The sequence below is a fragment of the Bradyrhizobium sp. Rc3b genome (assembly GCF_900114915.1).
Lineage (GTDB): Bacteria > Pseudomonadota > Alphaproteobacteria > Rhizobiales > Xanthobacteraceae > Bradyrhizobium.
The window spans coordinates 227,413-275,918 of record NZ_FOUS01000013.1 but is presented as its reverse complement, the minus strand read 5'-3'; the positions used below and the strand labels follow the sequence as shown (position 1 = coordinate 275,918).

The 48,506-nt window shown below is 66.3% G+C and carries 41 protein-coding genes (1 of these 41 running past the window's edge); 19 read left to right on the top strand and 22 right to left on the bottom strand.

The features are described from left to right. The coding region (locus BM190_RS40955; protein ID WP_244550760.1) for a hypothetical protein at positions 1 to 293 on the top strand (293 nt) is incomplete at its 5' end. Between the two features lie 136 nt (positions 294 to 429). Here BM190_RS40955 and BM190_RS29100 read toward each other — a convergent pair. Both BM190_RS29100 and BM190_RS29095 read right to left on the bottom strand, forming a co-directional pair. After that, the gene (locus tag BM190_RS29100; protein WP_177237356.1) at positions 430 to 732 is read right to left on the bottom strand and encodes a hypothetical protein; all 303 of its coding nucleotides are present in this window, start codon (positions 730 to 732) and stop codon (positions 430 to 432) included. A gap of 72 nt (positions 733 to 804) precedes the next feature. Continuing rightward, positions 805 to 1,041 carry a DUF1127 domain-containing protein gene (locus BM190_RS29095; RefSeq protein WP_092261197.1) on the bottom strand — a complete coding sequence of 79 codons (237 nt, stop codon included), beginning with the start codon at positions 1,039 to 1,041 and terminating at the stop codon, positions 805 to 807. Between the two features lie 187 nt (positions 1,042 to 1,228). Here BM190_RS29095 and BM190_RS29090 point away from each other — a divergent pair, with 187 nt between their 5' ends. Then, the gene (locus tag BM190_RS29090; RefSeq protein WP_092261194.1) at positions 1,229 to 2,572 is read left to right on the top strand and encodes an aminotransferase-like domain-containing protein; all 1,344 of its coding nucleotides are present in this window, start codon (positions 1,229 to 1,231) and stop codon (positions 2,570 to 2,572) included. Between the two features lie 21 nt (positions 2,573 to 2,593). Here the strand turns inward: BM190_RS29090 and BM190_RS29085 are convergent, their stop codons facing one another. Beyond that, positions 2,594 to 3,181, bottom strand: a complete 588-nt coding sequence (locus BM190_RS29085) for a hypothetical protein (RefSeq protein WP_092261190.1) — start codon at positions 3,179 to 3,181, stop codon at positions 2,594 to 2,596. Between the two features lie 79 nt (positions 3,182 to 3,260). Between BM190_RS29085 and BM190_RS29080 the strand changes: the two genes are divergently transcribed. Then, complete coding sequence (locus tag BM190_RS29080) at positions 3,261 to 3,695, top strand: hypothetical protein (protein ID WP_092261186.1); 435 nt, start codon at positions 3,261 to 3,263, stop codon at positions 3,693 to 3,695. A 63-nt stretch (positions 3,696 to 3,758) separates the two neighbouring features. Here BM190_RS29080 and BM190_RS29075 read toward each other — a convergent pair whose 3' ends face one another. The 3 genes from BM190_RS29075 to BM190_RS29065 all read right to left on the bottom strand — a co-directional run bounded on the left by BM190_RS29075 (position 3,759) and on the right by BM190_RS29065 (position 8,476). Next, positions 3,759 to 6,158 carry an EAL domain-containing protein gene (locus tag BM190_RS29075; protein ID WP_092261183.1) on the bottom strand — a complete coding sequence of 800 codons (2,400 nt, stop codon included), beginning with the start codon at positions 6,156 to 6,158 and terminating at the stop codon, positions 3,759 to 3,761. Between the two features lie 112 nt (positions 6,159 to 6,270). Beyond that, complete coding sequence (locus tag BM190_RS29070) at positions 6,271 to 7,680, bottom strand: MFS transporter (protein ID WP_092261180.1); 1,410 nt, start codon at positions 7,678 to 7,680, stop codon at positions 6,271 to 6,273. Positions 7,681 to 7,969: 289 nt separating this feature from the next. Further along, on the bottom strand, positions 7,970 to 8,476 hold the full coding sequence (locus BM190_RS29065; protein ID WP_091958911.1) for a YciE/YciF ferroxidase family protein: 507 nt from the start codon (positions 8,474 to 8,476) through the stop codon (positions 7,970 to 7,972). Positions 8,477 to 8,904: 428 nt separating this feature from the next. On the opposite strand from BM190_RS29065, the gene BM190_RS29060 reads away from it, so the two are divergent. The 8 genes from BM190_RS29060 (at position 8,905) to garD (ending at position 20,372) form a co-directional block, all read left to right on the top strand. Further along, the gene (locus BM190_RS29060) at positions 8,905 to 9,987 is read left to right on the top strand and encodes a lysylphosphatidylglycerol synthase transmembrane domain-containing protein (RefSeq protein ID WP_018317331.1); all 1,083 of its coding nucleotides are present in this window, start codon (positions 8,905 to 8,907) and stop codon (positions 9,985 to 9,987) included. Between the two features lie 86 nt (positions 9,988 to 10,073). Then, complete coding sequence (locus BM190_RS29055) at positions 10,074 to 12,026, top strand: SGNH/GDSL hydrolase family protein (protein ID WP_018317332.1); 1,953 nt, start codon at positions 10,074 to 10,076, stop codon at positions 12,024 to 12,026. 384 nt (positions 12,027 to 12,410) lie between these two features. Then, positions 12,411 to 13,763 (top strand): MFS transporter, encoded by a 1,353-nt coding sequence (locus tag BM190_RS29050; RefSeq protein ID WP_177237355.1) that lies wholly within the window; start codon positions 12,411 to 12,413, stop codon positions 13,761 to 13,763. Positions 13,764 to 13,887: 124 nt separating this feature from the next. Further along, positions 13,888 to 14,793: a LysR family transcriptional regulator gene (locus BM190_RS29045; protein WP_092261178.1), complete on the top strand. Its 906-nt coding sequence runs from the start codon at positions 13,888 to 13,890 to the stop codon at positions 14,791 to 14,793. 129 nt (positions 14,794 to 14,922) lie between these two features. Further along, positions 14,923 to 15,867 (top strand): 5-dehydro-4-deoxyglucarate dehydratase, encoded by a 945-nt coding sequence (kdgD, locus tag BM190_RS29040; protein WP_018317335.1) that lies wholly within the window; start codon positions 14,923 to 14,925, stop codon positions 15,865 to 15,867. Positions 15,868 to 15,891: 24 nt separating this feature from the next. After that, positions 15,892 to 17,235: a glucarate dehydratase gene (gene gudD, locus BM190_RS29035; protein ID WP_092261175.1), complete on the top strand. Its 1,344-nt coding sequence runs from the start codon at positions 15,892 to 15,894 to the stop codon at positions 17,233 to 17,235. Positions 17,236 to 17,256: 21 nt separating this feature from the next. After that, positions 17,257 to 18,705 carry an aldehyde dehydrogenase family protein gene (locus BM190_RS29030; RefSeq protein WP_092261172.1) on the top strand — a complete coding sequence of 483 codons (1,449 nt, stop codon included), beginning with the start codon at positions 17,257 to 17,259 and terminating at the stop codon, positions 18,703 to 18,705. A gap of 125 nt (positions 18,706 to 18,830) precedes the next feature. Beyond that, on the top strand, positions 18,831 to 20,372 hold the full coding sequence (garD, locus tag BM190_RS29025; protein ID WP_018317338.1) for a galactarate dehydratase: 1,542 nt from the start codon (positions 18,831 to 18,833) through the stop codon (positions 20,370 to 20,372). Positions 20,373 to 20,387: 15 nt separating this feature from the next. Here garD and BM190_RS29020 read toward each other — a convergent pair whose 3' ends face one another. Then, on the bottom strand, positions 20,388 to 21,128 hold the full coding sequence (locus BM190_RS29020; protein ID WP_092261169.1) for a hypothetical protein: 741 nt from the start codon (positions 21,126 to 21,128) through the stop codon (positions 20,388 to 20,390). A 6-nt stretch (positions 21,129 to 21,134) separates the two neighbouring features. Then, complete coding sequence (locus BM190_RS29015) at positions 21,135 to 22,022, bottom strand: MipA/OmpV family protein (protein WP_177237354.1); 888 nt, start codon at positions 22,020 to 22,022, stop codon at positions 21,135 to 21,137. A 350-nt stretch (positions 22,023 to 22,372) separates the two neighbouring features. On the opposite strand from BM190_RS29015, the gene BM190_RS29010 reads away from it, so the two are divergent. Both BM190_RS29010 and BM190_RS29005 read left to right on the top strand, forming a co-directional pair. Further along, entirely contained in the window at positions 22,373 to 23,053 is a 681-nt protein-coding gene (locus tag BM190_RS29010; RefSeq protein ID WP_018317340.1) for a response regulator transcription factor, read from the top strand. After that, on the top strand, positions 23,050 to 24,414 hold the full coding sequence (locus tag BM190_RS29005; RefSeq protein WP_092261165.1) for a sensor histidine kinase: 1,365 nt from the start codon (positions 23,050 to 23,052) through the stop codon (positions 24,412 to 24,414). Before BM190_RS29010 ends, BM190_RS29005 begins: the two co-directional genes overlap by 4 nt. 16 nt (positions 24,415 to 24,430) lie before the next feature. Here BM190_RS29005 and BM190_RS40730 read toward each other — a convergent pair whose 3' ends face one another. Then, positions 24,431 to 24,595, bottom strand: a complete 165-nt coding sequence (locus BM190_RS40730) for a hypothetical protein (RefSeq protein ID WP_177237353.1) — start codon at positions 24,593 to 24,595, stop codon at positions 24,431 to 24,433. Between the two features lie 13 nt (positions 24,596 to 24,608). Here BM190_RS40730 and BM190_RS29000 point away from each other — a divergent pair, with 13 nt between their 5' ends. Then, positions 24,609 to 24,878, top strand: a complete 270-nt coding sequence (locus BM190_RS29000) for a hypothetical protein (RefSeq protein ID WP_026201829.1) — start codon at positions 24,609 to 24,611, stop codon at positions 24,876 to 24,878. 53 nt (positions 24,879 to 24,931) lie between these two features. Here the strand turns inward: BM190_RS29000 and BM190_RS28995 are convergent, their stop codons facing one another. The 3 genes from BM190_RS28995 to BM190_RS28985 form a co-directional block, all read right to left on the bottom strand. Beyond that, positions 24,932 to 25,288 carry a hypothetical protein gene (locus tag BM190_RS28995; protein WP_177237352.1) on the bottom strand — a complete coding sequence of 119 codons (357 nt, stop codon included), beginning with the start codon at positions 25,286 to 25,288 and terminating at the stop codon, positions 24,932 to 24,934. Positions 25,289 to 25,559: 271 nt separating this feature from the next. Then, complete coding sequence (locus tag BM190_RS28990) at positions 25,560 to 26,153, bottom strand: DUF2147 domain-containing protein (protein WP_092261159.1); 594 nt, start codon at positions 26,151 to 26,153, stop codon at positions 25,560 to 25,562. Positions 26,154 to 26,259: 106 nt separating this feature from the next. After that, the gene (locus BM190_RS28985; protein WP_092261156.1) at positions 26,260 to 27,288 is read right to left on the bottom strand and encodes an NAD(P)/FAD-dependent oxidoreductase; all 1,029 of its coding nucleotides are present in this window, start codon (positions 27,286 to 27,288) and stop codon (positions 26,260 to 26,262) included. Between the two features lie 181 nt (positions 27,289 to 27,469). Between BM190_RS28985 and BM190_RS28980 the strand changes: the two genes are divergently transcribed. Then, the gene (locus tag BM190_RS28980; protein WP_092261155.1) at positions 27,470 to 27,937 is read left to right on the top strand and encodes an acyl-CoA thioesterase; all 468 of its coding nucleotides are present in this window, start codon (positions 27,470 to 27,472) and stop codon (positions 27,935 to 27,937) included. 45 nt (positions 27,938 to 27,982) lie between these two features. Here the strand turns inward: BM190_RS28980 and BM190_RS28975 are convergent, their stop codons facing one another. Then, positions 27,983 to 28,303, bottom strand: coding sequence for a 2Fe-2S iron-sulfur cluster-binding protein (locus BM190_RS28975; RefSeq protein ID WP_018317347.1), 321 nt, complete (start codon positions 28,301 to 28,303; stop codon positions 27,983 to 27,985). A gap of 164 nt (positions 28,304 to 28,467) precedes the next feature. Next, complete coding sequence (locus tag BM190_RS28970; protein ID WP_092261152.1) at positions 28,468 to 28,842, bottom strand: Hpt domain-containing protein; 375 nt, start codon at positions 28,840 to 28,842, stop codon at positions 28,468 to 28,470. Between the two features lie 401 nt (positions 28,843 to 29,243). Here BM190_RS28970 and BM190_RS28965 point away from each other — a divergent pair, with 401 nt between their 5' ends. Continuing rightward, complete coding sequence (locus BM190_RS28965; RefSeq protein WP_092261150.1) at positions 29,244 to 35,018, top strand: apolipoprotein A-IV repeat region-like domain-containing protein; 5,775 nt, start codon at positions 29,244 to 29,246, stop codon at positions 35,016 to 35,018. Between the two features lie 70 nt (positions 35,019 to 35,088). On the opposite strand, the gene BM190_RS28960 is transcribed toward BM190_RS28965, so the two are convergent. From BM190_RS28960 to BM190_RS28930, 7 genes are all read right to left on the bottom strand, one after another. After that, a complete protein-coding gene (locus BM190_RS28960) occupies positions 35,089 to 35,742 on the bottom strand; it encodes a response regulator transcription factor (RefSeq protein ID WP_092261148.1) in 654 nt (217 codons plus the stop codon). Then, positions 35,739 to 39,284, bottom strand: a complete 3,546-nt coding sequence (locus tag BM190_RS28955; RefSeq protein ID WP_092261146.1) for a hybrid sensor histidine kinase/response regulator — start codon at positions 39,282 to 39,284, stop codon at positions 35,739 to 35,741. Before BM190_RS28955 ends, BM190_RS28960 begins: the two co-directional genes overlap by 4 nt. Before the next feature lie 149 nt (positions 39,285 to 39,433). Beyond that, on the bottom strand, positions 39,434 to 40,924 hold the full coding sequence (gene mctP, locus BM190_RS28950; RefSeq protein ID WP_018317352.1) for a monocarboxylate uptake permease MctP: 1,491 nt from the start codon (positions 40,922 to 40,924) through the stop codon (positions 39,434 to 39,436). Continuing rightward, the gene (locus BM190_RS28945; RefSeq protein ID WP_018317353.1) at positions 40,914 to 41,090 is read right to left on the bottom strand and encodes a DUF3311 domain-containing protein; all 177 of its coding nucleotides are present in this window, start codon (positions 41,088 to 41,090) and stop codon (positions 40,914 to 40,916) included. The genes mctP and BM190_RS28945 overlap by 11 nt, the downstream gene beginning before the upstream one ends. A gap of 252 nt (positions 41,091 to 41,342) precedes the next feature. Further along, positions 41,343 to 42,215: an MlaD family protein gene (locus BM190_RS28940; RefSeq protein ID WP_018317354.1), complete on the bottom strand. Its 873-nt coding sequence runs from the start codon at positions 42,213 to 42,215 to the stop codon at positions 41,343 to 41,345. 42 nt (positions 42,216 to 42,257) lie between these two features. Further along, positions 42,258 to 43,028: an ABC transporter ATP-binding protein gene (locus BM190_RS28935; protein WP_018317355.1), complete on the bottom strand. Its 771-nt coding sequence runs from the start codon at positions 43,026 to 43,028 to the stop codon at positions 42,258 to 42,260. A gap of 2 nt (positions 43,029 to 43,030) precedes the next feature. Further along, positions 43,031 to 44,164, bottom strand: coding sequence for an MlaE family ABC transporter permease (locus tag BM190_RS28930; RefSeq protein ID WP_092261144.1), 1,134 nt, complete (start codon positions 44,162 to 44,164; stop codon positions 43,031 to 43,033). 134 nt (positions 44,165 to 44,298) lie between these two features. Between BM190_RS28930 and dgcA the strand changes: the two genes are divergently transcribed. Continuing rightward, positions 44,299 to 45,294: an N-acetyl-D-Glu racemase DgcA gene (gene dgcA / locus BM190_RS28925; protein WP_092261140.1), complete on the top strand. Its 996-nt coding sequence runs from the start codon at positions 44,299 to 44,301 to the stop codon at positions 45,292 to 45,294. Here the strand turns inward: dgcA and BM190_RS28920 are convergent. Continuing rightward, positions 45,264 to 46,460 (bottom strand): MFS transporter, encoded by a 1,197-nt coding sequence (locus tag BM190_RS28920; RefSeq protein ID WP_092261137.1) that lies wholly within the window; start codon positions 46,458 to 46,460, stop codon positions 45,264 to 45,266. The genes dgcA and BM190_RS28920 overlap by 31 nt on opposite strands. Positions 46,461 to 46,535: 75 nt before the next feature. On the opposite strand from BM190_RS28920, the gene BM190_RS28915 reads away from it, so the two are divergent. Together BM190_RS28915 and BM190_RS28910 are read left to right on the top strand one after the other, a co-directional pair. Continuing rightward, positions 46,536 to 47,951, top strand: a complete 1,416-nt coding sequence (locus BM190_RS28915) for a hypothetical protein (protein ID WP_177237360.1) — start codon at positions 46,536 to 46,538, stop codon at positions 47,949 to 47,951. 474 nt (positions 47,952 to 48,425) lie between these two features. Next, a protein-coding gene (locus tag BM190_RS28910; RefSeq protein ID WP_092261132.1) for an ADP-ribosylation/crystallin J1 crosses the window boundary here: on the top strand, positions 48,426 to 48,506 show its 5' portion. It continues 273 nt past the right edge of the window; the window shows 81 of its 354 coding nt (coding positions 1–81); it begins with the start codon at positions 48,426 to 48,428; its stop codon lies beyond the right edge, outside the window.

Genomic DNA, 48,506 nt, shown 5'->3' with positions numbered 1-48,506 from the left:
CAACCCGGCCCAAGGAAGAGGGGCGTATCGCGATCGTCACGAACGCGGGCCGGGTGGCGGTGGACGCAGGTGACATCGGCGCGAACAGCTTCGCAGGGCGGGTAACCGTGAGCGAAGACCTCGCGCACACGACCGGTGTGATCGGCGTACGGCAAAATCGTGTGGTCCTGACGCCCGGGGTCTGTGCGTCAAGTGTTGCGGTGATGGGTGTCGTCCAACCGGACGCATCCCTCAGCCATCCGCAAGGCGACGGGGGCAATAGTGCAACGCTCCCCGGGGAGAGCACGACATAAGCCGTAAAACCACTGCGCAGGGAAGGCCGGGATGTCCTGGCTACACCTGTATGCCGCTGTGCAGCTTCTTGTTACGCAGATTTCGCACAGTGGACCGCGGGTGCCAGCCGGCACCCGGTCTTCCCTGCGCCCTCTTTCAATCGAGGGTGAAGCGATGAAGCACAGCTCGGGCGAGATCAGCCGCGAGGATGCGAAGCCGTGTCTGCACTGAAGATGCGAATTGAAATAGCGACTCGGTCACCGCACACTCCGTCATTGCGAGGAGCCCTTGCGACGAAGCAATCCAGACTGCTTCCGCGGAGCCGGTCTGGATTGCTTCGCTGCGCTCGCAATGACGACGTTGAGACAATTGTTCGCCAAACACCGCTCTCGTGCCCCGGACGCAGCGCAGCGCCTCTTCGGCGGTGCGCTGCAGAGCCGGGGCCCATGTATCAGCCACTGCGCGGCTTCCTGGGTCCCGGCTCTGCGCAGCAACGCTTGCGCGTTGCGGCGCGGCCGGGACACGAGAGGCTTACAGATACCGCGTCAGCTCGGCCTTGACCTGCCCGTAGACGGCGTCCTCGATCTGGCTGCGCGTGATCCCGATGTCGCGCAGGGCGCGGTCGTCGAGCTCGTTCAATGTCTTGACGGCCGAGCGGCGCTCGAGGCGGATGAACAGCGCATAGGCGCCTTGGGCGAGCGTTGCAAAAAATCCGCCCGTCGAGGATGGGCGTAAACTCCGCCCTGCAGTTTGCGAGATCGTGGTCATGTTTCTTCTCCGGCCTGGTGTCCCGCGCGGCGAAGCAGGTGCCGTTGGCGCCGACGCTTGTGGGCGCCTGCACCTCATTTGCCGTCGGATTGCTCTCGCTCTCCTCGGCTCAATCGTGGAACTTGATGGAACTTAAATGCTCCAGTACACTGCTCGGAGCAAGTAAAACATTGCTCTCGGTGCAATAATGTCCAAGTTCGAGTACGTGAAGCTTGCCGATGCCATTGCCTCGGATATCTCTAACGGCACGTTAAGGCCCGGCGATCGGCTGCCGCCCCAGCGCAATTTTGCCTATGACCGCGGCATTGCGGTCTCGACCGCGAGCCGGGTTTATACGGAGTTGCTCCGCCGCGGGCTCGTCGTCGGCGAGGTCGGCCGCGGCACCTTCATCTCCGGCGACATCAGGCGCGAGGTCGAGGCATTGAGCGAGCCGCGCGATGCGCGGATCGATTTCGAGGTCAATTATCCGCTATTGCCGCAGCAATGGGCGATGATCGCCAAGAGCCTTGCGGGGCTGGAGCGCGTCGACGCGCTCGAATCCGCGCTGCGCGTCTCGACCAGCACCGGCACCAAGAGCGCGCGCAATGCTGCCGCCGCCTATCTCGCGCGCAAGGATTTCGCGCCGCAGGCCGAGCAGATCGTCTTCACCGCCAACGGCAAGCAATCGCTCGCAGCCGCGCTCGCGGCGCTGGTGCCCACCGGCGGCCGCTGCGGCGTCGAGGCGCTGACCTACCCTTACGTCAAGAGCATCGCGGCGCGGCTCGGCATCACGCTGGTACCGATTCCCATGGACGAATTCGGCGTACGTCCCGATGCGATCCAGAAAGCGCATCGCGAAGCGCACCTGTCGGCGCTGTATCTCCAGCCGATCATCCAGAACCCGCTCGGCGTCACCATGAACGCGACGCGACGCGCCGACATCATGCGCGTCGCCGAGAAGCTCGACCTCACCATCATCGAGGACGCCGTCTACGGCTTCCTCGCCGACGACACGCCGCTCGCCGCGCTCGGGCCGGACCGCTGCATCGTGCTCGACAGCCTGTCCAAGAAGGTCGCGCCGGGCCTTGCGCTCGGCATCCTGGTGGCGCCGCCGCACTTGCGCGAAAGCGTGATGAGTGCGGTCCGCACCGGCGGCTGGATCGCCTCGGGCCATGCGCTGGCGGCCGGCCAGCGGCTGATGGCTGACGGCACCGTCGCGGAATTGACGCGGCTGAAACGCATCGACGCGGCGCGCCGGCAGCAGACCGCGGCAAGGCTGCTCGCCGGCTACCAGCACGCCGCCGATCCGCGCTCCTACCATCTCTGGCTGACGCTGCCGTCGCACTGGCGCTCGCAGACCTTCGTCGCGGCCGCGGCCCGGCGCGGCATCGCGCTGACGCCCTCCTCCACCTTCGCGATCGCCCACGGCCATGCACCGAACGCGGTGCGCCTCGCGCTCGCGCCGCCCACCTTCGAGCAGCTCGATTCCGGCCTGCGCACGATCGTCTCGCTGCTCGGCACCAAGGAAGAGGATTTCGACTCGACTGAGTAGCGATTGGTCGTAGCCCTCGGTCTAGGGCAGCAGGGCCTTCGGCACCTGATCGAAGCTGTATCGCTGCGGCTGGTTGCGCCGCACGAAGCCGCCGACCTGCCAGGCGAACAGCGTGGCAAAGCCGAGGATGAACAGCGCGCCGGCGAACTCGCCGCTCACGAGGGCGCGGATCAACAGGCCCGCCATCGCCACCGTCAGCACCGCCAGGAATGCCAGCACCGCGGCATAGGCGGTGCGGCCGAGCCCTGCCGTCAGCACCGCGCGGCTGCCCGCCTTCGCCATCCGCGCGTGCAGCACGAGGATGAACGCGCGAAAGCCGTTGTCCTGCGGCGCCATCAGCGCCGCGGTCTGCCAGCTCGTCGACAGGATCGCGATGCGGCGGCCGCTGCTGTGAGTGACGTCGGCGCGAAAGCGGTGCTGCTGCATCGACACCGGGCGGAACGACAGCCGGATCGCGCTGATCTCGTCATAAGGCCACAGCGAGGAGCGGCCGCCGATGTGCCAGGACAGCCCCTGCTCCGTCAGCTCGAAGCGATGCGCCGAGCCGATCAGCGACGCCTTGTAGGCATAGCTCGTGACCGGCGTGGCCTCAGCTTCCGACCCCTGCATCCCGACAATCAACCTCGTCCGCGCCATCCAGCCCGCGATCCGCTTGCGCGATCGCCCTCGCCCATCCTACAAGCGAGGCATGGCTGAGACGACCTTTTTTCCGCGCCGCCTGATTCTCGGCGCCGCCGTGATATCAGGCGTGCTGCTCGCGCTCGCGGTGCACATGCTGGGCGCGCGCTATGGGCTCGACCTCGGCGGTCTCTGGCGCTCCGACACGCATGAGTTCATCCCGGCGGGCGCGGCGATCGCGTGGTGGCTGATCGCGACCGTCGGCTTCTCCGGCGGCTATTTCACGGCAACGTTGATGCAGAGCGCCGTCTCCGGCCAGATCCCGCAACGGATGCGGCAGTTCCTGATCGCGGTCGGCGTGCTGCTGCTCGCGGGTGCGGGCCAGGTGGCCTCGGCGCCGAGCCCGATCCCGACCATCGCGGGCGTGCTGGCCGGACTCGCCGCGCTGTGCCTCGGCGCCGTGATGGCGTTCTGCGGCGCGCATTTCGCATTGCGCCGAGGCTAGAGCATGATCCGGAAAAGTGCGAAGCGGTTTTCCGAATAGATCATGCTCAAACAATAGTCTCCCTCAAGCCGAGGCCAGCAGCCGCGGGCGATTGAGCATCACCGCCACGTCGGAGGCGGGCCGCGGCTTGCTGAACAGATAGCCCTGCGCCTGGGTGCAGCCCTCGCGCCTGAGCAGCTCGAGCTGCGTGTCGTTCTCGACGCCTTCCGCGGTGGTGACGATCCCGAGGCTGCGGCCGAGCCCGGTCACGGCGCGGATGATCGCCATGGAATCCTCGCGCGTCGCCAGCTCCGACACGAAGGAGCGGTCGATCTTGATCTTGTCGAACGGAAAGCTGCGCAGATAGCTCAGCGACGAATAGCCGGTGCCGAAATCGTCCAGCGAGATGCGCACGCCCATGGCGCGCAGCTCATGCAGCGTGGTCAGCGTCGCCTCGCTGTTCTGCAGCAGCACGGATTCGGTGATCTCGAGCTCGAGACGGCGCGCGTCGAGTCCCGAGGCAGCCAGGGCCGCGATCACGGATGCGATCAGGTTCGGATTCTTGAACTGCACCGGCGACAGGTTGACGGCGAGGTCGACATCATCAGGCCAGCTCGCCGCATCGATGCAGGCCGAGCGCAGCACGAATTCACCGAGCTGGACGATCAGACCGGTCTCCTCGGCCAGCGGGATGAAGTCGATGGGTGCGATCAGGCCACGCTGCGGATGGTTCCAGCGCAGCAGCGCCTCGAAGGCGACGACGCGACCGCTGGCGACGTCGCGGATCGGCTGATAATACACCTCGAACTCGTCGCGCTGCACCGCCGCGCGCAGGTCCATTTCCAGGAGGCGCCGCGCCTGCGCGCGTGCATCCATGCCGGTCTCGAAGAAGCGGTAGGTGCCGCGGCCGTCCGCCTTGGCGCGGTAGAGCGCGAGGTCGGCGTTCTTCAACAATTCGCTCGGATCGCTGCCGTCCTGCGGCGACAGCGAGATGCCGATCGAGACGCCGATCACGATCTGATGGTCGTCGATCTCGTAGGGTGCCGAGATGACCTCGACGAGGCGGCCGGCGAGCGATCTCGCAGCGGTTTCCTCGGAACGACCGATCTGGACCACGGCGAACTCGTCGCCGCCCAGTCGCGCCACCGTGTCGCTCTCGCCGACGGCGGCCGTCAGCCTGCGGCCGACCTCCTTCAGCAGCGCATCGCCGATGGGATGGCCGAGCGAGTCGTTGATGTCCTTGAAGTGATCGAGATCGAGACAAAGCACCGCGAGCTGATCGCCCGACCTGGTGCGCCGCAGTCCCTGCTCGAGCTGCTCGTGGAATAGCACGCGGTTCGGCAGGCTGGTAAGCGCGTCATGGCGCGCCATGTGCGAGATCTTGGCCTGCGCCTCGAGCCATTCGGTGATGTCCTCGAAGGTCGCGACCCAGCCGCCGCCCTGCATCGGCTGGTTGACCACCCGGATGGAGCGGCCGAACCGGCTGACGATGTCGGTCGTGGTGCGCCCCTCGCGCGCGTCGGCGACGAGGCGGGCGAAGAATTGATCCGCATCGCCCTGCCACTGGCCCTTGGCCTGCTCTTCCCTGAGCACGTCGACCAGCAGGCGGCCGGTCAGCGCGATGTCGGTGCGACGGAGCATGGCGGCATAGCGCTCGTTGAACAGCATGATCTTGCCGTCTGCATCGAACATGCACAGACCCTGCGACATGTTCTCGAGCGCCGTATCCAGCACCATTTGCTGGGCGCCCAGTTCGCCCTTGGCGCGGCGGTCGAGCAGCGCAGCCACCAGCGCGATCGCGATGATCGCGACCGCGGCGCTGGCCGTGAGGAAGGACAGCGAGGCCGGCGGGATCGACAGGCCGCCGATCGCGAGCGTCGGATCAGGCGTCAGCAGCACCGCGCCCATAGCGGTGAAATGATGCGCGACGATGGCGACGGTCAGCAGGACCGTCGCGGTCAGCGCATGGAAGAGGTCGTCGCGCCGCGCGGCCACGAACAGTGCAAGTGCCGCAAAGACGATTCCTGATAGCACCGAAACGGCGACCGTGCTTCCGATCCAATTGACCCGCGCCGGTAGCTCCAGCGCCGCCATGCCGGTGTAATGCATCGCCGCGACCCCGGTGCCGACGATGGCGCCGCCGAGGGCGATCCACACCGCCCGCGAGGACGATACGGCGATGCTCAGCCCCACGAAGGTCACGGAGATCGCAAAGATCAACGACAGGATCGTCACCGGGATGTTGTAGGCGCCGGCGCCGCCCGGCCCGTAGGCGAGCATTGCGATGAAATGCGTCGCCCAGATGCCGCAGCCGCTGACGGCGGCGTCGAGGCCGAGCCAGGCCAGGCGTCCGACACCGTTGGTCGCGCGCGCCCGGTGGAACAGGCTGATCGCCGCCGCGCTGGCGAGCAGACACACCGCGCCGCCTAGCGCGACGAGCCGCCAATCGTGCTCTTCGGTGAGACAGTAGAGAACTTGATACATCGCGGGCCCCTATGGACCCGCAGTTGAACCAACAGAGGTGGACAGGTGGTAACTGGCTACGCGCCTGTTGCGGCAATGGTGAACGGAAGATGTGCCCATTCACTCGGATTGTTCATCCTCGCGCCGGCGCACCCAGGCCGATCGCGATGGCAGCGAGTAGCAGGACGGATGCGGACACGACCAGCGACAGATGCAGCCCCGCCATGAACGCCCCCTCCGCGGCCACCAGCGAGCCGAACAGCGCGACGCCGAGGACGCTGCCGGTCTGCCGCGTCGCGTTCAGGACGCCCGCCGCGATGCCGGAGCGCGCCTTGTCGACACTGCCCAGCAAGGTCGAGGTCAGCGGCGGAACCAGCAGCCCAAGTCCGCCGCTGATCGCGATCATCTGCGCGAAGATCGCCCAATAGCTCGTATCAGCCGCGATCCACAGCAAACCGAGACAGCCGAGCGCCGACACGCTGGCACCGACCACGATGGTCGGGCACGGGCCGATGCGCTCGGCGAGGTGCGGCGCCAGCAGATTGACCGGCAGCACCGCCGCCATCATCGGCACGAAGGCGAGCCCGGTCCACCACGCCGACAGCCCATTGATCCGCTGGAAGTACAGGCTGAGCACGAAGATGAGGCCGTAGATCGCGATATTGACGAGCAGGCCGACGAGCGAGGTCAGCGCGAACAGCCTCTGGCCGAACAGCGACAGTGGTAGCATCGGCTGCGCCGCGCGGCTCTCGCGCCACATGAAGAGCGCGGCGAGACCTGCGGCACCGACGAAGGCTGCGATCACGGCCGGATGATCCCACCCGAGCGCACCGCCTTCGATGATGGCGCCCGCCAGCGCCCCCAATGCGCCGATCGCGGCAAGCTGGCCGGGCAGATCGATCTCGCGCGAGCGGGCCCGCGTGGTTTCGCTGGCGTAGCGCCAGCTCAGCCACAGGCCGGCGAGCCCGATCGGCAGATTGACCAGGAAAATCGCGCGCCAGCCGACCAGCGTGATCAGCGCGCCGCCGACGAAGGGGCCCGCGGTGAGCGCGAGGCTCGCGCCAGCAGCCCAGACCGCGACGGCACGGCCGCGCGCTCGCTCGTCCGGATAGGCATGATTGAGCAGCGCGAGGGAATTCGGCACCAGAATCGCCGCCGCCAGCCCCTGCACCAACCGCGCTGCGATCAGCACGGTCGCATTGGGAGACAGCGCGCAGGCGAACGAAGCCGCGGTGAAGATGGCGAACCCCGCCATGAAGACTCGCTTGGCGCCGATGCGGTCGCCGAGCGCGCCTGCCGTCAGGATGAAGGCGGCAAACGCGATGGTGTAGGCGCTGACCACCCATTGCAGTTCGGCGACACCGCCGCCGAGCGTCCGGCCCATCGCATCGAGCGCGGTGTTGACGATGGTGACGTCGAGCTGCACCACGCCGTAGCCAAGGCTCATCGCGGCCAGCGTGAGCGAGGTCGCAAGAGGCGAACCGGCGCGCGACGCGCCGGTCCTGTCCTGAAAGATTTCATGTTTGATGGTGGTGGCTCGCATGCTGCACCTCGATTGCAGCCCCATGCGATATATACGCTCTCATTGCGCAGTCATGTTTCGATAATGGACGAAGGATGGATGCTGCGGGCACTCGCCTTACAAGCGGTGTCGTGCCCGGCGCATGCGGGGATTCCAGTACGCCGCGGCTTCTCCGTATCCCATTATTGTCTCTGGAATACTGGATCGCCCGCCCCTGTGCGCAATCGCGCACTAGGCGGGCGATGACAGAGCATATGTGGCGAGAGCGCCGCACGGATAGCCGCGCGGCGCGCCCGTCGCTTTACCTTCATCAGCTCGCCGCGCGCAGATTGACCTTGCTCTCGGCGAGCGTGGTCAGCTTTTTGTCGGTCGCCTTCTCCTCCTCAAGCGTCTTGGCGAGCACGGTCGCGCAGTCATTGCGGCCGAGCTGCTTGGCCCAGGCGATCAGGCTGCCGTAGCGTACGATCTCGTAATGTTCGGCGGCCTGCGCCGCGTTGATCAGGGCGGCATCGAGCACCGCCTTGTCGGCGACCTCGCCGGCGGTCTCGTCGGCCTCCTCGATGATGCCGTCGATCGCCGGACAATCGACCGCCTTCACGGGGACGCCGTGCATCTTGAACACTTCTTCGAGCCGCGCGACGTGCTGCTTGGTTTCTTCAAGGTGCGTCAAAAAGCCCTGCTTCAGCTGCGGATCGGTGGCCTTACTGGCCATCTTCGGCAGCGCCTTGGTCAGCTGCTGCTCGGCGTAATAGATGTCCTGGAGCTGGTGCACGAACAGGTCGTTCATGGTCTTGATGTCTTTTGTGAACAGTCCCATCGTTCCGTCCTCTTCGGTTTTGTGGAACACGAAGGCAGCGGCTTGCACGAAAAGCCGCTTATTCCGCCATGTTCGGTTGCTGATGGGGCCCAACGGACACGCGGCATCGACGTTCCAAAAAGACCAAGATGGCTTGCGCTGGAACAATGCGGACGGTACCGGCATCTGAAATGGTGTCGGCATACGAAACGCGCGGGGCCGAACCGGTTTCACGACTCATATGCTTAACGCGCCGCCGATGTGAACCGCGTATGACAAAAGTGATCGGTCCGACGCAGAACCAATTGTTGTCAAGGGCTGCACAAGCCGGTGTTTTTGCCTTAAATGAGCTGGATCATGCCCCGCGATCGATGCCTGCTTTTGGCCGTGATCGTACCCGACTGGCCAATGTCTGGCCTGGTCGGTCTTGCCCCCCGCCGGGAGGATGAATGCACGGACTGCTGCCCGCGCTGCAACGCGGCTTCAAGAGATGGATCGGCTGGCGACGGCTCGGAGTAGCCGCGAGCGTCTTCATCATCGCCTTCGCGATCACCTCGCTGGTGCGGACCCTCAAGGGCATCGATACCGGGGTCATCCTGACCGCGTTAACCGAGATTCCCCGCGGGAGCATCGGGCTGGCGGCGATCTGCGTGTTCTTTGCGTTCTGTACGCTGACCTTCTACGATTTTTTTGCACTGCGAACGATCGGCAAGAAGCACGTGCCGTACCGCATTGCGGCGCTCTCCAGCTTCACGTCCTATTCGATCGGCCACAACATCGGCGCCACGGTCTTCACCGGCGGCGCGATCCGCTTCCGGATCTATTCGGACTACGGGCTGAACGCGATCGACGTCGCCAAGATCTGCTTCCTGTCGGGCCTGACCTTCTGGCTCGGTAACATCTTCGTGCTCTCGATCGGCATGGCGATCCATCCGGATGCGGCGTCCTCGATGGATCAGCTCCCCTCCTCGATCAATCGGCTGATCGCGCTCGGCGGCCTCGCCTCGATCGGTGCCTATCTGGTCTGGCTCTGCATGGGCGAGAAGCGGCGCGAGCTCGGCCAGAAGGGCTGGAAGGTGGTGCTGCCGTCGGCGCCGCTGACGCTGGTCCAGATCCTGATCGGGGTGGTCGATCTCGGCTTCTGCGCCACGGCGATGTACCTGCTGATGCCGGCCAATCCGCCGATCGACTTCATGTCGCTGGCGGTGGTGTTCATCCTGGCGACGCTGCTCGGCTTCGCCAGCCATGCCCCCGGCTCGATCGGCGTGTTCGATGCCGCCATGCTGCTGGCGCTGCCCGAATTCGGCCGCGAGCAACTTCTGGCGACGCTGCTGGTGTTCCGCCTTCTCTATTTCGTGATCCCGTTCGGCCTCGCCATCTCGATCATGGGCACGCGCGAGCTCTGGATGAACGTGGTCGAGCCCTGGCAGGAGCGGCGGCGGCTGGCGGAGGCCTGCGCGCAGGCCAATCTGCCCAAGCAGGTGACGCCGATGGAGCGCGAGCGGATACTGCGCCAGGCCAACAAGCGGTAGGCCACGATCTGGACCCGGCGGGGTTGCGGGCGGCGGAGCAATGCTCTCTTATTTCCGCCTCAACTTTGCCGTTGAAGACGCGGGCCATGATCCCTGTATTCCTTCGTACCCTTTCCGCAGGCGCCCTGTTGCTTGCCGGGATTCTGACGGCCATGCCGCCCGAGCGCGCTAGCGCTCAGGACACCGGCGCCCTGCAGATCAATTGGGAGGTGCGTAACCGCTTCCGGCTGTTCCGCGAGGAGCGCGACTTCCTGCTCCATGTCGAGAACGCCCGCAACCGCAGCATCCTGGCCGCCGAGCAATCGCTGGAGCTCCAGAGCGAGGGCCGCGGCTGGGCCCGCAACATGGTCAACCGGCTCTGCATCGACCTCCAGGGCCGGGTCAACCAGCCCTGCACCCGCGACAACACCAAGGAAAACTACCTCACCCCGATCGATCACCCCGTCACCGTCCGCCTCGTTGGCGCGGTGCCGGTCGGCGCCACCTGCGCCTGGTCGTTCGACGACGGCGACGGGCCGCAACAATCGACCTTCGACTGCGCCGAGCCGATCAATTTGCGCGTCCGCTACGGCAAGCAGACGGTCGCGACCGTCGACGTCTCGTCCGGCTCCGATCCGACCCAGCGCGTCCAGACCGAGATCCAGGTCCGCGACATCTTCGTCGCCGGCCTCGGGGACAGCATCGCCTCCGGCGAAGGCAATCCGGACCGGCCGCTGGCGCTGTCGGACGAAGGGTTTTGCTTCCGCTCCTATCTGGGCACCGCCGGCGCGCAGTACTACCGGCCGAGCCGCCACGGCTTCAAAGGCGGCCGCGCCTGCGAGGCGCCGGACACGCTGGCCAACTGGCAGCGTTACAGCGCGCTCTGGTTCAACTCGCCCTGCCACCGCTCGCTCTACAGCTACCAGACGCGCACCGCCCTCGCACTCGCCGTGCGCTACACCCACATCGCAGTGACCTACCTGCCGCTCGCCTGCACCGGTGCCAGCATCGGCGATGGGCTGCTCGGCTCGCAGCGCGCCCGCGAATGCCCGCCCGGCAAGACCGGTGTCTGCAACACCAGCGTGAACGCGCAAGTCGCCGAGTTGCGCGAGGCGCTCACCGCGGCGAAGAAGCGCCAGCCCGACCGCACGCTCGACCTCGTGCTGCTCTCTGTCGGCGCCAACGACGTCTATTTCTCCGGTCTCGTTGCCGACGTGATCGTCGAGACCGCGACCGAGCGCGCGCTGTTCCGCCGCTCCGGCGTGATGGCGAGCGTCGACGATTCCCGCGATGCGCTGGCGCGCGAACTGCCGCAGAACTTCGTCAAGCTGCGCGAGGCGCTCAAGCCGCTGGTCGGCGGCGACCTCTCGCATGTCGTCTATGTTTCCTACGCCAACCCCGCGCTCGCCGACGGCGGCGTGCCCTGCCGCGGCGGCCGGGCCGGCTTCGACATCCATCCGGCCTTCAACGCCGATCCGCAGCGCCTTGCCCGCGTCTCGACCTTCGTCGACACCGAGTTCTTGCCGCAGCTGAAGGGGCTCGCCACCTGCACCCGCGGCGCGCTGTGCCGCGATCCCGAAGCCGACCGCATGACCTTCGTCGATGCGCATCAGGCGGCGTTCGCCGATCACGGCTTCTGCGCCCATTCCGGCAACGACCCCGAATTCGACCGCAGCTGCTTTGCCGAGAACGGCCAGAGCTTCAATCCAGACATCGTGAGCGCGGCGAGCCAGCCGATGCTGTGCGGCCGCGGCGCCTCGGAATACCGCGCCTATTTACCCCGCGCGCGCTGGATCCGCGATGCCAATGACAGCTATTTTGCCGCGATGACCTATCCGCAGGGATTGCCGGCGGCGAGCCAGCCGACCGACATTCACGACGCCACCTGGGGCGTGCTCTCCGCCGTTTATGGCGGCGCGGTGCATCCGAGCGCGGAAGGGCATGCGGCGATGGCGGATGCGGCGCTGCCGGCCGCGAGCGCCGTGCTCGGGCTCGATGCCGTGCCGCCGGGCGTCACGCGCGGATTTCTGCCGCAGCTGTTGCCGAGCGCAAAGCAGTAGCGCGCGCGAAGACTCCTTTTGCGAGTCGTAGCCCGGATGAGCGCAGCGACATCCGGAGCCATCTCCCCGCATATCGCTTCGCTCATGCGGGCTACGCGCAACGTCCTCGCACCTCGGCAGCCCGGCTTGACCGGGCGATCCAGTACGCCGCGACGGCAGTCTTGAATCGAGGCTGCGGCGTACTGGATTCCCCGCCTTCGCGCGGAACGACAGCGGAGTGCTTGGTGCTCGCACATTCACTCCGCGCCAGCATCGTTCCCCGCTACTTGCCGTTTCATCAATCCAAAAACGGTATCGATCGATACCCCCTTGAGCTTGGACACTTTGCCGCGCGCGCCTCTAGGAGTCGGATCGAGGAAACATTTCGACTTGAGGAGGCGCCTGATGAGCGCAGTGGTGTCCGCAGCGGACGTGAGAAGGTCTCGCGTCAGGCTGTTCATCGTGACCATGTTGTTCCTGGTCACCACCGTCAATTATGCCGACCGCGCCACGCTGTCGATCGCAGGCCCCGCGCTGTCCAAGGAGCTGCATCTCGATCCCGTCGCCATGGGCTGGATCTTCTCGGCGTTCGGCTGGTCCTATGTCGCGGCGCAGGTCCCGGGCGGCTGGCTGCTCGACCGCTATGGCTCGCGCCTTGTCTATGCCTTCAGCATCATCGTCTGGTCGCTGTTCACGCTGATGCAGGGCTGGGTTGGCTTCCTCAGCGCCGGCACGGCTGTTGTCGTGCTGTTCGCGCTCCGCCTCCTTGTCGGCGTCGCGGAAGCGCCCTCCTTCCCCGCCAACGCCCGCATCGTCGCGGCATGGTTTCCGGGCAACGAGCGCGGCACCGCGTCGGCCTTCTTCAACTCGGGACAGTATTTCGCCACCGTGATCTTCGCGCCGCTGATGGGCTGGATCGCGCATGCCCATGGCTGGCGCTTCGTGTTCTTCGTGATGGGCGCGCTCGGCATCGTCATGGGCTTCGTCTGGCTCAAGACCATTTACGGCCCGAAGGAGCATCCTTCGATCAACGATGCCGAGTTCGACTACATCAAGGAAGGCGGCGCGCTGGTCGATCTCGACGCGCCCAAGAACGATCAGTTGCGCGAGCGTGCGCAAGAGGTCGGCTCCGGCTGGGACCACATCCGTCAGCTGCTCTCCAACCGCATGATGCTCGGCGTCTATCTCGGCCAGTATTGCATCAACACGCTGACCTATTTCTTCCTGACTTGGTTCCCGGTCTACCTGGTCAAGGAGCGCGGCCTGTCGATCCTGCAAGCCGGCTTCGTCGCGACGCTGCCGGCGCTGTGCGGCTTCATCGGCGGCGTGCTCGGCGGCATCATTTCCGATGCGATCCTGCGCCGGACCGGCTCGCTGACCATGGCACGCAAGATCCCGATCGTCGGCGGCATGCTGCTGTCGATGTCGATCATCGCCTGCAACTATGTCGACGGACAGGCGATGGTGGTCGGCTTCATGGCGCTCGCCTTCTTCGGCAAGGGCATCGGTGCGCTCGGCTGGGCGGTCGTCTCCGACACCTCGCCGAAGGAAGCCGGCGGCGTCTCCGGCGGCCTGTTCAACACCTTCGGCAATTTGTCCTCGATCACCACGCCGATCGTGATCGGCTACATCCTGGCCGCGACCGGCTCGTTCAACGGCGCGCTGGTGTTCGTGGGCCTCAACGCGTTGGTGGCGGCGTTCGCCTATCTCGTCATCGTCGGCAAGATCGAGCGGGTGACGCTCAAACGTTCCTCCTGAGGGCTCCCGATGGGAGCTTGACCAGGCAACTCAACGGCGGCCCAAAAAGCCGCCGTCTTTGTTTTGGGGATGATCGATGCTAGAAGTACCGGGGAAACGCCTTATCCATCTAAGGCATGTATCGATGTTCGACCTCAACCAGCTCCGCTGTTTCGTCACGGTGGCGGAGGAACTGCATTTCGGCCGCGCCGCGACGCGGCTGAACATGACCCAGCCGCCGCTGTCCCGGCAGATCCAGGTGCTCGAGCACATCATCGATGCGCCGCTGCTCGAGCGCACCAGCCGCTCGGTGCGCCTGACGCCGGCCGGGCGTAGCTTCCTGCCGGAGGCGCGGCGCATCCTCAAGCTCGCCGAAAGCGCCTCGCAAGTCGCCCGCCGCATCGCGCTCGGCAAGACCGGCTCGCTGAAGATCGGCTTCACCGCGGCCGCGGCCTATGGCTTCCTGCCCGAACTGGTCGCGGCCTGCCGCGCCAAACTGCCCGAGGTGGATTTCTCGCTGAAGGAGATGGTGTCGGGCGACCAGTTCGAGGCGCTGACGTCGGGCCAGATCGACGCCGGCCTGCTCAGGCCGCCGATCGCGCGGCCCGAGCTCACCAGCCGCCGCGTCGTCGCCGAGCCGCTGCTCGCCGCGATCCCGAAGAAGCATCCGCTGGCGAATGCCGACAGCATCACCATCAAGGATTTCGACGACCAGCCCTTCGTGATGTATTCGCCCTATGAGAGCCGCTACTTCCACGATCTCCTGGTGGCGCTTTTCACCCGTGCCGACGTGCTGCCGCGCTACGTCCAGCATCTCAGCCAGATCCACTCGATCCTCGCCATGGTGCGCGCCGGCCTCGGCCTTGCCATCGTGCCGGCGGCGGCGGCGAGCCTGAAGATTTCCGACGTGCGCCTGCGCCCGCTGAAGCTGCGCACGCGCGTCCCCGTCGAGCTGTTCATGGTCTGGCGCCGCGACGACGAGAATCCGCTGCTGTCGGCGCTGGTCAAAATCGCCGGCGAACTGGCCTCTGCGGAGCCATCCGAAGATTGATGCTGATTTCGCATCGGTCGATATAGGCTTTGGCTTGGACCCGCATCGAACGGTCTCCTAAACCACGGCGCATGGACGCGCAGCCTTCTGCTTGCGTCCTCCACAACACGCAATGAGGGAGCCGCGCCCATGAGCAAGATGACCCCGCAGGAAATGGCCCAGAAGATCGGATCTGGCCTCCTGTCTTTCCCCGTCACGCCCTTCAAGGCTGACTACTCCTTCGACGAGGCGACCTATCGCGCCAACATGGACTGGCTGTGCGGCTATGATGTCGCAGGCCTGTTCGCCGCCGGCGGCACCGGCGAATTCTTCTCGCTGACGCCGACCGAGGTCCCTGAAGTCGTCAAGGTCGCCGTCGACGAGACCAAGGGCCGCGTGCCCGTGCTCGCCGGCACCGGCTATGGCACCGCGATCGCCCGCGAGATCGCAATCGGCGCGGAGAAGGCCGGCGCGGACGGCCTGCTGCTGCTGCCGCCCTACCTCACCCACTCCGAGCAGGAGGGCCTTGCCGCCCATGTCGAGGCGGTCTGCGCCGCCGTGAAGATCGGCGTCATCGTCTACAACCGCGACAACGCGATCCTGCAGCCCGACACGCTGGCGCGCCTCGCTGAGCGCTGCCCGAACCTCGTCGGCTACAAGGACGGCATCGGCGACATCGAGCTGATGACCCGCGTCTACACCAAGCTCGGCGATCGTCTCACCTATGTCGGCGGCCTGCCGACCGCCGAGACCTTCGCGCTGCCCTATCTCGACATGGGCGTGACGACCTATTCCTCGGCCGTGTTCAACTTCGTGCCGGAATTCGCCACCAACTTCTACGCCGCGGTGCGCAAGCGTGACCACGCCACAATCCAGGCCGGGCTGAAGGACTTCATCCTGCCGCTGATCGCGATCCGCAACCGCAAGAAGGGCTATGCCGTCTCGATCATCAAGGCCGGCATGAAGGTGATCGGCCGCGATTCCGGCCCGGTCCGCCCGCCGCTCACCGACCTCACCGAGCAGGAGATCGCGGAAGTGACCGCGCTGGTGAAGAATCTGCCCGCCATCCGATCGACACAACAAGCGGCAGAATAGGACAACAACAGCGAGGAGCGAGCGATGGCCCTGACCGATATCTCTGGCGCACCTGTCGTCACGGCGATGCAGGTGATCCCGGTCGCGGGCCGCGACAGCATGCTCCTCAATCTGAGCGGCGCGCATGCGCCGTTCTTCACCCGCAACATCGTCATCCTCACCGACAATGCCGGCCATACCGGCGTCGGCGAGGTGCCGGGCGGGCAGAAGATCTGGCAGACGCTCCAGGACGCCCGCGATCTCGTGATCGGCAAGACCGTCGGCGCGCTCAACAACATCCTCGCCGACATCCGCACCGCCTTCGCCGACCGCGACGCCGGCGGCCGTGGCAAGCAGACTTTCGATCTTCGCGTCATGATCCACGCCGTCACCGCGATCGAATCCGCACTGCTTGATCTGCTTGGCCAGCATCTCAACTTGCCGGTCGCCGCGCTGCTCGGCGAAGGCCAGCAACGCAAGGGCGTCGAGACGCTCGGCTATCTCTTCTTCGTCGGCGATCGCCGCAAGTCCAGGCTCGACTACGTCAGCGGCGAGACCGGCAAGCCCGAATGGTTCGACCTTCGCCATCAGGAAGCGATGACGCCGGAGACCGTGGTGCGGCTCGCGGAAGCCACCCACGACCATTACGGCTTCGCCGACTTCAAGCTGAAAGGTGGCGTGCTGCGCGGCGAGCAGGAGATCGAGGCCGTCACCGCGATCGCAAAGCGTTTTCCGAACGCGCGCGTGACGCTCGATCCCAACGGCGCCTGGTCGCTCGACGAGGCGATCAGGCTCTGCAAGGACATGCACGGCATCCTCGCCTATGCCGAGGACCCCTGCGGCGCCGAGGCCGGCTTCTCCGGCCGCGAGATCCTGGCCGAGTTCCGCCGCGCCACCGGCTTGCCGACCGCGACCAACATGATCGCCACCGACTGGCGGCAGCTCTCCCATGCGCTGCGCCTGGGCGCGGTGGACATTCCGCTGGCCGATCCCCATTTCTGGACCATGCAGGGCTCGGTGCGGGTGGCCCAGACCTGCCGTGACAACGGCCTGACCTGGGGCTCGCATTCCAACAACCATTTTGACATTTCGCTGGCCATGTTCACCCATGTCGGCGCCGCCGCCCCCGGCACGGTCACTGCGATCGACACCCATTGGATCTGGCAGGACGGCCAAGCGCTCACCAGGGAGCCGCTCCGGATCAAGGGCGGCAAGATTGCAGTCCCGGACCGGCCGGGCCTGGGTATCGAAATCGACAGGGCCGCTATCGACGCGGCGCATGACCTCTACAAGCAGCATGGACTCGGTGCCCGCGATGACGCTATTGCCATGCAGGACCTGATCCCCGGCTGGACCTTTGACGACAAGCGTCCGTGCCTCGTGCGTTAAAATACTTCCTCGGAGGAAAAGATGACTGCGATCCTGAAGAACTTCATCGGCGGCGAATGGGTCGATGGCTCTGGCGTCACCAAGAACATCAACCCCTCCAACACCAACGACGTTGTCGGCGAATACGCCAAGGCCGACAAGGCGCAGACCGAGAAGGCGATCGCCGCCGCCAAGGCCGCCTTCCCCGCCTGGGCGCAGTCAACGCCGCAGGCGCGCTTCGACGCGCTGAACAAGATTTCCCTCGAGATCCTCGCCCGCAAGGAAGAGCTCGGCCGCCTGCTCGCGCGCGAGGAAGGCAAGACGCTGCCTGAGGGCATCGGCGAGGTCGCGCGTGCCGGCCAGATCTTTGCGTTCTTCGCCGGCGAGGCTCTGCGCCTGATCGGCGAAAAGGGCGCCTCCGTGCGTCCCGGCCTCGACGTCGAGCTCACCCGTGAGCCGGTCGGCGTCGTCGGCATGATCACGCCCTGGAATTTCCCGATCGCGATCCCGGCCTGGAAGATCGCGCCTGCGCTTTGCTACGGCAACACGGTGGTGTTCAAGCCGGCCGAGCTGGTGCCGGGCTCGGGTCATGCGCTGGCCGAAATCATCACCCGCTCCGGCATTCCCGCCGGCGTGTTCAACCTCGTGGTTGGCTCCGGCTCCGTGGTCGGCCAGACCCTGCTCGACCACCCCGATGTGGCCGCGATCTCCTTCACCGGCTCGGTGCAAACCGGACGCAAGATCGCGCAGGCCTGCGTGCTCTCGAACCCGATGAAGAAGTTCCAGCTCGAGATGGGCGGCAAGAATCCGCTGGTCGTGCTCGATGACGCCGACCTCAAGACCGCCGTCGAGGTCGCCGTCAACGGCGCCTATTTCTCCACCGGCCAGCGCTGCACCGCCTCCTCCCGCCTGATCGTCACCGAGGGCATCCACGACCGCTTCGTCGCGGCGGTGGCCGAGCGCCTGAACGGACTGTCGGTCGACGACGCGCTCAAGGCCGGCGTGCATATCGGCCCTGTCGTGGACCAGAGCCAGCTCGACCAGGACCTGCGCTACATCAAGATCGGCCAGGACGAGGGTGCCAAGCTGTCGTTCGGCGGCGAGCTGCTCAAGCGCGAGACGCCCGGCCACTACCTGCAGCCGGCGCTGTTCACCGAGGCCAACAACAACATGCGCATCGCGCGTGAGGAGATCTTTGGCCCGGTCGCCGCCGTCATCCGCGCCAAGAACTACGAGGAGGCGCTGGCGATCTCCAACGACACCGAGTTCGGCCTTGCTTCGGGCATCTGCACCACCAGCCTGAAATACGCCTCGCACTACAAGCGCAACAGCGAGTCCGGCATGGTGATGGTCAATCTGCCGACCGCCGGCGTCGACTATCACGTGCCGTTCGGCGGCCGGAAGGGCTCGAGCTACGGCGCCCGCGAGCAGGGCTCCTACGCGCGCGAGTTCTACACCACGGTGAAGACGGCTTATACGTTCCCGGGTTGACCGCGGGGAAGATATCGTAGGGTGGGCAAAGCGAAGCGTGCCCACCGCTTACGTTCGGTGTGAAGCATGGTGGGCACGGCGCGTTGCGCCTTTGCCCACCCTACGGCTTCGGAAGGCAGGCGCAGATGGACCAGGACGTCGCAGCGAAAGAGCAGCCCCGCTACATCAAGCTCAACGAGCGCGACAATGTCGCGATCGTGGTCAATGATTTCGGGCTTCCCGCCGGCTCCCGCTTTGCCAGCGGCCTGACGCTGCGCGCCTTCGTGCCGCAGGGGCACAAGACGGCGCTGGTCGACATCGCGCAAGATCAGCCGATCGTCCGGTATGGCGAGGTGATCGGCTACGCGCTCTCGCCGATCCTGGCCGGCGAATGGGTCGACGAGGCGCGCATTCGCATGCCGGATGCCCCCGACCTCGACAAGCTCGAAATCTCGACCGCCGTCCCCGCGCCGCTGCCGCCGCTCGAAGGCTTTACGTTCGAAGGTTATCGCAATCCGGACGGATCGGTCGGCACCAAGAACATCCTCGGCATCTCCTCCTCCGTGCAATGCGTCAAGGGCACGATGGAATACGCGGTGAAGCGCATCCGCGCCGAGCTGCTGCCGAAATACCCCAACGTCGACGACGTCGTGCCGCTAACGCATGCCTATGGCTGCGGCGTCGCGATCACCGCACCCGACGCGGTGGTGCCGATCCGCACGCTGCAGAACATCGCGCTGAACCCGAATTTCGGCGGCGAGATCCTGGTCGTCGGCCTTGGCTGCGAGAAGCTCGCACCGGAGCGGCTGGTGCCGGAAGGCGTCAGCGATGCCATCGTGCGGATGCAGGACGAAGCCTTCGACGGTTTCGGTGCGATCGTCGACGCGATCATGACCCAGGCGGAGGCGCGGCTGAAAATCCTCAACACGCGCACCCGCGAGACCTGCCCGGCGTCCGATCTGGTGATCGGCCTGCAATGCGGCGGCAGCGACGCGTTCTCCGGCGTCACCGCCAATCCTGCCGTCGGCTTCGCCGCGGACCTCCTGGTGCGCGCCGGCGCCACCGTGATGTTCTCGGAAGTGACCGAGGTGCGCGATGCCATCCAGCTGCTCACCCGCCGTGCCATCAACGCGGACGTCGGCCGCGCGCTGGTGCGCGAGATGGCCTGGTATGATTCCTATCTCGCCCGCGGCGGCGCCGATCGCAGCGCCAACACCACGCCCGGCAACAAGAAGGGCGGCCTCGCCAACATCGTCGAGAAGTCACTCGGCTCGATCGTGAAGTCCGGCTCGAGCGCCATCACCGGCGTGCTCTCGCCCGGCGAGAAGGCGACGCAGAAGGGCATGCTGTTCGCGGCAACCCCCGCGTCCGACTTCATCTGCGGCACGCTCCAGCTCGCCTCCGGCATGACTCTGCAGGTATTCACCACCGGCCGCGGCACGCCCTACGGCCTTGCGGCCGCACCCGTGATCAAGGTCGCGACCCGCAGCGAGCTTGCCCGCCGCTGGAAAGACCTGATCGACTTCGACGCAGGCCGCATCGCCACCGGCGAGAAGACCATCGAGGAGACCGGCTGGGACCTGTTCCGGCTCATCCTCGACGTCGCCTCCGGCCGCACCAAGCCATGGTCGGACCGCTGGGGCATCCACAATGATCTGACGCTGTTCAACCCCGCGCCGGTGACCTGAGGCCGCCAGCCGGCTTCACTGACCACCGATCAGGTGCATGTCATCGAGCGTGACAGGCAGGCTGCGCGTGATGAGATCCGCAATCGCCGCGCGCAGCCGTTCGCTCGAAGCCGGACCGTCAAATGTCCCGTCGATCGGCCCGCTGGGGCCTGCGATCCTCAGGGTCCCGGTGTTGTCGAGCGGCGCGGCCGCCCGCTTTTCGATCACATCGAACGTCTTGCCGTCGATGACGCGGACCTCATACAGCACGTGGATCAGGCCGTAGTCCGCAAGCAGCGTCCGGTATTCGGCGAGCCCGACACCCTCGACGTTGCGGCCGTTGCCGAGTTTCGATCTCGCGCGGGTAATGACGATGTACGCATCGAGTCCCTGGGGCGTGACATCGGTGCGAACCAGCTCCTTGAACGGATCGCTCCGCAGCAGATTGACGGGCGTGACCGCCGAATCCCGGATCGCGGCGAACGCGGCGCGGGTGTAGTTGACGGCCTGAACGCGATAGCGTGCGCCCAGCAGCCTGGTCGCCTGCTGGACGATCAGCTCGTCCAGTCCCCATGCACTGATCGAGGCGCTTTGCCCGGTGGAGCCGAGCTTGGTAAGGCCTGCCTGTGAAAGGCTCATCTCCTCGCCGATGGCGGAGACGATGCCGACCGTCTTGATCGCCTGAATCCGGCTCGCGCGGGTCTCGAACGCAGCGGCGGCGCCGAGGGCGACGCAAGCGGCTGCAAGGCCGAGCCATAGAAATGCAATGCGGCGCATGGCGGCTCATCGAATCCTGAAATCGAACGAGTAGGACGCTCCGATGCCGACGGTGGTTTGGTTCGACGATCCCCGCAGCTTCACCAGCGGACTGTCCGCGGCGTCGCCGAGCAGCTTCTCGTATTCGACATAGGCATGGACCTCCCACTGCGGATTGATGCGATAAGAGACCTGGCTGCCGAACCCGACCGAGTGCGCACCGCCTTTGGCATTGTACGTCGGCAATCCCGACACCAGTGCCTGCGCGGCATCGACGCCGAAATACGGCGCGGTCGCGTTGGTGCTCTTCCAGGCGAAGCGCGGGCCGGCCGAGATCGTCAGCCTTTGAATCAGCGGCACGATGACGTCCGCGGAGATGTCGGCGACGGTGCCGGTATGGCCACCCATGCCCTGGCGCAATTCGCTGCGCAGGCGGAGCCAGTCGACCGGATAATATTCGACGAAGCCGCCGAGCTCATAGGCGGCCTTGACGTCGCCAAGGCCCGTCAGCTCGGCATATTTGTCGGCCTTGCGCGAGGTGACGTATTTGAACGCAGGCCCTGCGCGAAAATTGCCGACGTCGAGCAGCGCGATGCTCGCGCTGTCGCGCGGGCCCCGAAACTGGTCGTTCGATCCGGCGCGGCGGATGGAGAAGATCGGGATCGGCATGAGCTTGCCGTTCTTCGATCCGACGAAATCCGGTGTGTACTCACCACCGATGCCGACCATGATCGTCCAATTGCCGGAGGGCGAAGGCAGCATCGGCAGCTCGAACGGCGGCGCCGGCAGCGTGAACGCGGTCTGCGCCGATGCGGATTGAGGGATCGCCATGATCGCGCCGAGTGCGGCGAGCAAGGTGGTCGTGAGCCGCACATTCACCGTGAGGCGAAGAGCGGCGTCGTCAAAATGCTTCATTACAGGGCCCCGGACCGGCCTTCCTGGCCTGGTCGACTCGTGTGGTTGGAGCTCCAGCATGTGGTCCGGCAAAATTGCCCCAAGATTGCAAGGCGACAACCACCGTCCCAAGATGCTCCCGGCGCGCATGAAGCGTGCGCCATCGAACCAACATTGCCCGAACATTGCCGGGAGGCATTCACGCGCCCAAACTTTGGCCGGCACTGCCGGTCACCCCACTCGCATCTGCCTTTTATTCGCCAAGCTCGCTGCCTTTATGGGAACCCTGCGCAGGAGCCGAAACGCCAGACTTCGGCCAGGGAGCGTCACGCTCGGGGATTTGTTGCCCAGCAGAGTCAAGGACGACCCGCGTGCGTTCCCTCGTAATCGAAGACGAACCGCAGATCGGCGCCTATGTCAGCCGCCTGCTCGGGCAATTGCACGGAATCGTCGACCTCGTTGGCTCGATTGCCGATGCCCGCCAGGCGCTCGACAATTTCAAATATGATCTCGCCATCATCGACCGCATGCTGCCCGACGGCGATGCGCTCCAGGTGGTCACGGCCCTGAGCCAATCCCCGGACCGGCCCGCGATCATCATGCTGACGTCCAAGGACGCCAAGGAAGACGTCGTCGAGGGTCTCAACGGCGGCGCCGACGACTATCTCGGAAAACCGTTCGAGCCGCAGGAATTGATCGCGCGCGTACGGGCGGTGCTGCGGCGGCCCCGGCTGCTCGCCCCTTCGGTGCTGTCGCTCGGCAATGTGGAGCTGCATCTCGGAAGCAACGAGGCGGTGGTTGCCGACACCAGGATCCTGTTGCGGCGGCGCGAGGCACTGATCCTGGGAGCGCTGTTGATGCGGCGCGACCGCGTCATCACCCGCGCCGCCCTGATCGAGGAGATTTACGGCTTCGACGACGAGATCGAATCCAACACGCTCGAAGCGCAGGTCTCGCGCCTGAGGAAGAAATTGCTCGAGCTCGGCGGCGACGTCGAGATCCGCAGCATGCGGGGCATCGGCTACATCCTGCGGCTGGCAACGCCGCGATGAGGTCGATCGCCCATACGTTTGCGTTTTCGCTCGGCATCGCCGCGACGACGATCTTCCTGATCATGGTCGCGATCTTCGTCTCGCGGTACCCGATGGAGGAACGCGAGTTCAGGGCGTGCCGGGTCGTGGCCGCCGTTCTCGATCGCGCCACTGTTATCGATGGGCAAAACCTGACGGTGCGCCCCACTCCCGCGCTCGAAGAGCTGAAGGCGGACAGTCCAAACCTCTGGTACGTCGTCTCCGTCGGCAATCTTGTCAGCGAGTACGGCAGCGAGCACCGGCCACAGCTACCCTTCGCCTTTCCCTATCGCGGGCCTGTCGGCTTGTCCGTCTTCAGCACACCCGACCAGAACAGCACGTTCTGTCTCGCGGTTGCGCAACGGGGCGCCTTGCGGCTCACGACGATGGTCGGCGAGCCTCAGGTCCGCTTCGGCCGGCTCGCAAGAAGCTTCCTCGCCCGCAGCTTCTTTTCGATCCTCGTGGTAGCGCTGGCCTTTGCGGCCACCGTCGCGATCGGGTCGGCGCTTGCTGCGCGTTTCGTCTCACGCGGCATCGAGCGGGTCGCGCGTCGCGCCCTCGCGATCGATCCATCGGCCCCGCAGGGCCTGATCTCGCTGTCCGAGGTCCCGCGCGAGCTGAAGCCGCTGGTCGAGGCGCTAAACCGCGCCTTCGGCGAGATCGATGCCTATATCAGGATGCAACGCCGCTTCCTCGGCAATGCCGCCCATCAGCTCCGCACGCCGCTGACGCTGCTGCGTGCGAAGGTCGAAGACGTACCCGAGCCTGCCCTGAAGGCCGAACTGGTGCGCGATATCAGGCGCCTGACTTCGCTGGTCTCCGCGATGCTCGATCTGGCGCGGCTGCAAAACCATGCGATCGAAAAACGGCCGATCGATCTCGCCCAGATCACGCTGGACGTGCTCGCCGATTTCGGCCCCTCGGCACTGGACGCCGGCATCGAGCTCGCGCTGGAACAGGCCGAGAAAGGTCCGCTCCTGGTGCAGGGCGTGGACGCCGCGATTCGCAGCGCGCTCGCCAATCTCGTCGGCAACGCGCTCATCCACGCCCGTGGCGCACGACGCATCGTCGCCACGCTCGGCCGCGACGGCATCTCGATTGACGACGACGGCGCAGGCCTGCCGGACGGCGTGGAGCACGGGCTGACCGAGCCGTTTCAGACCGGCAACACTGCCGGCGATGGCGCGGGCCTCGGCCTGTCGATCGTCCGCGAGATCATGGCCGCGCACGGCGGCGAGCTGGTCATCGCCTCCACGCCTGGCCGCGGCACGAGCATGAGCCTGCGCTTTCCGATAGCCGTAGCGCCGAGCAGGTCTCCACACATGGATCTGCAAGCGGGCTGACCGCGAGCTGCGCCGGTCAATCCGCGAAACCGTCCGGAAACACTGGCGCGAAAAACTTCTTTCTCGTTTCGTCGTTGCGCATCAAGCAATCAATATGTTCGCCGACGGCCACGGGAATGTTCTCGCACAAGCGAACCTGTTCCGGCATCGAGACGACCAAACCTCCGATTGACATCTTCAACGGAGATTTTCCAATGCGTGTTCTCACAATGATTGCCGTCGCCAGCGCCGTGATTGCGAGCTCGACCGTTGCTTTCGCCAGCGAACTTCCGACTTACGAAGTGAAATCGTTGCCGATCTCGGCGACGCAGGTGCAGGTGCTCGGCGGCGCCGGCGTCGAAGAGCAGTCGGCCGCGCCCTCGATGATCGTCGCCGGCATGCCCGCCTCGCCGGCGCAGGTTTCGGTGCTGTCGCCGCGCGTCAAGCAGCTCGCGAGCGCAGGTTCGGGCAGCGAAGCGCGCTGAGCCTTTCGCGTCGCTTGCGGCGCCTGCATCCGATGCGGGCGCCGTCAGCGTTTTCAGGTCATGCTGCCCGGCATGAAGCAGCGCACGCGCGGATGGCCGTCGATATAGTGCTTCCACACCATGGTGCGGCCGATCTTGTTCGGCACGGTGATCACGGCACCGTCAGGCACCACGACCCATTCGTCGTCGATGCGGACGCGGAAGCGGCCGCGATCGGACTCCCAATCGACGTCGGCAATGACGTAACCGTCGGCGTCGGTGCAGCACTGGCCGAACTCGCTGTGCAGGCTTTCGAACCAGGGTTTTAGCGGCGAGTTGGCGTAGCGCCCGTCGTCGCGCGCCAGCGCCGAATTGGTGAGCAGAACCGTCAACCCCAGCAGCACGGCGGCACACTGTCTTGCAGGTCTCATGTCGTCTCCGCGGTCGAAGTGATCGCCGCGAGGCAAACGCTGCCGTCTGCCCACAGCACCGCGCACGGCAGGCATGGAGACGGCGACTCGCTCCCCAGCAGCTTTGCGGACAGCTATGCAAATCCGGCGCCAGCGCGCATTCCGGGGAACTACTGGAGCAGGCGGGGCACGCATTCGCCTTTCGGCGAACGTCGCCGCGAAGACCGTCTGCTCGTGCGGGGAATGACCGTGACCGGAAGCTACCGCCGATCAGCCAGCTCAGAGCTCGAGCCTACTGCTTGGGCGCCGGCGCCATCATCGTGCCGCCGCTCTTCTTCGTCGGTGCCGGCGGCTTGGTGGCCGCGGCTTGCGCAGGCAGATATTTCGCAACGATGGCAGGATCGACCTGGGCGATGTTGGTGTCAGGCAGGCGCGTCCAGGCCTCATCCTTGCCTAGCAGGGCGATGCCGAGATAGCCGCGCAGGGTCAGGGTCTGGCCGTCAGGACTGACCTTCATGTTGGCCTTCCAGATCTGGCCGTCGCGCGGATTGAGCACGTTGCCGCCTTCGTACTTCAATCCGTCGCGCTTCATGTTGCGGACGAAGGAGATGCCGAGCACCGGCGCATTCTTGCGATCGTCGGTGCACTTGCTGCAGATCTCGTTCGGATCGTCGCCGGGCCGCGGGAAGGTCTTTGCGATCACGCCTTCGAAGATGCCGTTGTGGTCGATGAAGAGAAACCATCCGACCGTCTTGCCGTCCTCGACCTTCTGCCAGAGGCCCGCCGCCGTGGGCTCGGCGATTTGTGCCGCAGACGGCGTCACCGTCGCGAGCGACAATGCGAGCGCGAGGAAGGGAAGCAGCCGAGAGCTGGAAAAAATCCGCATTAGATCACCTTGTTATTCCACGACCGGAATGGCCGCAGACTACGGCGATTTCGCGAACGGTTCCAGCGCCAGAAACATGGGGCATCCCCTCCCCACCCTGCCGCCGTCAGTTGACACCGAGCTTCTTTTGCAGGCTGGAGGACGAGGTCGTGTACTGGAACACGAGCCGCTTCTCCGGATAGACGTAGCGATGGGCTTTTTGCGACATCAGCGCGCCCTCGTGGAAGCCGCACAGGATCAGCTTGATCTTGCCGGGATACGTATTGATGTCGCCGATCGCGAAGATGCCGGGAACATTGGTCTCGAACGCGGACGTCTCGACCGGCACCAGATTGTTCTCCAGCGCGATGCCCCAATTCGCGACCGGGCCGAGCTTCATGGTCAGCCCGAAGAACGGCAGCATGGTGTCGCAGGCAATGTCCGTGACGCTGTTGTCGTTGCCCTTGATGGTGGCGCCGGTGAGCTTGCCCTCAGTGCCGGAGAGCGCCGTGACCTGGCCGAGCCGGAGATCCATCTTGCCGCCGGCAACCAGCGCGCGCATCTGCTCGACGCTGTGGGGCGCGGCGCGAAACTCGTCGCGCCGGTGCAACAGCGTGATGCGCTTCGCAATCGGATGCAGATTGAGCGTCCAGTCGAGCGCGGAATCGCCGCCGCCGACGACCAGCACGTTCTTGTCGCGGAACGTCTCCATCTTGCGCACGGCGTAATGGACTGAAGTGCCTTCATAGGCCTCGATGCCCGGCACCGGCGGGCGCTTGGGCTGGAACGAGCCGCCGCCGGCTGCGATCACCAGCACCTTGCATTCGAACACCTTGCCCGCATCGGTGGTGCAGCGAAAGGCGGGATCGCCGATCTTCTCCACGGTCTCGACCATCTCGCCGAGATGGAAGGTCGGATGGAACGGCTTGATCTGCTCCATCAACGCGTCGGTGAGGCCCTGCCCCGAAACCTGCGGAATGCCGGGAATGTCGTAGATCGGCTTTTCCGGATAGAGCTCGGCGCACTGGCCGCCGACCTTGTCGAGGATGTCGACGAAATGCGCCTTCATGTCGAGAAGGCCAAGCTCGAAAGCGGCGAACAGACCGCAGGGGCCGGCGCCAATAATCAGCACATCGGTTTTGATCACATCGCTCATGTCGTCTCTTTATCGGTCGTTATCGGTTGGACGCGCCCGGCGGGCAGAGGTGACCCTGCCTGTCTAGCCAACGGGGATGGATCAGGGAAGGCATAAAAGCGGGAGCGCCCCGCAGCCGCGCCCACTTGCCGGGGCAAAATAACTGGGCTGTAACGAGGAAAGATATGACGGAGATCAATCGGTGAACGCACCAAGCCGCCTCGATACGACGCCGCGCCTGGAGGACTATCCCTACCGCCTCAGCGACAACGTCCGCTTCGGCGATCTCGATCCCAACCAGCACGTCAACAACGCGGTCTACGCCACCTATTTCGAGACCGGCCGCGTCACGCTGATGAAGCTGCCGGAGTACGGACTGACGCCGCCAGGGCTCGCCTGGATCATGGTGCGGCTCGACATCCACTTCCGCGCCGAGCTGCACTGGCCGAACACGATCGAGCTCGGCCTAGGCGTAGTGAAGCTCGGACGGACGTCAGTGACCTTCGAGCAGGTCGTGTTCTCGCAAGGAAAGTGCATCGCCTCGGCGATGTCGGTCGGGGTCATGCTCGACGAGGCGACGCGGCGGCCAGCGCCGCTCAGCGCGGAGATCGTCGAGAAGCTCAGACCCTGGCAAAAGCGCGGCATCGAGGTCGCGACGCCGAACATATAGTTCAGTTCGGAAGAGGCAGGCCAGTAAGGATCAGGCTTGTCAGGATCAGGCTTGGCGTTCCGGCGTCGTCACGACGAGACCGTCGAGATCGTCGGAGACCTTGATCTGGCAGGACAGGCGCGAATTCGGGCGCACGTCGAAGCCGAAGTCAAGCATGTCCTCTTCCATCGGCGTCGGGCTGCCGACCTTCTCGCGCCAGGCTTCGTCGACATAGACATGGCAGGTCGCGCAGGCGCAGGCGCCGCCGCATTCGGCCTCGACGCCGGGAATGCTGTTGCGGATCGCGGCTTCCATCACGGTTGCGCCGTTCTCGATTTCCACCGTGCGGGTTTCGCCCTTGTGGTCGACAAAGTGAATCTTGGCCATGTGTGCTCGTGCTGCCGCGGTGCTGGGAATGAAGGAGGGTCCGGGCTGTCCTATAACGGGTCGATCAGCCGGGCGCCATAGGGTTTTCAGCCGAAGTGAATCCCGCTTTGCGGGAAGAAAACGCGTCAAAACAAGAGACTAGAGTCCGGCTCGGCCGCGTGGCCTCAAGGCTTCAGCATCGCCTCGATGGCGGCGCGAGCCTCGGTCACCGCCTCTTTCAGCGCGGCGAAAGCGTGGCGCTGGTCATGGCCGGTCTGGACCGCGATCTCCAGGCTTGCGGCCGCATCCGCCACCGCAAAAGCGCCGATCCCGCGCGCCGAGCCCTTGAGCTTGTGGGCCAGAGCGCCCGCCTCGGCCGGCAGCGCCGCCATCGCCGCGATCAGGCGGACCGCCTGCTCGGCGAACATGGCCAGCACTTCCTGTTCCAGCTCCGCGTCGCCGAGCGTCATCCGGGAGAGATGGTCGAGGTCGAGCGGGCTGTCGATGGGTGCAAGCGGGGGCGAGGGCATCCAGTCCATCCGTTGCAGTTCAGGCGTCATGGCGCAGGCCCCGGCATCGCGCGACGGTTCCGCCGGTCCGGCGGTGAATTGACCTCACCCAAGCATGGAAATGGTTAACGAAATGTTCGGGGTCGGCGACGCAGTTCCGCCGGTTTATTGACGAAAAGTTGCCGCAATCAGCCGAGTCCAGTGGAGAATTGCATTTATTGCTAAGGCGTTACGGCCCGATCCTGTTAACGATGATTAAGAATGTCTTAATCGCGGGCATTTCATTCGCGACGCTCTGCCAATAGGATGTTGCGGAAATTGGCGGACAAGCCGTCCGGGTGGGGACGGCTCGGAGATCCGCGCAAGCGGCATGATCCGGTCTGTGGGCTTGCGCACGCAGCGCGCAGGGCTCGCGGGGGGACGCGTACAAGTAACGAGGGCTCGGACTGAACATGGCGAACACTCCGAAAAAGGTCAAAGACCCCACAGAAGTTGCGCTTTCTGCGATCCAGGAAGCCCTGAACATCAGCGACACGGCTGCCGACACCAGCCGCAACGCCGCGATGCGCAACGAAACCGCGCCTTCGGTGGCGCCGCCGCCCCCGATCTTCGACGAGCCGAGCTTCGAGCCGCGCCCCGCCGCCAACGAACGTTCGACCGTGTTCGACCCGGTCGAGGAGCCGCGCTCATCGCGCCGCGCCGCCAATGACGACCGCGAGACCATTGGCCAGCTGCTCCAGGCCCTGCAGAAGGGCCGCCCTGCCCGCAACGTCTACACCTTCGCCACCATCTTCGCCGGCGTCTGGCTCGCCGCCTGCGCCGCGCTGACCTTCGGCTTCCTGCCCTCGATCCAGGCCGCCATGGGCCAGAGCGGCGGCGTGCTCGTCATCGCCGGCCTGGTTGCGATGTTCTTCGCGCCGATCATGCTGTTCTACTTCCTTGCGAGCCTGGTCTGGCGCGGCCAGGAAATGCGCATGATCGCGCAGGCGATGGCGCAGGTTGCGATCCGCTTCTCCGAGCCCGAGGGCTCGGCCTCCGATTCCATGGTCACCGTCGGCCAGGCCATCCGCCGCGAGGTCGCGGCGATGGGCGACGGCATCGAGCGCGCCATCGCGCGCGCCGGCGAGCTCGAGACGCTGGTTGCCAACGAGGTTGCCGCGCTCGAACGCGCCTATTCCGACAACGAAGTGCGCATCCGCGCCCTGCTGCAGGACATCGCGCATCAGCGCGACAATCTGGTCGGCCAGGCCGAGCAGGTCCGCAGCGCCATCTCCGGCGTGCAGATCGATTTGCGCCACGACATCGCGCTGATCTCTGATGCGATCGCCTCGCGCGTCGACGAGGTCGCCAAGTCCATCACCGGCGCGCTGGAAGAGCGCGGCGCCCACATCACCAGCGCGCTGAGCAATGCCGGCGACAACATGATCCTGGCGCTCGGCGAGCGCGGCGGCGACCTGCTCGACCGCCTCGAGGAAGCCAGCAACGAGACCACGCGCGCCGTGCTCGATGCCAGCGAGCGGCTGACCACCAGCCTCAACTTCAAGACCGGCCACGTCCACGACGAGTTCGTCGACCTCGCCGACCGCGTCCACGAGATGCTCAACGAGCGCATCGACCGCATCACCGGCGAGTTCGAGCAACGCTCCGCCGCGATCGTCGACGGCATTTCCGAGCGCACCGAGCAGGTGCACGACAGCCTGAAGAATTCCTCGGATTCGCTGCTGCTCGAGCTCGAGCTGCGCTCCAACGACCTCTCCGCCAAGATCGACGACGCCGGCAACCGCCTCGCCGGCCAGATCCTGACGAGCGGCGACAAGGCGAGCGAGGCGCTCGACGCCACCGTCAACACCCTCGTCGCCAAGGTCGTCAGCCAGACCGAGACCGCGCACGACTCGCTGTCGCTGCAGATGAGCGCGTTCGACGAGCTGGTCAGGAACCAGGGCACCGAGCTGGTCGAGAAATTCGCCCGCGACAGCGGGACGCTGGGTGCGCTGATCACGCGCCACATCTCCGAGTTCGACCGCACCGTGAAGACCTTCGGCGGCGAGATCGTCGAGCGCATGGGCCAGCGCACGCAGGACATCCACGAGTCGCTGAAGACCTATGTCGAGAATTTCGACACCCGCTTCACCGCCAATGGCGGCGAGATCACGGCCGTGCTCGACCAGCGCCTGGTGCAGTTCGAGACCACGGTCGGCGAACGCGTCAACCACCTCGACGCCTCGCTGAACAGCAAGATCGCCAGCCTCGACGGCACGATCGATGGTCACCTCAAGACCTTCGACGAGCAGCTCGTCGGCCGCGTCGCCGCACTCGAACAGTCGTTCGACACCCGCGCGCAATCCATGACCGAGACCATCGACGGGCGCATCAACACGCTCGCGACCTCGCTGACCGACGGCGCCGCGCAGGCGATCCAGTCGATCGACTCCCGCCTCACCCACCTCACGACGTCGCTGACCGGCGGTGCTTCGCAGGCCATCGAAACCATCGATGCGCGCCTCAACCATCTCACGAGCTCGCTGACCGGCGGCGCCTCGCAGGCCATCGAGACCATCGATGCGCGCCTCAACAACCTCACCACCACGCTGACCGATGGCGCCTCGCAGACCATCCAGTCGATCGATACCCGCCTGACGCACCTCACGACGACGCTGACCGGCAATGCGACGCAGGCGCTCGAGTCGATCGACTCCCGCCTCACCTACCTGACCACCGCGGTCACGAACGGCGCCTCGCAGGCCGTGCAGTCGATCGACACGCGCCTGACCCTGCTGACCTCGACCCTCACGGACGGCACCGCGCAGGCGATCGAGGCGGTCGACCGCCGCATCACCGGCGTCACCGAGATCATCGACGGCCGCAGCACGCACCTGACCGACACGGTCACGGCGCGCTTCCAGGAAATCCACCAGGTCATCGAGACCCGGGTCGGCTCGGTCGCCAGCGACATCGACGTGCGCGTGGCACAGTTCGAGGACCTGCTCGGCTCGCGCGTCGAGGCCGTCGCAGGCCGCATCGAAAGCAGCGGCCGCCAGGCCAGCGAGGACATGATGTCCCGCGCCGAGATGATCTCGACCGCGATCCGCTCGCATGTCGAGGACGCCGAGCGCTCGCTCACCAACCTCGTCGTCAACACCAGCGAGACGATCCAGACCGGTGCGCGCACCGCCCAGCAGTCGCTGATGACGGTCTCCTCCGACGTCAACGCCCAGCTCAAGATGACCTCTGCCGAGGTCGAGCGCGCGCTGACCGCGGTCGGCACCGGTTCGGCGAACTCGATCCTCAGCAGCGCCCGCGAGGCGCAGTCGACGCTGGTCGCAGCCTCGGGCGAAGCCTCCAACCAGATCAAGGGGCTCGCGGCCGACGTCGAGCGTACGCTGTCGGCGGCAGGCTCCGCCACCGCAGCCTCGATCCTGGCCGGCGCCCGCGAGGTGCAGACCACCCTCGTCACGGCGTCCTCGGACGCGGCCAACCACGTCAAGACGCTCACCGCCGACGTGCAGCGTTCGCTGTCGCTGGCCGGCTCCACCACGGCGGAATCGATCACCGCCGGCGCCCGCGATGCGCAGAGCGCGCTGATCGCGGCCTCGGCCGAGACCGCCAACCAGATCAAGGCGCTGTCCTCGGACGTGCAGCGCTCCCTGACGATGGCCGGCACCTCGACCGCCGAGACCATCATGAGCGGCGCCCGCGAAGCCCAGAGCACGCTGGTTACGGCCTCCTCGGATGCGGCGAGCCAGGTCAAGTCGCTCGCGGCCGAAGTGCATCGTTCGCTCTCGCAGGTCGGCCAGTCGACCGCCGAGACGATCACCACCAGCGCCCGCGACGCCCAGAGCACCCTGCTCTCCGTCTCGGCCGAGCAGACCAGCCAGGTCCGTTCGCTCGCGGCCGAGATGCAGCGCGCGCTGGCGACCGCCGGCGGCGCCACCATCGAGGCGCTCACCAGCGGCGTGCGCGAGGCCCAGGGCTCGCTGATCTCCGCCTCGACCGACGCGGCCAGCCAGATCAAGTCGCTGACCACGGACATCGAGCGCACGCTGACCGCGGTCGGCGCCGACACCGCCTCGACCATCCTCAACAGCGCGCGTGAGGCCCAGACCTCGCTGACGTCGACCTCGGCGGACGCCGCGAGCCAGATCCGCACGATCTCGACCGAGATCGAGCGGACGCTGAGCGCGGCCACCGCGAACGCGACCAACGACATCCAGACCAGCGCGCTCAACGCCCAGAACGCGCTGATATCGGCCTCCAACGAGGCGAGCTCGCGGGTCAAGTCGAGCTCGTCCGACGTCGAGCGTTCGGTGCTCGCCGCCAGCTCGAGCTTCGGCCAGGCCATGACCGGCAAGACCGACGAGATCGTCACCTACGTGCAGCAGCAGGCCGACCGCCTGTCGAACATGATCGACGCCAAGCGCGGCGCCCTGGTCGACGCGATCGGCTCCAAGACCAGCCAGCTCACGCTCGACATCGACCGCGTCACCTCGGACGCGCTGAAGTCGATCGAGACGCGCGGCCAGGCCTTCTCGCAGACCATGATGGGCAACGGTTCGGAAGTCGCCCGCACCATCAACGCGGCGAGCGAGATCGCCACCGGCGCGGTCGGCAAGTCGCTGAAGGACCTCGAGCAGGCCTCGCGCGCGGCGATCGACCAGTCGCGCCAGGTCTCGATCGCGGCCGTCACCGAGATGCAGGAGACCAGCAAGATCCTGCGTACCGACACCGTGGCGCTGTTCGAGCGCCTGCGCGAAGGCAACATCCTGCTTCAGGAGGTGCTGACCGGTGCGCACGACAACCTCAACTCGCTCGAGCGGGCGCTGGTGACGCGCGTCGCCGACTTCGTCTCGGCGATGAACGACGTCACCTCGCGCAACGGCGCGGCGACCCAGAACCTGGAAGAGCAGCTCAACGTCTTCAACAGCAAGACCACGAAGGCGCTCCAGGATCTCGGCGAGCTGTCGACCCAGTTCGACGCGCACGGCAAGGCCTTGGTCGATGCCGCGCAGGTCGTCGAGCAGAGCAACAAGAACACCACGGCCTCGCTCGCCGAGCGCAAGCAGGCGCTGGAATCGCTCGTCACCACGATCGACCTGCGTACCGCCGATCTCGACCAGCGCCTGTCGCGCTTCACCGGCCTGCTCGATGAATCGCTGGCGGCCGCCGAAGAGCGCGCCCGCGACATCGCCCGCGTCGTCGCCGAGACCGCCGGCGCAGGCTCCGCCGCGATCACCCGCCAGTTCGAGGCGGTGCGTGCGGCCTCCGAAGAAGAGCACCGCCAGACCATCGAGGCCATGCACGACATCTACCGCCAGACCACGGACGAGGCGGATACGATGTTCAAGCAGTCGACCGAGAAGTTCACCAACCTCGTCTCCAGCATGAAGCAGATGGCCTTCGAGATGCATAACGAGCTCGAAGCCACCCGCAACGAGCTGCGCCGCGGCGTGCTCGAGATGCCGCAGGAGGCCGCCGAGAGCACTGCGCAGATGCGCAAGGTGATCGTCGACCAGATCGAGGCCCTCGCCGAGCTCAACCGCATCGTGGCCCAGCATGGCCGCGGCCTCGACGTCACCACGACGGGCCGCGCCTCCGTCGCCGTCCAGCGCCAGGAGGAGCCGATCATGGCGGCTGCGGGCGGACGTAGCGCCGAGACCCGCATGCGCGACACCGGCAGCGCTTCCACGCTGCCGCCGCCGGACCTCGGCATGCCGGCCGCGCGCCGCACCGACGCACCGCCGGTCGCGCCCGCCGGTAACGACCAGGGCCGTGACGGTTGGCTGTCGGACCTCCTCAACCGCACGGACGCCAATCAGGGCGCCCCGACCGGCCGTGAGGCTCCGCGTGGCCGCGCCGCACCCGCGCCGCAGCCGCAGGCGCCGCAGGCAAGCAGCAATCCGCTGGAATCGCTGTCGCTCGACATTGGCCGGCTGATGGACCGCAACCTCGCTGCCGAGATGTGGGACCGCTACCAGCGCGGCGAGAACAAGGCCTTCACCAAGCGCCTCTACACGCCCGCCGGCCAGAAGGCCTTCGACGAGGTCGCCCGCAAGTACCGCGCCGACCGCAACTTCAAGGGCACGGTCGACCGTTATGTCGCCGAGTTCGAGCGCCTGCTCGACGAGGTCGCCCGCGACGGCCGCGGCCCGCAGGAGCTGCGCAGCCACCTGACCTCGGAGACGGGCCTGGTGTACACGCTGCTCGCCCACGCGGCGGGCCGGCTGGGATAATCGGCAAGCCGATCGCAAACGAGAAAACGGAGGCCTTTCGGCCTCCGTTTTTGTTTGAACGTTGGGAAGCTCAATTGCCGGCGGGCTGACCGAACGACAGCCGCTCGGCGAGCACGGCCGCCTGGGTGCGCGACCCCACGCCGAGCTTGCGCAGGATGGTCGAGACGTGGCCCTTCACCGTCTGCTCGGCGATATCGAGCTCGCCCGCAATCTGCTTGTTGAGCTTGCCTTCCACGATCATCGCGAGAATTCGCAGCTGCTGCGCCGAGAGCGTGGCCATGCGCGCGGCGAGCTCGATGTCGGCGCTCTGGATCGAGCCGCGGCCACCGACATTTGGCGGCATCCAGATCTCGCCGGCGAGGATCTTTGTGATCGCATCCGCCATCTCGGGCAGGCTGAGCGATTTCGGAATGTAACCGGATGCGCCATAGGCGATGGCGCGGCGGATGGTGGCGGCGTCCTGCCGGGCCGAGATGATCGCGACCGGCACCGTCGGGAACTGCGCCGACAGGATGAACAGCGCGGCAAAGCCCTGGATGCCCGGCATGCTCAGATCCCAGAGGATCAGGTCGATCTCGTCGGACTGGGCCGCGAGCACATTCAGCGCCTCGTCCAGCGACTGGCAGGCGACGATGTCGAGATCGGGCAGCACGGTCGACAGCGCGCTGCGGAGCGCGGCCTGCACCAGCGGGTGGTCGTCGCCGATCAGGATGCGCATCGTCAGGGAGTCTCCGGTTTCGTGCCGAACTGCCGGCTCAGGGCTTCGCCGCCGAGAAAGCGCCGCAGGGCCGCCGGCTTGACCGGCTTCGACAGGATCTCGCAGCCGCGCGCCCTCGCCGCCTGGCGCACCGCCTCGCTGCGATCGCCGGTGACGACCAGCGCGCGGACCTCGCGTCCCGCCTTCTGCCTGAGATTGTCGAGAAAGTCCAAGCCGTTGCAGCCGCCGTCGAGATGGTAGTCGAGCAGCACGACGTCTGGCAGGACGGTCGCGGCCGCGTCCATCGCCGCGGTGGCGTCGGCTGCGACCAGCACGTGATGCCCCCAGCCGCCGAGCAGCGCGGAGAGGCCGTCGAGGATGGTCGCGTCATTGTCGAGGCACAGGATGGTCAGAGCGCGTTCCGCCGATGCCGGCGCGGCCATCGCAGGGTTGCTCTGAAGCGGCCGGCCCGGTCCGTGCGCCAGCGGCACCGTGACGGCAAAGCACGAACCTTGTCCCGGGCGCGACCGGACATCGACGGCGTGGTCCAGCAGCCGCGACACGCGCTCGACGATGGCGAGCCCGAGGCCCAATCCCTTCTCCACCCCCGGCGCGAGGCGCTGGAACTCCTCGAAGATGCGCTTCTGGTCTGCCGCCGCGATTCCGACGCCGGTGTCCCAGACCTCGATGCGCAGCGCCTCTCCGCGCCGCCGGCAGCCGAGCAGGATGCGTCCCTTGGGCGTGTAGCGAAGCGCATTCGACAGCAGGTTCTGCAGGATCCGGCGCAGCAGATGCGGATCGCTGCGCACCGCAAGGCCGCAATCGACGACGCGGAAGGCGATCCCGCGCTCGCGCGCCATCGCCGAGAATTCGACGTTCAACTGCACGAAGAGATCGGAGATCGGAAAGTCGGATATCTCGGCGCGCACGGCGCCGGCATCATAGGAGGAGATGTCGAGCAGCCGGTCGAGCACGTGCTCGGTCGATCGTAGCGCCGTAACCGCGCTGCTCGCGAGGGTCCGCTCCTTGTCGGCGTCGTCAGCGCGCGACGGAGCGCTCAGGCTCTCGTCGAGCGCGGACAGAAACAGACGGGCCGCATTCAGCGGCTGCAGCAAATCGTGGCTGGCCGCGGCCAAAAAGCGCGTCTTGCCGAGATTGGCCTGCTCGGCTTCGGCCTTCGCCTGCTCGAGCGCCTCGGTGCGCTCGCGGACGCGCAGCTCGAGCCCCTCATTGGCGCGTCGCAAGGCCTCGGCGGCACGGTGACGCTCGGTGACGTCGGTATAGGTCGAGACGTAGCCACCCTCGGCGACGCGGTCGTAGACGATCTCCAGCACCGTGCCGTCCGGCCGCTTGCGCTCGTAGAGATAAGGCCAGCGCTGCGTGGCGACGTCACGGTTGACCAGAAGCGCGGCGAATTCGGATGCGGCATATTCGCCGCGCTCGACATTGAAGGCGATGAGATCCACCAGCGGAAGCCCCACGCGCACGAAGTCCGGCGGCAGATCGAGCAGCGCGATGAACCGACCGTTCCAGGCTGTGATGTTGAAATCGGCGTCGAAGGCGCAGATGCCCTGCGGTACGCTTTCGAGCGTAGACTGCAACAGGCTGCGGTTGAAGCGCAGCGCTTCCGAGGCCTCGTCGAGCATCGCCATCGCCTCCCGCCGCGACAGCGAGTGGCCTTCCAGCGACGCCGCGATCACGACGCGCGCCGATGCCGCGCCGATCGCGCCGGCCAGCAAATTCTCGGTAAACCGAATCGAGTCGAGATCGACCAGTCCCGACGGATCGAGACGCGGCCCCGTCCCTGCGATGCGGGCCGCCAGATAAGCGTCGAAGGCCGCCGCGCCGCGCTCGGCGCCGACGAAACGCAGCGCCAGCGCGCGGAGATCATCGAGCCGCACCACCACGCGCGACGACAGCTTGGGGATGGATTCGCGGACGACGCCGTCGGCGAACGCGGCCGCCTGATTACGCTCGACTGTCGATTGCCGGCCCAGCGCCGAGACCATCAGGAAGCAGACGAGATTGGCGCCAAGGCTCCACAGCGTGGCGTGCGAGATCGGATCGATCCCTTCGAGGCCCAGCAGCGCATTCGGCTTGAGCCAGGCGAGTTGCCAGGGACCTTGGCGAACGATCTCCTCGATCCCCGGCCAGAGCGGCGCGGCCGAGGGCAGCAGCAGCGTGTAGGCCCAGACGAAGAAGCCGACCGCGATCCCGAGCGAGGCGCCGGCCTTGTTGGCCCGCGGCCAGAACAGCCCGCCGACGAACGCCGGACCGAATTGTGCGACCGCGACGAACGACAACAGGCCGATCACGGTGAGCGGATAGGACTGGTTGACGAGGCGGTGCATCAGATAGGCGAGCAGCAGGATGCTGAGGATCGAGAGCCGGCGCACCGTCACCAGCACCGACGTCATCGGCCGGCTCTGTGCGTGCAGGCCGAAGACGCGCGAGCGCAGCAGCAGCGGCATGATGACGTCGTTGCAGAGCATGGTGCTGAGCGCAACGGATGTCATGATAACCATGCCGGTGGCGGCCGACAGCCCGCCCAGAAACGCGATCAGGCTGATGGTGCCCGCATCGGCTGCGATCGGCAGCGAGATGACGTAGGTGTCGGGGTCCATCATCCCGCCGAAGCGGGTGAGCCCGGCCGCAGCGATCGGCAGGATCAAGAGGCTGAACAGCGCAAGATAAGCCGGATAGAGCCAGGCCGCGGTGCGCGTATAGCTTGGGCTCTCATTCTCGACGATGGCGACATGGAAGGCCTGCGGCAGGCAGAGGAAAGCAATCGCCGAGATGATGATCGTTGCAGGCCACACCGGCTGCGCCGGGTCGAAGCTCAGGATGCCGCCCAGTTGCGGATCCGATTGAAACTGCGACAGCAGAGCGGCCGGCCCGCCGGAGGGTCCGAACAGCACGAACAGCGCGACGATCAGGAATGCGAGCAGCTTGACGACGCTCTCGAAGGCGATCGCGAGCATCAGGCCGCGATGATGCTCACTGGCATGGACGTGCCGGACACCGAACACGGTCGCGAACAGCGCCATCGATGCAGCGACGCCAAACGCCGAGTCTTGCCAGAACCGCAGCGCCTCGCCGCCGGCCCGCTCGGGCTGGAGGATCAGATAATCAAAACTCTTGCCGACGGCCTTGAGCTGGAGCGCGATATAGGGAAGCACGCCGAGCAGCGATGCGAGCGTCACGAAGGCCGCAAGCACCTGGCTCTTGCCGTAGCGCGCGGCGATGAAGTCCGCGATCGAGGTGACGTTCTGTGCCTTGGCGATCGCAATCACCTTGGACAGGAGCCGCTGGCCGAACAGCAGCACCAGGGTCGGACCGATATAGATCGTGGCGAAGTCCAGCCCGCTGGTGGCGGCCCGTCCGACCGAGCCGTAGAAGCTCCACGAGGTGTTGTAGACCGCAAGCGTCAGGCAATAGCTGATCGCGGCCGCCCAGGAGTTTGGCGACACCAGCGGCCCGCCGGCGCTTCGCCGGTCGCCCCACCAGGCCACCAGGAACAGCGTGGTCACATAGCCGGCAGCGACCGCAAGAACGAACCACGCCTGCAAGACATCCTCACCCGAAACAGTCTGATGCGCTCGCGACGAGCGGCCGGGCGCGGGCGGATACTAGAGCGTTTTCAATCGCATGGAAGGCCGTTTCAGTCCGCAGACAAGCGGCGGCCGAAGGGATTTCCCCGGCCGCCGCCCGCAATCGCTCAGGCCGCCTCGCGGGACAGCCGTTGCTGCGGCATGCGCTTGAGAGCCAGGTTGACCACGACGGCCACCACGATGTTGAGCGCGAGCGCCAACAGACCGGTGTAGATCGCGACCTTCCCGGCGCCGAAGTCGATGCTGTGCAGCGGCTTCAATCCGTCCGACCAGGCGAGCCACGATCCGCCGGCCAGGCCGACGGCCCAGCCAGCCAGCAGCGCCGGGCTCGAGAACCAGTTCAGATAGAGACCGAACACCAGCGCCGGCAGCGTCTGCAGGATCCAGAGGCCCCCGAGCAGTTGCAGGTCGAGCGCGAACTGCGTCGGCATCAGGAGGATGGCGAGCAGCGCGCCGACCTTCACCAGCATGGAGGTGATCTTGGCGACCTTCGCCTCACCTGCCGGAGTCACCTTCGGATCGACCCACACCTTCCAGAAGTTGCGGGTGAACAGATTGGCGGCGCCGATGCTCATGACGGCGGCCGGCACCAGCGCTCCGATCGCAATCGCGGCGAAGGCAAAGCCTGCGAACCAGCTCGGGAACAGCGTCTTGAACAGCTCGGGCACGACGTCGTTGTTGCTGGCGAGCTTGAGGCCCGCCGCATGGCCCATGTAACCGAGCAGCGCAAGCAGGCCGAGCAGCAGCGTGTAGGCCGGCAGCATCATCGCATTCTTGCGGATGGTGTTGCCGCCCGAGGACGCGAAGATGCCGGTCAGCGTGTGCGGATACATGAAGGCGGCGAGCGCCGAGCCCAGCGCCAGCGAGGCATAGGGCACGATCTGCGCCGGGGACAGCAGGATGCCGCCTGCGCCTTTCGCTGCGAATGCCGCATCCGCCGCGGTGAAGATCGCCCCGTAGCCGCCAAGCTTCGAGGGCACGATCGCAATCGCGGCGATCACCACGATGTAGATCATGATGTCCTTGACGAAGGCGATCAGCGCCGGCGCGCGCAGGCCCGACGAATAAGTGTAGAGCGCCAGCACCAGGAAGGCGAGAACGAGCGGCACCTCGCCGTGCAGGCCGAGCGCCTTGATCGCCACCTCCATGCCGATCAGCTGGAGCGCGATGTAAGGCATCGTCGCCAGCACGCCGGTGGCCGCGACCGCAAGCTCGAGCCCGCGCGATCCGTAGGCGCCGCGCACCACGTCGCCCGCGGTGACGTAGCCGCGCTCCTTGGCGACCTTCCACAGCACCGGCATCACCGCGAACACGAACGGATAGACGATGATGGTGTAGGGCAGCGCGAAGAAGCCGTAGGCGCCGACCGCGTAGACCAGCGCAGGAACGGCGATCACGGTGTAGGCGGTGTAGAAGTCGCCGCCGACCAGGAACCAGGTGATCCAGGTCCCGAACTTGCGGCCGCCAAGGCCCCACTCGTCGAGATGGGCGAGCGTCTCCGGCTTGCGCCAGCGCGAGGCGACGAAGCCCATGCCGGTGACGAGAATGAACAGTGCGAGGAATACGGCGAACGCCGCGCTATCGACATTAGTCAGCACGGCGCACGCTCCTGTAGACGATGTAGGTGAGCAGCGAGGTCAGCGGCACCCAGGCGAGCTGATACCAGTAGAAGAACGGGAAGCCGAACAGATGCGGCTCCCTGATATTGTAGAACGGCACGATCATCAGGCCGATGAACGGCAACAACAGCAGCAGGCGTACCACGCGCTCTCTCCTCCCCTGTGAGTGAAGTCGACGCGCCTTGTCGTGGGCACGCCTTGAGCGCGATATAGCGGACAATACCGGCCTACCCCTCCCCCTACCTTGGCTCGGCTGGACCCCCATACTTTCGTATCGCGCGGGGTGAAGAAGGCCGCGATGGTCTCCGCAAGCCGTCATTGCGAGGAACGAAGCGCACGCTGCAGCGCGTCCGGGACACGAGACCTACGATGACGAAGTGCGCGAACTTGCGCTCGCCTAGCGCCTGCCGCTCGCGGTGGGGGCCGGCCTCGGCGGCTCGGGCGGCGGAGCGGGCTGCGATGAGTTGCTGGCGCCGAACAGCACGCGGGTCGGGTTGCGGTCGAAATTGTTCACGGCGCGGCTGATGTCACCGAGGGTACGACGGCCGTCGCTCATCAACGCACCGGAGCGCTTGTCGAAATCGTCGGCGAGCTCGCGGATCGACTTCACCGCCTGGAACAGCTCGCCGCCGTCCTTGCCGCCGGCGAGCGTGTTGAGTCCGAGCATGAGGTTGTCGGCCTTGAGCATGACGCCGTCGACCTTGGCCATCACGCCGTCGATCTTCTCGGAATTGCGCGCGAGCGAGTTGGTGAAGGTCTCCAGATTCTTCAGCGAGTTCTTCACCGATTCCTGATTGTCGGCGACGATCTTGTTGATGTTCTGCAGCGTGCCGCGGATCGCCTCGGTGACGTCCTGGAGCTTGTTGGGATCTGCCGTCAGCGTCGGGATGCCGTCCTGGTCGAGCGGCGGCGGCGCCGCGGCCTCGTCGCCGCCCTTGAGCGAGATGGCCGCGACGCCGGTGAGGCCCTGGAATTCGAGGCCGACCAGGGTGTCCTTGCGGATCGGAGCGTTGTTCTCGATCATGGCGAGTGCGACAACCCGCCGCGGGTTGTCGAGCTTCACCGAGACCACCTCGCCCACCCGGATACCGTTGAAATTGACACTGCCGCCGTTGCGCAGGCCCGCCGCCGGGCCCTCGAACACAACGCGCAGGGGACTGCGCTGCTTGGTGGTGTGCAGCGACTGGAACCAGAGCACGAAGCCGATCGCCGCGGCGATCACCGCCAGCGTGAACGACCCGATCAAGACGTAGTTTGCCCGCGTTTCCATCAGGTGCTCCGGCTACTCATCACAGCTATTCAACCCAGCCACTCAACCCATGACCGCGCGGGCGCGCTTGCCATGGAAATATTGCCTCAGCCAGGGATGCTGCGAGGCCTGCATGTCGGCGATCGACCCTGCCGCTATGATCTTACCGTTCCCTAAAACGGCGATGCGGTCACACGCTGTGTAAAGGCTGTCGAGGTCGTGGGTTACCATGAAAACGGTCAGCCCCAAAGTGCGCTGGAGCGTCCTGACCAGCTCGTCGAAATCGCCGGCGCCGATCGGATCGAGGCCCGAGGTCGGCTCGTCGAGGAAGACGAGATCCGGATCGAGCGACAGCGCGCGCGCCAGCGCCACGCGCTTGATCATGCCGCCGGAGAGCTCTGACGGGAAGCGCTCGGCGACCTCCGGCTTGAGGCCGACCATGGTGAGCTTGGCCATCGTGATCTCGTCCATCAGCCGCTGCGAGACCCGAAGATATTCGCGCATCGGAAACTGGATGTTCTGCCGCACGGTCAGCGAGGAGAACAGCGCGCCCTGCTGAAACAACACGCCCCAGCGCCGCTCCACGTTGCGGCGCTGCGAGGTGCTCGAGGAGTCCAGATCGACGCCGAACACCTCGATGGAGCCCGCAACCTTCGGCACGAGACCGATGATGGTGCGCGTCAGCACCGACTTGCCGGCACCGGAAGGACCGACGAAACCCAAGATCTCGCCGCGCTTGACGTCGAGGTTGAGGCCGTCGAGCACGCGTGTTGAGCCGAACTGCACGGTGATGTCGCGCACGCGGATGATCGGATTTTGGATCTCGCCAGCCATCGTCACATCCCGATCGAGGCGAAGAAGATGGCGAACACGCCGTCCATGACGATGACGAAGAAGATGCCCTTCACCACCGAGGCCGTGGTGTGCTGGCCCAGCGATTCCGCGCTGCCCTGCACGGCAAGGCCCTCGACGCAGGCGACGATGCCGATCACGGCGGCCATGACCGGCGCCTTGACGATGCCGACGATGAAATGGTCGATCGAGATAGCGTCGCGCAAGCGCAGCAGGAAGGCTTCGGGCTCGACCCCGCCATAGAGCCAGGCAACGAGACCGCCGCCATAGAGCGCGGCCATCGCGCCGAGGAAAGCCAGGATCGGCAGCGCCAGCACCAGCGCCATCATGCGCGGCAGCACCAGCACCTCGATCGGATCGAAGCCCATGGTGCGCAACGCGTCGATCTCCTCGCGCATCTTCATCGAGCCGAGCTCGGCGGTGTAGGCGCTGCCCGAGCGGCCCGCGACCATGATCGCGACCAGCAGCACGCCGATCTCGCGCAGCACCAGCACGCCCAGCATGTCGACCACGAAGATGTCGGCGCCGAACCTTCGGAAATGGAAGATGCCTTGTTGAGCGATGATGCATCCGATCAGGAAGGTGATCAGCACGATGATCGGCACCGCGCGCCAGCAGACCTGCTCCATGTGATGCACGGTCGAGGTCAGGCGGAACGAGCGCGGATGGATCAGGACGCGAAACCATGCCGCGAGCACGGCGCCGAGCATGTCGACGAGGCCTGCGACCGTGCCGCCGATGCCGGCCACGGTCCGGCCGATCTGCTCCAGCATGCCCGCGATGGTCACCGTGCCGCCGTCGACCACGGCCGTCGCCCTGACCCGCCGTACCTCGTCCACGAGGCTGGAATAATTGGCGGAGAGACCCGCGATCTGCGCCTCGACGGATCCTTTCGTCAGGCTGCGGCGCAGCCGCTCGATCAGCCAGGCGCCGAACGTGTCGAGCTTGGCGACCTCGGAGACGTCGATGAAGATGCTTTGCTGGCCGCCGGCGAGCTTCTCGGCGTCGGCCACCATGCGCTCCAGGACCGGCGCGAAGCTCGCGGTCCATGTCCCGGTGGCGCAGAGTGCCAGCGCGTTGCCCTTGGCAATCCGCTCCAGCTTCGGATCGCTGCTCAAGATGTCCGCTCCCGTGCCGGGGCGGAGAAAATCAGATAGTTGCGCACGCGCCCTTACCCAGAGAAGGTATCCCCAAGTGGTTAATGTTAGTTGCTAGAGGTAACTAGCAGGTTCAGATTTCGCCAGAGTTCCAAATGACTTCCATGAAATTTGCTTCCCTGGCGGCGCGAATCGAGCGCTTCCCGATCGCGGGCAGCTTTACCATCAGCCGGGGGGCCAAGACCGAGGCTGTGACGGTCGTGGCGGAGGTCGGCCGGGACGGGCTGACCGGCCGCGGCGAGTGCGTGCCCTATCCCCGCTATGGCGAGACGCCCGAGGCGACGCTGGCCGCCATCCAGGCCATGCAGCAGGCCTTGGCGGACGGGCTGACGCGGCAAGCCCTCCAGGCCGCCATGGCGCCCGGTGCGGCCCGCAATGCCCTGGACTGCGCCCTGATCGACCTGGAGGCCAAGGCGGCGGGCCTGCGGGCCTGGAACCTACTCGACCGCCCGGTGCCGGGCGAGCGCACTACGGCGTACACGATCTCGTTAGGGACCCCAGAGGCCATGGCGGCTGCCACCGCCAAGGCGGCGCACCGGCCGCTGCTCAAGATCAAGCTCGGCGGCGACGGCGATCCGGAGCGGATCGCGGCGGTACGCAAGGCCGCTCCCGAATCCGAGCTGATCGTTGATGCCAACGAGGCCTGGACCGAGGCCAATCTGGCGCACAATCTCGCCGCCTGCGATGCCGCCGGCGTCACCCTGGTTGAGCAGCCACTGCCCGCGGGCAAAGACGAGGCACTGGCGCGGATCAAGCGCCCGCTCGCGGTTTGCGCCGACGAGAGCGTGCATGACCGCTCCTCGCTTGCCCCCTTGCGCGACCGCTACGACGCCGTGAACATCAAGCTCGACAAGACCGGCGGCCTCACCGAGGCCCTTGCGATGGCGGACGCCGCGCAGGCGCTCGGCTTCGAAATCATGATCGGCTGCATGGTCGCAACCTCGCTGTCGATGGCCCCCGCGATGCTGGTGACGCCGCAGGCGCGCTTCGTCGATCTCGATGGCCCCTTGCTGCTGGCGCGCGACCGCGATCACGGCCTGCGTTACGACGACAGCCTGGTCTATCCGCCGGATGCCTCGCTCTGGGGCTGAGGCTTGAGCCGGTGCCGCGCCGACCAGATCAGAAGCGCGCCGGCCGCCGCCATCGCGGCCATCACATAATACAGACCATCGCCGATACGGGCGTAGATCGCGCCTGACGCGATCGAGGTCGCAGCGCCCAGAAGCCCGTTGCACGCGGCGTAATAGCCCTGCCCTCGCGCGATCTGATGCGAGGGCACGCGCTGCACCAGCAGATTCATCGTGCCGACGATGGCCATGCCGAAGCTGAGACCGTGGCCGAGCTGGACGATCGCGAGCAGCGCGAGCGGCGGCTCGCTCGCGGTGACGATCCAGCGCAGCACGGCGCTGAGCCCTCCAATCGCGATCATGGTGGACGGATGCAGCGAGAAGCGCGGCGACAGCGCGAATACCACGATCTCCGCGATCACGCCCAGCGTCCACAGGCCCGCGATCGTCAGCCCACTGATCCCATGGAGCTGCCAGTTGATGGCGGAGAAGGTGTAGTAGGCGACGTGGCTGCCCTGAATCAGCGCAGCCGAGACGATGACGGCCCAGAAGCCGGCATCGCGCAGCAGCGCCTTGCCGGCATGTCTCTCGGTCGTCTTGCGCCTGACATCGTCGAGCGGCTGAAGCAGCAGGCCGGCTGCGACCGCAACGACGGCCCATGCGACGATGACCCAGATCAGATCGCGCGCGGCGATGTGGTCTACGAGATAGCCGCAGGCGAGCGAGCCGGCGGCGAAGGCCGCCGAGCCCCACAGCCGCAAGGGTCCGTAATCGAGCCCGTAACGGGCGACGCCGCGCAACGCATAAGCGTCGGTCAGCGGCATCGTCGGCGTCCACATCATGCAGGTCAGCGCGTAGATCAGGAACAGCGCCAGCGGCTGCTGCTGCAAGCCGACCGCGGTGAAGCCAATCGCGGTCGCCAGCACCGACACCATCATGCCGGCGCGAATGGCATGTCGCTTTTCGGCGAAGGCGGTCACTTGCGGCAGCGTGGTGAAGCGCGTGATCGCCGGCAGCGCGTTGATGAGCCCGATCCAGGCCGCGTCGACGCCGATCGCCTTCAGCCATACCGGGAAGAACGGCAGATGCGTGCCCGAGACCGCGAAGACGGCCGAATAGAACAGGGCGAGGCTGACGGCGAATCGCCGTTTCGCGGATGCTGGCGTGGGGATTTGTGATTCGGGTGCCATCAAACCAATTGCGATTCGGACGATATCGTGGTGATCGTTACTGTAACGCGCGGTGATTTGCGCGACGAGATCGCAATGGCCAACGAAGCATTCGCCCTTTCGCCCATGTCTGCCCGCGCGGCCGAGCCGAACGAGCAGGATTACGACGCGATCCGCGAAGCCTTCATGGAGACGGCGCGCGGCCGCTGGTTCCTCGGCGAATACGCCAAGCGCAACCGCAATGCCGACACGCGCATGGTGCTCGACGCGGTCGCGAAAATCGAAGAAACCCTTGCGGCGCAGCGACAACCCGTCGTCGAAGACCGCCTGCCCGAAGCGCTGGTCGAGATTCGCCGCGCGATCCGCGAGGCCGAGACGATCGCCATCGCCGCCGTCGACCCCGCCGCGATCGAGACGAGCCTCGCCGCGATCCCGCGCGGCGTGCGCATCATCAAGGAGATCTCCTGGCGCTGGCGCGAGATCGGCGCCGACGGACGAATCTGCGACCTCATTGATTCGCAACTCGCCTCGATCGAGGCCGCCTGCGGACAGATTTCGACCATCGACCCCCGCGTCGAGCTCAAAGCCGCATTCGATCTCTTGAGGGATCGGGTGGAGCAGACCGACGGCGGCGCATCGCCGCACGCGGCGCCGTCCACGTCGGCTCCGATGCAGCAGGCGCCATCATCCGCCGCCGACGCTCCGCCCGCCGCGGCCGCGCCCGCGGCGATGGCGAGCGAAGCATCCGTGGCTTTTACGGAGCCGCCTCAGGATCTCGCAGCGGCTGCCGAGCCCGAAGCGACCGTCGCCGGCGAAGCGTTCGCCGAGGCGGAACAGGCACTGGACGCGGCCGTCGCGCCGGAGATTGCGGCCGAGAGCCAGATCGCCGTCGAGAGCACAGCGCTCGACCAAGTCGCGCCAGAAGACGTCGCGCCCGAAGCTGTCCCGTTGGAAGAGCCGGCCACGGACACCGCCGCCTTCGCGGAAGCCGCTGACGCGTTCGCGCTCGACGCGGCCGCGCAAGCCGAGGACGACGCCGTGCTCGAGGCCATCGCGCTGGAGATGGCCGCGCCCGATCCGGAGTTCGACGAGATCATCGCGCCGGTCGAGATGGAAGCGGCCGTTCCGGAGCCGATGGTGGCGGAGGCTGCAGCGCCCATTGCTGCGGAGCTTCCGGAACCGATCGCGCCTCAGCCTGTCGTCGCTCCCATGGTGGAAGAGCCCGCCGCCGACGCGCCGATCGCAATGGACTCGCTCGCGCGCCTCACCGAAGCCATCGCGGAGGCCGCCGCCGAAGTGATGGAGCAGCAGGCCCCGGCGATGGCAGCCACCGCATCGCTCGCCGCAGCACCGGCCGCAACGCTTCCGATGCCCACGCCGCTCCCCGAGCCCTCGCTCGGCGCCACCATCCTCGCCAGCGGCATCCTGCAAAAACCCCGCGCGCCCGCCAACGACCCGCTCGCGCCGATCCGCCGCATGACCCAGGCCGAGAAGATCGCGTTCTTCTCGTAAAGGGCCACGTACTCACTCTCGTGTCCCGGACAAGCGAAGCGCAGAGCCGGGACCCAGAGGCGACGAACTGCGCGGCAATATGGGCCCCGGCTCAGCAGCGCAGCGTCGAAGAGACGCTGCGCTGCGTCCGGGGCACGAGCGAGGCCTGACGCGCAGGCTGCTACCGCATCATCATTGCGAGCGCAGCGAAACAATCCAAATTGCCGCCGCGGAAAGATTTCTGGATTGAATATCAATTCCGTCATCCTGAGGCGCGAGACGCACGATGCTCAGCATCGTGCGGGGAGCCTCGAAGGATGCGCGGCCCCGATGCAGCCGGGCGTCGCCCTTCGAGGCTCGCCGAAGAGGCGAGCGCCTCAGGGTGACGGTGATGGACGGGTGCTCGCGGCTCAATCTCGTGGCCGGGCTGCCAAGTGCTGTTGCCCCGTCTGGCCGTAGGTGTATGTACGAGCTTGAACCTAGTCCTCTCAACAGATGTCCGTGGCCGAAGACACCCTCACCCTCTGGCGCCCCGTCGGCCCGAAAGAACTGGAACTGATCCAGCAATCCGGCATG

Bases quoted from the DNA above. Each gene is read 5' to 3' on its own strand.
- BM190_RS29000 (WP_026201829.1), top strand. From the start codon at position 24,609: ATGCGTGTTCTCACAATGATTGCCGTCGCCAGCGCCGTGATTGCGAGC.
- kdgD (WP_018317335.1), top strand. From the start codon at position 14,923: ATGAGCAAGATGACCCCGCAGGAAATGGCCCAGAAGATCGGATCTGGC.
- gudD (WP_092261175.1), top strand. From the start codon at position 15,892: ATGGCCCTGACCGATATCTCTGGCGCACCTGTCGTCACGGCGATGCAG.
- BM190_RS29085 (WP_092261190.1), bottom strand. From the start codon at position 3,181: ATGCAGGGGTCGGAAGCTGAGGCCACGCCGGTCACGAGCTATGCCTAC.
- BM190_RS29015 (WP_177237354.1), bottom strand. From the start codon at position 22,022: ATGAAGCATTTTGACGACGCCGCTCTTCGCCTCACGGTGAATGTGCGG.
- garD (WP_018317338.1), top strand. From the start codon at position 18,831: ATGGACCAGGACGTCGCAGCGAAAGAGCAGCCCCGCTACATCAAGCTC.
- BM190_RS29080 (WP_092261186.1), top strand. From the start codon at position 3,261: ATGGCTGAGACGACCTTTTTTCCGCGCCGCCTGATTCTCGGCGCCGCC.
- BM190_RS28940 (WP_018317354.1), bottom strand. From the start codon at position 42,215: ATGGAAACGCGGGCAAACTACGTCTTGATCGGGTCGTTCACGCTGGCG.
- BM190_RS29020 (WP_092261169.1), bottom strand. From the start codon at position 21,128: ATGCGCCGCATTGCATTTCTATGGCTCGGCCTTGCAGCCGCTTGCGTC.
- BM190_RS28965 (WP_092261150.1), top strand. From the start codon at position 29,244: ATGGCGAACACTCCGAAAAAGGTCAAAGACCCCACAGAAGTTGCGCTT.
- BM190_RS29075 (WP_092261183.1), bottom strand. From the start codon at position 6,158: ATGTATCAAGTTCTCTACTGTCTCACCGAAGAGCACGATTGGCGGCTC.
- BM190_RS29090 (WP_092261194.1), top strand. From the start codon at position 1,229: ATGTCCAAGTTCGAGTACGTGAAGCTTGCCGATGCCATTGCCTCGGAT.
- BM190_RS29050 (WP_177237355.1), top strand. From the start codon at position 12,411: ATGAGCGCAGTGGTGTCCGCAGCGGACGTGAGAAGGTCTCGCGTCAGG.
- BM190_RS28975 (WP_018317347.1), bottom strand. From the start codon at position 28,303: ATGGCCAAGATTCACTTTGTCGACCACAAGGGCGAAACCCGCACGGTG.
- BM190_RS28985 (WP_092261156.1), bottom strand. From the start codon at position 27,288: ATGAGCGATGTGATCAAAACCGATGTGCTGATTATTGGCGCCGGCCCC.
- BM190_RS29095 (WP_092261197.1), bottom strand. From the start codon at position 1,041: ATGACCACGATCTCGCAAACTGCAGGGCGGAGTTTACGCCCATCCTCG.
- BM190_RS28935 (WP_018317355.1), bottom strand. From the start codon at position 43,028: ATGGCTGGCGAGATCCAAAATCCGATCATCCGCGTGCGCGACATCACC.
- BM190_RS29055 (WP_018317332.1), top strand. From the start codon at position 10,074: ATGATCCCTGTATTCCTTCGTACCCTTTCCGCAGGCGCCCTGTTGCTT.
- BM190_RS28995 (WP_177237352.1), bottom strand. From the start codon at position 25,288: ATGAGACCTGCAAGACAGTGTGCCGCCGTGCTGCTGGGGTTGACGGTT.
- BM190_RS29030 (WP_092261172.1), top strand. From the start codon at position 17,257: ATGACTGCGATCCTGAAGAACTTCATCGGCGGCGAATGGGTCGATGGC.
- BM190_RS29060 (WP_018317331.1), top strand. From the start codon at position 8,905: ATGCACGGACTGCTGCCCGCGCTGCAACGCGGCTTCAAGAGATGGATC.
- BM190_RS29045 (WP_092261178.1), top strand. From the start codon at position 13,888: ATGTTCGACCTCAACCAGCTCCGCTGTTTCGTCACGGTGGCGGAGGAA.
- BM190_RS29070 (WP_092261180.1), bottom strand. From the start codon at position 7,680: ATGCGAGCCACCACCATCAAACATGAAATCTTTCAGGACAGGACCGGC.
- BM190_RS28990 (WP_092261159.1), bottom strand. From the start codon at position 26,153: ATGCGGATTTTTTCCAGCTCTCGGCTGCTTCCCTTCCTCGCGCTCGCA.
- BM190_RS28970 (WP_092261152.1), bottom strand. From the start codon at position 28,842: ATGACGCCTGAACTGCAACGGATGGACTGGATGCCCTCGCCCCCGCTT.
- dgcA (WP_092261140.1), top strand. From the start codon at position 44,299: ATGACTTCCATGAAATTTGCTTCCCTGGCGGCGCGAATCGAGCGCTTC.
- BM190_RS28920 (WP_092261137.1), bottom strand. From the start codon at position 46,460: ATGGCACCCGAATCACAAATCCCCACGCCAGCATCCGCGAAACGGCGA.
- BM190_RS29005 (WP_092261165.1), top strand. From the start codon at position 23,050: ATGAGGTCGATCGCCCATACGTTTGCGTTTTCGCTCGGCATCGCCGCG.
- BM190_RS29065 (WP_091958911.1), bottom strand. From the start codon at position 8,476: ATGGGACTGTTCACAAAAGACATCAAGACCATGAACGACCTGTTCGTG.
- BM190_RS28915 (WP_177237360.1), top strand. From the start codon at position 46,536: ATGGCCAACGAAGCATTCGCCCTTTCGCCCATGTCTGCCCGCGCGGCC.